Below are 57,427 nucleotides of genomic sequence, written 5' to 3'. Positions count from 1 at the left end.
TATACGGCACCAGCTATACGACTGTCTGGGACTATGATGCCGCTGGTCGCCTGGAGGGCATCCATTACCCATCGGGCACGCGTACCTTTTATTCGTACGATGCTTATGGCCGCGTGAGTGAACTGTTGACGAATGCGACCGGTGTGTGGACGAAACTCGTTGATTCAGTCCTGTATCAGCCGGTCAGCGGCCAGCCTCATGCATGGCGCTACGGGAATAATTTACCACGCAGAGTGACGCTGGATGCGGATGGCCGCATTACGCGCATTTCCGGCAATGTGGAAAACGTGGAATATCGCCATAACAGTACGAATCAGATCATTGCCATGATCGATTCGGGCAATGAGCATATGAATCAGGGAATTGACTATGATGCTGCTGACCGCGTAGGACTGGTGACGCGTCGGATCGACTATCAGAGTTTCTCCTGGGACCAGGCTGGCAATCGTACAGGCCAGGCCAGGAAAGGCAGCAATTATAGTTTCGTGCTCGATAGCGGCAGCAACCGGCTCGCATCATGGAGCGGCAATGGCGAGTTTCGTAACTTCAGCTACAACCCCGTGGGCACGCTGGCCAGCGAATCGCGCCATGATGGCAGCCGTTCCTATACCTACGATGGATTCAACCGCATGCGTGGCGTGATCGTCAATGGCCGTTATGTCGGAGACTATCGTACCAATGCGCTGAACCAGCGTGTGCAAAAAGATGGAGCCGGTGGCATCACGCAAGCCATTTATGGTCCAGGCGGTGAACTGCTGGCAGAAGTGGGAGCGCAAACCAGTCATTATTTCTGGTTCAACGGCGAGCTGATTGGCATGGCGCGTGCCAACCAGGTTTACTTTAGTCACAATGATCACCTGGGTCGCCCTGAAGTCATGAGCAATGCCAGTGGTGCCGTTGTATGGCGCGCCGCCAATGCCGCATTTGACCGCGCCGTCATCGTCGACACGATTGGCGGCCTGAATATCGGCTTCCCGGGCCAGTACTACGATGCCGAATCGGGCCTGTGGTACAACTGGCACCGCTACTACGATGCATCGCTGGGGCGGTATTTGCAGAGCGATCCCATCGGGCTCCGAGGTGGCATCAATACCTACGCATACGTTCAAGGGAACCCGCTCCGCTATACGGACCCGCGTGGATTGAATCCTGTCGGCGGAGCCGTAATTGGAGCAGAAATTGGAACTGTTGTGTTTCCAGGTGTCGGCACAGTAGTGGGTGGTGCCATCGGGTTAGGCGTCGGCCTGTGGGTCGGCGATAAGATAATAAAAGGAATTTCGCAACCAAAGTCCGCTAGCAGTTTCCTTCCAGGAGTTTGGCCAGGAGATAAGGGCGCGGATGAATGGGGGCGAAGGAATGGATTAGGTCAGAAGGAAGGCAGGGGGCGGTTCCACGGAATCAAACAGGACTGCCTAGGGAGTAAGCCGACGGACGTCTTTGGTGTCAATCCCGAGACTGGCGACGTTTTTGATCCGGACGGCGAAGTAGTTGGAAACCTTGAGGATGCCAAACGAAAATGAAGGAAATGGATATGAAAATCGACGTTTCGGTTTATCTGCGTGGTGACTCACTAGACCCGGTTACAGTGTCTTCCTTACTCGGTATCGAACCTTCAAAATCTCGGCGCAAAGGGGAGTGTTGGACGACGAGTTCGAACCGGGAGGTGACGGCCAAAATCGGCATTTGGGCTATTGTTGCTGACGCAAACTCTTCAGGGCTGCAGGCCGTAGTTGACGAAGTAACTACAAGATTTAGGGATAACCGGATCAATTTGTCGGAAATCAATGGTGTCGAAGAAGCATACGTGGACGTATTTGTGGCGATCGACGCCGAGGCCGACGGCGGAGGGACTTGTAATTTTCAGTTGAGTAAGGAAAACGTCTCGGCTCTGAATTCGCTCGGATTGCCTGTTCGGTTCACTGTCTCAGTTATCAAATCGTAAAAAAGCGCGAGCGGCGGATCAGTCCCGATAAACGTACACGAACGGAGCAGTAAGGTAAAAATTGGCCGCATCGACGTCAGTTGACGGCGGCCGTATCTTGTTCGTATCTTGCTCGTATCGTGTCGTGGTCTATTCGTATCCTAGTCGTATCCCGTCCGGGCGGCTGAAAAATTCCGCCCTGGTACGAAGACTCGCTCGAAACACGATGGCGGCGGGGTGCGCGGGGAACCTGCCGTGACGCCGCTGGAGCAGCGGGCGATCGATGGGGATGGCAAGGCCATTGCCGAACTGCGCCAGGAATATTTGAAAAAAGGCGAAGTATCCACAGCGAATTACTGGCTGTATGCGGGAGCCCTGCGCGGGAATGCCGCATTGGTGGAGGAATATGCGCAACGGTTTGCGGCGATGCCGGAAGACAGGCAGGCGGCGCAAATACAAGGCATCAAGACCAGTTCCGCCTCGCCCGCGCAAAAAAAGGCCTTGCTTGAGAGGCTGGGCAGGAATTGATCGCTTCATCTGAGCGGTGAAATTACTCGGCTGGGTGCTGTCACGCTTCATCGGCGTACCGCAGCCGGCCTGTCCTCTCCCGGCGCCGGCTGCATTTTCCTCTTTTGCCGATTTGCCATTGCTTGACCCACGCGATGGCAGAACGCTATATATAAGTGTATATTACGGTCCTTGTCACCGTTCACTTACAAGGATACGATCATGCGCCTCACCTCCCTCGCCCGCCTGCTTGGCACCGCTCTTCTCGCTACTGCCGCCAGCTCCGCCCTTGCCGGCGAAGTGGTGGTGTCGGCCGCGGCCAGCCTGACGAATGCGTTCAAGGATGCGGCGCAAAGCTATGAGGCGCAGTATCCGGGCAGCAAGGTGTCCTTGAACTTTGCCGCCTCGGGCGTGCTGCTGCAACAGATCGTCAAGGGCGCGCCCGTGGACGTGTTTGCTTCGGCCGACCAGGAAACCATGGATGCGGCGCAAAAGCAGGGCCTCGTCTTGCCGGCCGACCGCATGGATTTCGTCGGCAACAGCCTGGTGCTGATCGTGCCGCACGATAGCAAGCTGGGCATCAAGAGCCTGGCTGACCTGGCGCACAAGGGCGTGACCCGCGTGGCCATCGCCAACCCGGCCAGCGTGCCCGTCGGCCGTTATTCCGAAGGCGCGCTGAAGAAGGCCAAGCTGTGGGACGCCGTGCAGACCAAGGCCATCGGCACGCAGAACGTGCGCCAGTCGCTCGACTACGTGGCGCGCGGCGAAGTCGATGCGGGCTTTGTCTACGCCACCGACGCGGCCATCATGAAAGACAAGGTCAACGTGGTGCTGGACGTGCCATTGGACGCGCCCGTGCTGTATCCGATCGCCACCATCAAGGGCAGCAGCAATGCCGCCGAAGCGAAGCGCTTCGTCAGCTACCTGCAGACGGCGCCGGCGCAAGCCATCCTCGCCAAGTACGGTTTCAAGAAGCCATAATTCAGGTAGGCGCCTGCATGGATATCGCCTGGACCGCGCTGGCCCTGTCGCTCAAGGTGGCGGCGTGGGCCACGGCGCTCAATTTGTTGCTCGGCATCGGCACGGGCTATCTGCTGGCGCGCACGCGTTTCCCCGGGCGCGAGCTGCTCGACGCCCTCCTGACCCTGCCGATGGTGATGCCGCCCACCGTACTCGGCTATTACCTGCTGGTGCTGCTGGGCCGGCGCGGCACCCTGGGCGTCTGGCTGCAGGACAGCTTCGGCATCAACCTGATTTTTACCTGGCAAGGCGCCGTGATCGCTTCCACCGTGGTCGCCTTTCCCCTCGTCTTCAAGCCGGCGCGCGCCGCCTTCGAGGCCGTCGACGGCCAGCTGGAGCAGGCCGCCCGCGTGCTGGGCATTTCGGAAATGGCGATCTTCTTTCGCGTGACCTTGCCGCTGGCCTGGCGCGGCATCCTGGCCGGCGTGCTGCTGGGCTTTGTGCGCGCCCTGGGCGAATTCGGCGCCACCCTGATGGTGGCCGGCAGCATCCCCGGCAAGACGCAAACCCTGTCGGTGGCCGTGTATGAAGCCGTGCAGGCGGGCCAGGATGACGTGGCCAATACGCTGGTCCTGATTATCTCCTTTGTCTGCATCGTGGTGCTGTTGTCGGCTGGCCGCCTGGCGCCCGGGCGCATCGCGCACAAATGACGGCTATGATGACGCCTATGCAACTCGACCTCGACATTCGCGCCACCTTGCGCTCCGGCAAACGCCGCTTCGACATGCAAGTGCAATGCACGTCCGATAGCCAGCGCATCGCCATGTATGGCCCGTCCGGCGCAGGCAAGAGCATGACCCTGAAAGCCATTGCCGGACTCTTCACGCCTGACGCGGGCCATATCCGCCTGAACGGGCGCACCCTGTTCGATGCCGCCGCCGGCATCAACCTGCCGCCGCAGCAGCGCAATGTCGCCTACCTGTTCCAGGATTACGCGCTGTTCCCGCACCTGACGGTGCGCCAGAACGTGGGATTTGGCCTGGCGCGGGGCTGGTTCAATCCGCGCGCGCGCGAAAAATTGCAGAAGGTCGAGCATTGGCTTGACGCCTTCCACTTGCAGGAACTGGCGCACCAGTTTCCCGACGAGTTGTCCGGAGGCCAGCGCCAACGGGTGGCGCTGGCGAGGGCGCTCGTGGCCGAGCCGACCGCGTTGCTGCTCGACGAGCCGTTTGCCGCCCTCGATCCTGCCCTGCGTGTCAAAATGCGTTTGGAACTGAGCCAGTGGCAGCAGCGCCTGGACGTGCCCATGATCCTGATCACACACGATCCGGAAGATGCGCGCATCCTGGGCGAGCATGTGCTGTACTTGCGCGACGGACAGATCGATAACAGGGAAGAACACATGGCATTGGGTGAACGCATTGGATAAATCAGCGGCAGCGGAAATCGGCTTGCAAGGCTCGGTATGGATGACGGTGGGCGGAGAAAACCTGGGCGGTGCCGGCCGGGTGGAATTGCTGGGCGCTATCGCCGAATGCGGCTCCATCACGCAGGCGGCCAAGCTTGTGAAGATGAGCTACAAGGCGGCCTGGGACGCCATCGACGCGATGAACAACCTGGCCGGCGAGCCGCTGGTCGAGCGCCTGACGGGCGGCAAGGGCGGCGGCGGCACGCGGCTGACGCAGCGGGGGCGCCAGCTGGTCGACAATTTCCGCATCATCGAGCGTGAGCATGCCCGCTACCTGCGCCAGCTGGGCAGCCAGGCGGAAGGCATCGCCGACGATCTTTTACTCATACGGAGAATGGCCATGAAAACCACGGCACGCAATCAATTCCTGGGCAAGGTGGCCGAACTGAAACAGGGCGCCGTCAACGACGAAGTCACCCTGGAATTGCCCGGCGGCCAGCAGATCGTCGCCATCGTCACGCAAGGCAGCAGCGCAAGCCTGGGCCTGGTGTCGGGCGCGGAAGCGTTTGCGCTGATCAAGGCCTCGTCCATCATCCTTGTGGCGGACAGCGAAGGCGCGCGCTTTTCCGCGCGCAACCAGCTGGCCGGCACCGTCACGCGGGTGCAGACGGGCGCCGTCAACACGGAAGTGGTGCTGGACTTGCCGCGCGGCGGCACGATTGCGGCCATCATCACCAACCAGAGCAGCACCGACCTGGGCATCGCCATCGGCAGCAGCGTGACGGCGATCTTCAAGGCATCCAGCGTGATCCTGGGCGTGCCCGCCTAAACCCAAAGCAAGGACTGGGGTCGTACCCTGAGGGTACGACCCCGGCCTTTATCTCTTGGGTTCAAACGAGCTTAATCCTTCAGCCTGGACAACCAATCCGTCGCCGCCGCCAGCGCCTGCTCCAGTTCCTGCGCCGTGTGCGCCAGCAGCGCCGGCACCTCGTCCAGGCGGCCCGCGTCGATGGCTTCCTCGGTGGCGAACGCGGCGCGGATCAGGCGTTTCGTGCCCAGGGTGCCCACGGAGCCGCGCACGCCGTGCAGGATGCGCGCCACGTCGCTGTGGCGGCCCGATTGCAACGCTGTTTCGGCGTCGCGCACGGGCGTCATGCCCTTGTTCAGCGCGTCTTCCACCATGCGCCGCAGCACGCCGCGCCCCTTCGCGTCGCGTCCCATCACGCGCATCAGCGGCGCCATGGAAAACACTTCTTCATCGGCGACGCGTACCGGCTCGGCCGCCTGCACTTGCGGACGCTTGGGCAGGTGGCGCAGGATGACTTCCATCATCTCTTCCACCACCACGGGCTTGGCGATGAAGTCGCTGATGCCGGCCGTCATGCAGCGCTCGCGCTCGGACGCCAGCACGCCGGCCGTCATGGCGATCACGGGCAGGTTCAGGCGCAGTTCCGTGCGGATGATGTGGGTGGCGCTGAAACCGTCCATGACGGGCATCTGCATGTCCATCAGCACGATGTCGTAGCGCAGCGCTTCCGTGCGCAGCCGTTCCACGGCTTGCAAGCCGTCGCCCACCACGTCCAGGGTGGCGCCCATGTGTTCGAGGATGCCGCGCGCCACGGCCTGGTTCAAATGATTGTCTTCCACCAGCAGGAAATGCACGCCGGCCAGTTCCGTGCCCAGCGGCTGGTGCAGGATGCGCTGCTCGCCGCCGTCATTCTTGGCGATCAGCGCCTGGTGCAGGGCATCGAACAGGCTGGAGCCCGTGATCGGCTTCATCAGCACGACATCGGCCTCGGCCGCGCTGGAGATTTCCTCCAGGTGGTTGCGGGCGAAGGCGTTGACCATCACCACGATGGGCTGGCGCTGGCCGCTGGCCGCCTGGCGGATGGCCTTGGCCGTGGCCAGTCCGTCCATCACGGGCATGTGCCAGTCGGCCAGCACCACGTCATACGGCTGCTGCTGCGCCAGGCGTTCGCGGTACAGTTCGATGGCGGCAAAGCCGGAGTCCACTTCGTCGGCCAGCCAGCCCCACGCCTCGATCAGCTTGACGATCAGTTCGCGCGTGGTGCGGTTGTCGTCGGCCACCAGCAGGCGCAGCTGGCCCAGGGCCGGCGTGCGCCGCGTTTCGGCCGGCTGCGCCAGCATCTCGAAGGGCACGCTGAACCAGAAGCGGCTGCCCTTGCCTTCGCTGCTGGCGACGGCGATGTCGCCGCCCATCATGTGGATCAGCTGCTTGCTGATGGCCAGGCCCAGGCCCGTGCCGCCGAAACGCCGCGTGATGCTCTGGTCGCCCTGCGAAAACGCGGCAAACAGCTGCTGTTGCTGCAGTTCCGTCATGCCGATGCCCGTGTCGCGCACTTCGAAGCGCAGCCAGGCGCGCCCGTTTTCGCTTTCGGCCAGGCTGACGGCCACCACCACTTCGCCGCTCTCGGTAAACTTGATGGCGTTGCCGGCCAGGTTGACGAGAATTTGCTGCAGGCGCTGGGCGTCGCCCACGAGGCGCCGCGGCACGTCGGGCTCGACGGCGATGGCCAGTTCCAGCTCCTTTTCGCCCGCATTCATCGTCATCGTCGTGGCCAGGGTATTCATGACTTCATCGAGGTCGAATTCGACGGGCGACAATTCCATGCGGCGCGCCTCGATCTTCGAATAGTCGAGCACATCGTTGAGGATGCCCAGCAGCGACTGGCCCGCCACTCTGACCATGGTCAGGTACTTGCGCTGTTCCGTGTCGAGCCTGGTATTGCCCAGCAAATACACCATGCCCAGCACGGCATTGAGGGGCGTGCGGATTTCATGGCTCATGTTGGCCACGAAATCGCTCTTTGCGCGGTTGGCCGCCTCGGCCCGGTCGCGTTCCTGCTCCAGCTCCGCCGCGCGCGCTTCGAGTTCCTGCTGCAGGCGGTCGCGTTCGCTCATCAGGCCATTGAACGCTTCCGTCAGTTCGCCGATCTCGTCGCGCTGCTGTACCGGCACGGGGGTGAAACGGCTGCCGCTGGTGCGCAGGGCCAGCAGGGTGTCGCGCAGGCGCACCAGCGGCGACAGCAGGCGCACGGTGACCAAGCCCAGAACAAAGGCGGCCAGCAGCGAAGCGAGGATGCTCCACAGCACCAGCCGGTACAGTACGCCATCGAACGGTTCGAAGGCATCCTCGACGGGCAGCGAGGCGGCCAGCAGCCAGTTCACGGATTTCAGGCGCTTGAAGCTGTTGACGGCCGTGATGCCGCGGCTGTTGGTGCTGACCATGCTGCCTTCGCCATCCTCCTTCAGCAGCTGGGTGGTCGTCAGGTTGGCGTTCGGCTTGCGCGGCTGCAGCAAACGGCTGGTATCGGGGTGCAGCACATAGCGCGGCACGGCGCCGCGCGTGAGGATGAAGTAATAGCCGCTCTTGCCGATCTTTTCCGAGCGCAGGCGGCCCAGCAGATTGTCCTTGTACAGGCGCAGCACGCCGATCACCACGCCGGCCACCTGGCCATCGGCGGCCAGCACGGGCGCCACCATCTGCACGATGGGCATACCGCTCGACTTGCCCAGCATCGGCTCGGTAATCATGGGCTGGCGCGTGCGCAGGACGGTCTGGAAATACTCGCGCTCGGCGACGTTGATGCCGGCGCGCCCCGCCACTTCCGGCATGTCGGCCACGATGGCGCCATGCGCGTCGAGCACCAGCACGTCGTCGAACAGCACCAGCATCGAGCGGCGCGCATAGTATTCGCGCAGTTTGGCTGGCTGGGCGATCAATTCCGGCGGCGTCTGCCTGGCCGTCAGGGTGACAATCTGCAGCAGCATGCCCAGCTTGTCGTCGAGCTCGGCAGCGGTGCGGCTGATCAGGGATGACTGCTGGCTCAGCAGTACTCGGGTGAAGTCGTCGCGCATGTGCTGCACCTGGATCATGGTGACCAGCGCGATCATGGCGATCGAGGTCAGGCTGGTGGCCAGCGCGACTTTTGCTTTAATGCCGAGAGGCTTCATGATTTCCTTTTCAGTGCCGGGCGGCACAGGCGGCAGATAATGCTGTCAGGAATTTTCCTATCAATACCCCAGCTTGGCAAGCGCCGCCGCGCAAATTGCCCGCCCCGTATGGGCTTTTGACGATGTTGCCATATAATTAAAGGCTGGACGTCGTTTATTCGCCGAATTTACGGTGAAATTGGCATACGGCAACCCTGTATGCAGCTGTATGCAGTAAACTTGTTGTTGCATTTTCTAAAAGGTACCGACATGACTGAAGCGCTACTCACTCCCACCTTGCCCACCGTGAACGTGGAGGCGTTGCGTGCACGATGCTCGACCTGCAGCATGCATCAATTGTGCCTGCCGATGGGGCTTGATGTGGGCGACATGGATAGGCTGGACCAGATCATCGGCCGCCGCCGCAAGATCGTGCGCGGGGCCTCGCTGTTCCGCATCGGCGACTCGTTCCAGAACCTGTACGCGATCCGCCTGGGGCACTTCAAGACCTACCAGATCAATCCGGGTGGTGAAGAGCAGGTAACGGGTTTCCAGATGGCCGGTGAACTGCTGGGCATGGATGCCATCAGCGCCGACCGCCACCACTGTAATGCCGTGGCGCTGGAAGACAGCGAAGTGTGTGAAATTCCGTTTTCCAGCCTGGAACAATTGCTGGGCAATATGCCGACCCTGCTGCGTCATTTCCACCGCATGATGAGCCAGGAAATCACGCGCGAGCAAAGCGTCATGCTATTGCTGGGCAATATGCAGGCGACCCAGCGTTTTGCCGCCTTCATCGTCAACCTGGCGTCGCGCTATGAAGCACGCGGCTATTCGGGCAGCAATTTCCAGCTGCGCATGTCGCGCGAGGAAATCGGCAACTATCTGGGCCTGACGATCGAAAGCGTCAGCCGCTTATTGTCGAAATTCAAGAAGGAAGGCTGGCTGCGCGTCTCGAACCGCGAGATCGAAATCCTGCAGCCGGCCAAGTTGAAAGCCATTACGGCCGGCACGGACGTCTGCAAATAAGACTTACAGTTCCTCGTCCGCATGCAGCGCGATGCTGCGTTGCAGGGGCCAGGTCCAGATGCCGGACAGGCGCCACTCGCGTTTGTCGTTTTCCACCAGCACTTGCCAGCGGCTGCGCTCGAGCATCGGCAGTGCCACGGAAAAATTGCCGGCCGCATCGGGCTGCACCAGCAGCTTGATATCCTTTTCCGGCAGGGTCGCATGCGCCAGGTGCAGCTGCAGCGGCGCCTGATAAGCCTTGCCGAAGCTGTGCACGGAACCACTGAGGCGCGCTGCAGCCACGTCATATGACAGGCGCGTATCCATGGCCAGGTCGCTGGCGATCGTGTCGCGCTTCAAATCCTGGTTGATCGCCTTGCCCTGCTTGTAATAATCGCCCACCACCAGCGCATCGGGCTGCGTAAACGCGATATAGCCCATGAAGCTGCCGACGACCACGGACAGGCCGGGACCGATCATCAGCAGCCATGGCCAGCGATGCTTGTACCACGGTGCAACGGGGGGTTGCAGTTTCAGACTGTCGGACATGGTGTTTCTCCTGTTTAATCAGCCAGTCCCCGCATGGGGACCGGCCTTCCTGCAACTTCGTGGCGGCGGCGAGGGCACCCGGTCCCCGTCCGCCTTTCCTTGTTAACGTGGCACGATGAATACCGCGCTTTCACGCACATGCAGCGATGGATCGTCCAGCGATTGCAATTCGATCGCAATCTTGTTCGAGCCCTTCTCGCCGACGCCGTGCGGCACGCGCAGGCGGATCGGCCAGCCCAGCGTTTCCGTCGGCTGCAAGGTCACTTCTTCGCGCGTCAGCAAGGTCAGGCCCGGCAAGCCGGAAGCGCTGATTTTAAAATGCTGGCTTTGCTCGGACGTATTCATGATCTGCAGGCGGTAGACGTTTTCGATCATGCCGTCTTCGACTTCGCGTCCCATCGAACCGCGGTCGCGGATCACGTCCATTTTCAGGGGCGTGCGCAGGGCCAGCGAGGTACACACGGCGATGATGATCAGGGCCAGGATGGAAGTGTAGATCAAGACGCGCGGGCGCATGGCGCGCTGGCGTATCTGCTTCGAATTGAAGTTGTTTTCCATCGCATGGTCGGTGCTGTAGCGTATCAGGCCGCGCGGCCGCTCGACCTTGTCCATCACGCTGTTGCAGGCATCGACGCAGGCGGCGCAGCCGATGCATTCATACTGCAGGCCGTTACGGATATCGATGCCGGTCGGACACACCTGCACGCACAGGGTACAGTCGATGCAATCGCCCAGCTTGTCGTTGTTGCCGGCCTTCTTGCTCATGGCGCCACGCGGTTCGCCGCGCTTGGCATCGTAGGTGATGATCAGCGTGTCCTGGTCGAACATGGCGCTCTGGAAGCGCGCGTAGGGGCACATGTATTTGCACACCTGCTCGCGCAGCCAGCCCGCGTTGCCGTAGGTTGCCAGGCTGTAGAACAAGACCCAGAACCATTCCCAGGGACCGAAATTGAGGGTGGTCACCGACTGCGCCAGTTCCTTGATCGGCGTGAAGTAGCCGACAAAGGTAAAGCCCGTCCACAGGGCGATGGCGCCCCATACCAGGTGCTTGGCCGTCTTCTTGAAGGCCTTGCGCACGGAGGGGCCCTGCTTGTCGAGGGCCATGCGCGCGCTGCGCGTGCCCTCGATGCGGCGTTCGACCCACAGGAAAATTTCCGTGTATACCGTTTGCGGGCAGGAGAACCCGCACCACACCCGCCCGGCAATGGCCGTGACGAGGAACAACAAATACGCACAGATGATCAGCAGGGCCGCCAGATAGATGAAATCCTGGGGCCACAGCACGACGCCGAAAATGTAGAACTTGCGCGTGGTCAAATCGAACAGCAGGGCTTGCCTGCCATTCCAGGTCAACCACGGCAAGCCGTAGAACGCCAGCTGGGTAAGCCATACGCATACCCATCGCCAGGTAGCGTAGCGTCCTTTGGCCTCGCGAGGGTAGATTTGCTCGCGGGCCGCATACATCTTGATGACTTGAGGTTCCATTTTTACTTTGCGGGCGCCTGCGGATTCGACAGGCTCCAGACATACGCCGACAGCACGTGTACCTTGGATTCGCCGAGGAAATCGCTGAAGGCCGGCATGGTGTTGCTGCGTCCCTTGCGTACGGTTTCCATGATGGTGTCGGCGCTGCCGCCGTACAGCCAGGTCTTGTCCGTCAGGTTCGGCGCGCCCAGCATCTGGTTACCCTTGGCATCGGCGCCATGACAGGCCATGCAGGCGCCGAACTTGGCCTTGCCCAGCACGGACTTGACGGGATCCGAGGTCGAGCCGGACAGGCTCAGCACATAATGGGCCACGTTCTCGACATCCTTTTCGGAGCCCAGGGCGGCGCCCATCGGTGGCATCTGCCCATTGCGGCCGTGCATGATGGTGGTCTTGATGATGTCGGGTTCGCCGCCATACAGCCAGTCCTTGTCGGTCAGGTTGGGGAAGCCCTTGTTGCCGCGTGCATCCGAACCGTGGCATTGCGCGCAGTAGGTCAGGAACAGGCGCTGGCCGATGGCTTGCGCCTGCGGATCGGCGGCCACCGTCTTCAAGTCCTGGCTCAGGTACTTGTTGAACAGGGGACCGTAGTCGGCTTCCGCCTTCTTCAGTTCTTCCTCGTACTGGCCCGTCGATTTCCAGCCCAGGCTGCCGGCATAGTTGCCCAGGCCCGGATACAGGAACAGGTACGCCAGGGAGAAGACGATGGTGATGTAGAACAACCACATCCACCAGCGCGGCATCGGCGTATTGAGTTCCTTCAAGTCCTCGTCCCAGACGTGGCCCGTGGTGCCGTCAGCGGGGGCGCCCTCGACCACTTTGATTTTCGACTGCGAGTACAGCAGCACGCCGCAGCCGATGATGCCCAGCAGGGACAGCACGATGATGTAGATATTCCAGAAGCCATTGGTAAAGTCAGCCATGGTTATGCTCCTTCGCCAGGGTCATTTCGGCCTCGGCCGGATAGTCGAGCGCGTCGTCGGCGAACGGCAGGCGGGCCGCCGCGTCGAAGTCGCTGTTGCTGCGGCTGAACGTCCACCACAGGATGCCCACGAACGTCGTAAAGGAAACCACCGTCATGACGCTGCTGGCGCTGTCAAACAGGTTTTCGATTGCCATGCTAATTCCTTGTTTTGATTAATGTACCGAGGCCTTGCAGATAGGCGACCAGGGCGTCTTCTTCCGTCTTGTCCTGCAGCTGCGCGGGGCCGGCGGCGATCTCTTCATCGCTGTACGGCTGGCCCAGGCGTTTCAGGGCGCGCATCTTCGGCATGATGTCGTCAGGCACCAGCTTGGTCTTCGCCAGCCAGGGGTAGGACGGCATGTTCGACTCGGGCACCACGTCGCGCGGGTTGTTCAAGTGCGTGCGGTGCCATTCGTCGCTGTAGCGCGCGCCCACGCGGGCCAGGTCGGGGCCCGTGCGCTTGGAACCCCACTGGAACGGACGGTCGTAGACGAATTCGCCGGCGACCGAATAGTGGCCATAGCGTTCCGTTTCCGCGCGCAGCGGACGCACCATCTGCGAGTGGCAGTTGTAGCAGCCTTCGCGCACGTAGATGTCGCGGCCCGCCAGGCGCAGCGGCGAGTACGGTTTCAGGCCGGCGACCGGCTCCGTCGTGCTCTTCTGGAAGAACAGGGGAACGATCTCGACGGCGCCGCCGATGCTGATCACCACCGTGACCAGGGCGATCAGCAGCCAGGGGTTTCTTTCAATCCATGCATGTGAAAATTTCATTTGCTTTCGCTCCTATCAGGCGTGCGCCGCGTTCAGTTCCGGAATGCGGGCGACGGGGAGTTTGCTGCCGCGCAGCGTCATCCAGGTGTTGTAGCCCATGATGCACATACCCGACAGGTACAGCAGGCCACCGGCCACGCGCACCACGTAGTACGGATACGTCGCTTTCACGCTCTCGACAAAGGTGTAGGTCAGGGTGCCGTCCGGATTGACCGCGCGCCACATCAGGCCCTGCATCACGCCGGCGATCCACATTGCGGCGATGTACAGCACGATGCCGATGGTGGCCACCCAGAAGTGCACGTCGACCAGGCGCGTGCTGTGCATCTGCGTGCGGCCCGCCAGGCGCGGCAGCAGGTAGTAGATCGAACCCATGGTGATGAAGCCCACCCAGCCCAGGGCGCCCGCATGCACGTGGGCAACGGTCCAGTCGGTGTAGTGCGACAGCGAGTTGATGGTCTTGATCGACATCATCGGACCTTCGAAGGTGGCGATGCCGTAGAACGACAGCGAGACGATCATGAATTTCAGGATCGGATCGGTGCGCAGCTTGTGCCAGGCGCCCGACAGGGTCATGATGCCGTTGATCATGCCGCCCCAGCTTGGTGCCAGGAGGACCAGCGAGAAGACCATGCCGATCGATTGCGTCCAGTCAGGCAATGCCGTGTAGTGCAGGTGATGCGGGCCGGCCCACATGTAGGTGAAGATCAGCGCCCAGAAGTGGACGATCGACAGACGGTACGAGTACACGGGGCGCTCGGCCTGTTTCGGGATGAAGTAGTAGACCATGCCCAGGTAGCCGGCGGTCAGGATGAAACCCACCGCGTTATGGCCGTACCACCACTGGATCATCGCGTCCTGCACGCCCGCATACGCGGAATACGACTTGGTGAACGAGGCTGGCATGACGGCGCCATTGACCACGTGCAAGATCGTCACGGCCAGGATATAGGCGCCGAAGAACCAGTTGGCCACGTAGATGTGCTTGACCTTGCGCTTGATCAGGGTGCCGAAGAAAACGATGGCGTAGGCGATCCAGACGACGGCGATGAGGATGGCGATAGGCCATTCCAGTTCGGCGTATTCCTTGCCGCGTGTCATGCCCAAGGGCAGGGTGACGACGGCGCACAGGATCACCGCTTGCCAGCCCCAGAACGTGAAGGCGGCCAGTTTGTCGGAAAACAGGCGCACCTGGCAGGTGCGCTGGACAACGTAGTACGAAGTAGCGAACAGGCCGCAGATGCCGAAGGCGAAAATCACCGCATTCGTGTGCAGCGGACGCAAGCGTCCGTATGTCAGCCATGGTATGTCGAGGTTCAGGGCAGGCCAGGCCAGCTGAGCGGCGATGATAACGCCAACCAGCATGCCGATGATGCCCCATACCACAGTAGCGACCGCGAATTGCTTCACGATCTTGTAGTTATAGTTCAGCGATTGATCCACAAAGACTCTCCCTGGAATTACTATTTATGATGGTGGCCAGAGAGTAAGTGTTTGACCGCGAAAAAACTTTGATGTGGATCAAAATTCCCCGGATGAAATAAGCGTAGCGAACTGGCATCGAAATAAAGTGATATTTCGGTCAAAAAAGCCATGCAAGATCCCGGCAATCCGGGCGGGTGAAATCAGGGATGCGGTTCGCCGGGCGCCGGCTTGGCCGTCGTATCGTCGTCCTGCAGCACGCGCAGGCCCGGTCCGACGAGGTCGTCGAACTGGCCGCCGTCCGAGGCCGTGAAATACACCCACAGGGCGATGAAGACGACCACGACGCTCAAGGGGATCAGGAGGTAGAGTGCTTCCATGTTCAGGCTTTCCGCAGGCGCAGGGCGTTGGCGATGACGACGGCCGAGCTGGCAGCCATGCCGACGCCGGACAGCCAGGGGTTCAGGAAACCCAGCGCGGCGGCCGGGATGGCCGTCAGATTGTACAGGGTTGCCCAGCCCAGGTTTTCGCGGATGATGCGCATGCTGCGCGCCGCTGTTTTCGCCGTGTCGAGCACGGAAATCAGTTGGCTCGACAGCAGCACCGTGTCCGCATGCGCCTGCGCCAGGGCGGCGCCGGAACCCATGGCGAAGGACACGTCGGCACCGCTCAGCACGGCGGCGTCGTTGATGCCGTCGCCCACCATCGCCACCACGGCGCCCGTCGCCTGCAACTGCTGCACGAAATCGAGCTTTTCATCGGGCAGGCATTCGCCGCACGCCGTGTTGATGCCCAGTTCCGTCGCCACGCTTTGCGTCAGCGCTTCCTGGTCGCCACTAAGCAGCACGACCTGCTTGCCGCGCCGGTGGAAATACGCGACCACGTCGCGCGCCTCGGGGCGCAGCGCATCGCTGAGTAAGAAGCGCGTCAGCCAGCGCCCCTGCGTACCCAGGTACAGCGGCGTCATGCCCTGCATGCCGACGGCCGTGTCGCCCAGCGGCGGCCCGGCGATGGCGGCGACAAAGGCCGCGTTGCCCAGGCGGTAGCGCACGCCATTGATCACGCCCTCGAGTCCCTGGCCCTGCACTTCCTGCAAGTGCTCTACATGTGCGCGCGGCTGCTGTATTGGCAACCCTTCTGCCGCTGCCAGGATGGCCTGCGCCAGCGGATGGGCGCTGCCCGCTTCCAGCGCGGCGGCCACCTGCAGGCAAGCGTCCTCGCTCATGCTGCCGAGTCCCTCGATTTGCCGCAGCACGGGCCGGCCCAGCGTCAAGGTTCCCGTCTTGTCGAAGACGATGTGGGTGGCGCGGTGCAGGGTTTCCAGCACATGCGGCTGGACGATCAGCACGCCGCGCCGCAGCAGGCTGTCGGTGGCCGCCGCCAGCGCCGTCGGCGTGGCGAGAGACAGCGCGCAGGGGCACGAGACGACCAGCACGGCGATGGCCACGGGCCACGCCTGCGACGGGTCGTGCCAGCTCCAGAAGGCGAACACGGCGATGGCAAACAGCAGCAAGCCCAGCACGAACCAGGCGGCGACCTTGTCGGCCCACTGCGCGATCTGCGGCTTGCCGCTGCCGGCCCGTTCGATCAGTTTCAACAGGTCGGACAGGGTGCTTTCGCGCGCCGGTTTCAGCACGCGCAAGATGAGCGCCGCGCTGGCGTTGATCGCCCCGCCCGGCACCCGCTCCCCGGTTTTCCTGCGCTGCGCCGCGCTCTCGCCCGTCAGCAGGGATAAATCGAGCGCGCTCGTGCCTTCGACGATGATGCTGTCGGCGGCAATCGCCTCGCCCGGTTTTACCAGGATGACGTCACCGATGGCCAGGCTGCCGGCAGGCACCAGCGTGGTGGCGCGGTTGTCCGGGAAGCCCGCCATCAGCGACGCGGAGGCGGGCAAGGCGTGCTGCAGGCGCTCGAGCGCCGAGGCGGCCTTGCGGCGCGCCTGCAGCTCGAAATAGCGGCTGCACAGCAAGAGGAAGATGAACATTGTGGCCGAGTCGTAATACACCTCGCCGCGGCCCGTAAAGGTCGCCACCACGCTGCCGAAGAAGGCCGCCAGGATGCCCAGCGCCACGGGCACATCCATGCCCAGGGTGCGCGCGCGCAAACTGGCCCAGGCGCCCTGGAAAAACGGCATGGCCGAATAGCAGATGGCCGGCAGGGTCAGGAGCAGGCTGGCCCAGCGCATCAGGCTGGCCATATTGTCGTCCAGCGTGCCATCCTCGGCCAGATAGGCGGGCGCCACGTACATCATCACCTGCATCATCGACAGGCCGGCCACGAACAGCTGGCGGCCCAGGGTCTTGCTGGCTTTTTGCAGGCGTTCGCCATGGCGCACGGCGTCGTACGGATAGGCCGTATAGCCGACTTGGCGCACGGCTTGCAGGATGTCGCCCGGCTCGCATTCGGCGCGGCTCCAGCGCACGTACAGGCGCTCCGTGGCGACGTTCAGGCTGGCTGCCTGCACGCCGGGCAGGCGCGTCAGCTGGCGCTCGATCAGCCAGACGCAGGCGGCGCAGCGGATGCCTTCGACGGACAGGGTCGCTTCGCAGCTGCTGGCGTCGCGCGCGAATTGTGCATCGTCATTGCTGTACAGGCGCAGCTCGGGCGGCATCAGGGTGGCATCAAACGCGTTGACGGCGTATTCATCGCGGTCGCGGTAGTACGCGCTCTGGCCGATGTCGACGATGGTTTGCGCCACCGCTTCGCAGCCGGGGCAGCACATGGCGCGCGGCACGTCGTCGATGGTGACGTTCCAGCTGGAACCGCTCGGGACGGGCAAGCCGCAATGGAAGCAGGCGGAGGGTTGTAAAACAGCATTCATAGGTTTGGTTTCATGCGTCTTTTCATGGATGGCCCGTGACGCACAGGGCGTCGAGCCAGCCCAGCGATACGCCATTCGCGGCGCGCAGCAGGCCCAGCACGCCAAAGCCCAGCACCAGCAAGCCGCTGGCGATGCGCACGGGACGGCGCTGCATCTGCGTGCGCAAGCGCGTGCCCAGCAAGCCCATGCCCAGCAGGGTGGGCAGGGTGCCCAGGCCGAAGGCGGCCATGGCGGCCGCGCCGTTCAGGGCAGAACCTTGCATCATGGCCGTCAGCAGCGCGCTGTAGACCATGCCGCACGGCACCCAGCCCCACAGGCCGCCCACGGCCAGCGCCTTGAACGGCGTATCCATCGGCATCAGCGGTTTCAGCAGCGGGCGCACGCGGCGCCAGACGACATTGCCTGCCGCTTCCAGATGGGCCAGGCCGCGCCAGGCATCCATCAGGTACAGCCCCAAAGCCACCAGCATCAGGTTGGCCAGCCAGTAGCCGGCCACCTGCAATGACGCCAGGTGCAGCATGCCGGCGCCCGCCAGGCTGCCGGCCATGGCGCCAGCCAGCATGTAGCTGCCTATGCGTCCGCCGTTGTACGCCAGCACGCGCAGCACGTTCGCTTGCACGCTGGTCTGCAATGCGGGGCGCGCCACGGCGATGGAAATGACGGGGCGCACGGGCGCCGCCGGTGCGCCCCCGCCCAGCGACAAGGCGCCGACGATGCCGCCGCACATGCCGATGCAGTGCACGCTGCCGGCCAGGCCGACCAGGAACATGGGCACGAGGCTGAGGGCATTCATCGCGCTGCGCTACACCGTTTTCGAGTAGCGCAGCGGCTGCACGGCGTCGGGCGCCGTGTTGGCGCGCGCCAGGGTCAGGTAGCGGTCGAAGACCATGCAGATATTGCGGATCAGCAAGCGTCCTTTCGGCGTCACCGTCAGCCAGTCTTCCTCGATGACGAGCAAGCCGTCGCGCGCCAGTTCGCGCAGCTTGTCCAGTTCGGCGGCGAAATAGCTGCGGAATTTGACGGGGTGCGCTTGCTCGATGCTGGCGATCGACAATTCGAAATTGCACATCAGCATCTGGATGATGATACGGCGCAACAAATCGTCCGTGTCGAGCTTGATGCCGCGCGCGATCGGCAGCACGCCTTCGTCGAGCTTTTCATAATACGCGTCGAGCGTTTTCTCATTCTGGCTGTACACGGCGCCGACGGAACTGATGGCCGACACGCCGCAGGCGATCAGGTCCGCTTCCGCGCGCGTGGAATAGCCCTGGAAGTTGCGGTGCAAACGGCCCTGGCGCTGCGCCACGGCCAGATCGTCCGTCGGCTTGGCGAAATGGTCCATGCCGATGTAGACATAGCCGGCGGCCGTCAGGCGCGCGATGCACAGGCCCAGCATGGCCAGCTTGGTGGCGCTGTCGGGCATGTCGGCGTCGAGGATGCGGCGCTGCGGCTTGAACAGGTGCGGCATGTGCGCGTAGTGGTACAGGGCGATGCGGTCGGGGCTGGCGGAAATGACCTTGCGCAAGGTTTCCGTCATGGTATCCAGGCTTTGCTTGGGCAGGCCGTAGATCAGGTCGATGCTGATCGAGCGGAAACCGGCATCGCGCGCCGCCTGCATGATGGCCACCGTTTCCGCTTCCGGCTGGATGCGGTTGACGGCCTTTTGCACGTCGGCGTCGAAATCCTGCACGCCCAGGCTGATGCGGTTGAAACCTTGCGCGCGCAGGGAAAACACGCGCTCGCGCGACACGGTGCGCGGATCGATCTCGATCGAATATTCCCCGTCTTCATCGGACGCGAACTCGAAATGCTGGCGCAAATGCGCCATCAGTTCGTCCATCTGCTTTTCGCTCAGGTAAGTGGGCGTGCCGCCGCCGAAATGCAGCTGCTCGATCTGGTTCATGCCGGCAAACAGCTTGCCCTGCATGGCGATTTCCTGTTTCAGATAGCTGAGATAGGTAGCGGCCTTGCTGCGGTCTTTCGTGATGATCTTGTTGCAGGCGCAGTAGTAGCACAGGGTGTCGCAGAACGGCACATGCACGTACAGCGACAGCGGACGGCGGCCGCCGCGCATGCGCAAGGCGGCCAGCGCTTCGAGGAAGTTGCCGTAGCCAAAGTCGGCATGGAAACGGTCGGCGGTCGGATAGGACGTGTAGCGCGGGCCGGACTGGCTCATCTTGCCGATGATGACCGGGTCGAATTCGACGACGGCGTCCAGGTCGGCGGAAGCACTGCTGAGTAGTGTAGGCATGGTGTGTATGAAGTCTTGAAAGGTTTAGGCGGCCAGGCGTTTCATGGCGGGTTTGCCGGCGTTCGCGGCGCCCGCAGCACCCGATTTGCCGCCAGGCATGGCGACGCGGCGCGGTGGCGGCATCTTGCCGAAATTGAACAGGCTCACGGCTTGCGACAGGCTGGCAGCTTCTTCCGCCAGGCGCGTGGCGGCCGCGGCGGCTTCTTCCACCAGGGCCGCATTCTGCTGCGTCACCTGGTCCATATGGGCGATGGCCTGGTTGACCTGGTCGACGCCGATGCTCTGTTCGCGCGAAGCGATGGAAATTTCCTGCATGATGGCCGTCACCTGCTTGACGGAGCTGACCACTTGTTCCATGGTGGCGCCGGCGCGGTTCACCTGCAGCATGCCGGCGCCCACCTTGCCGACGGAAATTTCAATGAGTTGCTTGATATCCTTGGCTGCCACGGACGAGCGCTGCGCCAGGTTGCGCACTTCACCCGCCACGACGGCGAAGCCCCTGCCCTGCTCGCCGGCGCGCGCCGCTTCCACGGCCGCGTTCAAGGCCAGGATGTTGGTCTGGAAGGCGATGCCTTCGATCAGGCCGATGATGTCGACGATTTTCTTCGACGAGGTGTTGATCTCGTCCATGGTGGTGATCACTTCGGAAACGATCTCGCCGCCCTGCACGGCCACTTTCGAGGCGGCCACGGCCAGTTCATTCGCCTGCACCGAGTTGTCCGCATTCTGTTTCACGGTCGACGAGAATTCCTCGATGCTCGAGGCCGTCTCTTCCAGGCTGGCGGCCTGCGATTCCGTGCGGCCCGAGAGGTCCATATTGCCGACGGCGATTTGCTTGGTGGCCACGGCCATGGTTTCCACGTTGATGCGCACGTCGCGGATGGTGGCGATCAGGTTGCTGTTCATCTGTTGCAGCGCGCGCAGCAGTTGCCCCACTTCATCCGTGCTTTCCGTTTCAAAACTGCCCGACAGGTCGCCGGCGGCAATGGCCCGCGCGCCGTTCAGGGCCTTGCCCAGCGGCTTGAGCACGGACATGCGCAAGGTGTACCAGAGGAAGACGTTGATCAGGAAGCCGAACAGGGTGGCGCCGAAGATGGCGTAATTGGTGATCTTTCCGCCGCTGGCGAACAGGCTGATGACGCACACCAGCAGCTGCAGACAGTTGACGATGGAGGTGGCGGCCCAGATGCGTAGGTTGAGCGACATGTGCGTCAGGTTGTGCAGCAGGTGCGCCAGGCCCGGGCGCACGATCTGTCCGTTCTTGATGACGATGTTGCCGCCTTCCTTGTTGCGGATGGCCGCATAGGCTTCTTCGGCCGTCTTGACCTGGTCCTTGTCCGCTTTCACGCGCACGGACATGTAGCCGATGGTCTTGCCCGCTTCGCGGATGGGCGTGACGTTGGCGCGCACCCAGTAAAAGTCGCCGTTCTTGCAGCGGTTCTTGACCAGGCCCGTCCACGGCGTGCCGGCCTGGATCGAGGCCCACAGGTCGGCAAACGCTTCTGCCGGCATGTCCGGGTGGCGCACGATGTTCTGGGGCGAACCGAGCAGCTCTGCCTCGCTGAAGCCGCTGACCTGGCTGAAGTAGGGGTTCACATATACGATATTGCCGTTCATATCCGTTTTCGACACGATGGCCTGATCGTCCAGGACGAGGACTTCACGGTTAGTCACTGGCAAATTTTGTCGCATGGTCGCGGCTTCCTGATCAGTTAAACAAGCAATTGGTGAGTAAGACTTGCACGATTGCAAGAATGGAGATCAGTGTAAGGAGTCGCCTGCGCAAATTTATTGATGTAGATCAAAATCCTCCAGATTGGTCGTGCTTGCACGCATTTAGCGATAGCAATGCGGCATTGTTTTAAAGGCACTGGTTGTCGGCAGCGGCTAATCGACACCCGCCGTCAGGGGGCGCAGGCTGCCCACGGCGTAGCCTTGCGCGTAGTCGATGCCCAGTTCGCGGATGACGGCCAGGGTGGCATCGTCTTCCACGTATTCGGCCACCGTTTCCAAGCCCATCACGTGGCCCACCTCATTGATGGCCTTGACCATGGCGCGGTTGATGGCATTGGTGGCGATGTCGCGCACGAAGACGCCGTCGATCTTCAAATAGTCGACGGGCAGGGCCTTCAGGTAGCCGAACGAGGAAAAACCGCTGCCGAAGTCGTCAAGCGAAAAGCGGCAGCCCAGGGCCTTGAGCTGGCGCATGAACACCTGCGCCTTGGGCAGGTTGGCGATGACGGCCGTTTCCGTGATTTCAAAGCATATTTGCTCGGGAGCAATCGCGAATTCTACGAACTGCTCGGTGATGTAGTCGTGCAAGCCGGCATCGGCCAGCGACATGCCCGACAGGTTGACGGAATACAGGGCCGGTGCGCGGCGCCGGCTTTCCGCCAGCGCGTCCAAAGGCGGCAGGCTGTCGCGCACGCTCTGGATATGGTGGCAGACGGCACGGATGACCCAGCGGTCGATGGACAGCATCATGTCGTAGCGTTCGGCGGCCGGAATGAAGGCGCCCGGCAAGATCAGGTCGCCCTGGCTGTTGTGGATGCGGATCAGCACTTCGTCGTGGTGTTCCGGGCTGTCGTGCAGGTGCACGATGGGCATGGCGTACAGGCGGAAATAATCGTGTGCGAACGCTTCGTTCAGGCGCGAGATCCACAGCATTTCGCCATGCCGCTGCGCCAGCATGACGTCGGACTCCTGGTAGACATGGATGCGGTTGCGGCCCTGCTCCTTGGCCAGGTAGCAAGCCTGGTCGGCGGCGCTCAGCAGCTCGCTCATGGACTTGCTGTCCTCGTTGATTTCCACGATGCCGATGCTCACGCCCAGCTCGAAGCTGCGGTTATCCCAGGCGAAACGGAAATCGCGGATGGACTGGCGCAGCTGTTCGCCGATCTGGCGCGCATGCTCGAGCGGACAGTGCGGCAGCAGCACGCCCAGTTCATCGCCGCCGAGGCGCGCCAGGATGTCGCTGTCGCGCATGCGCGCCTGCAGCATCTTGGCCAGCAGCTGCAGCAGCACGTCGCCGGCGCCATGGCCGCTGGTGTCGTTGATGACCTTGAACTGGTCCAGGTCCAGGTACAGCAGCGCATGCATGTGGCCATCCTGCTTGGCCGTGTGCAGGGCGCCGGCCACCAGGTGTTCGAATTCGCGCCGGTTGATCAGCCCCGTCAGGGCGTCGTGCGTGGCTTGCCACGATAGTTGCTGGCTCAGCTTGCGCTCGTGGCTGACGTCGCGAAACACGACGACGGCGCCGAGGATATCGCCGTCGCGCGACCAGATGGGCGCGGCCGATTCTTCGATGGCGATACGCCGCCCTTCGCGCGTGATCAGTTGCGAGCGGGGCGAAATGCCGATGGCCTGGCGCTGTTGCAGGCAGCGCATGGCCACGTGTTCGCGCGCTTCGCCCGTGCGTTCATCGGCCAGCGGCATGGTCTGGCCGATGTCCCTGCCCTGCGCCAGCGCGTTGCTCCAGCCCGTCAATTGCTCGGCCACCCGGTTCAGGTAGCGCGTCTTGCCGTGCGGATCGGTGGTGATGACGCCGTCGCCGATGGAACTGAGCGTCACTTCGGCCAGTTCCTTGCGCTCGGCGATCATGAGCTCGCGCGCCATGTGTTCGGTGATATCCCAGATGATGCCCAGGGTGCGTTCGGGTTTCCCGCCGGCATCCATGAAGATGTGCGCCTTGGCCGCCAGCCAGTGTTCGCTGCCGTCGGGCCAGACGACGCGGTATTGCAGGGCGTAGCCGCCGCGCCGGCGCACGCCGTCCTGCAGCACTTTGATCACCTTGTCGCGGTCGCCGGTGTGCACGCAGTCGAGAAAGCTGCGAAATGGCTGCGTCAGCGCGCGCTCTTCCAGGCCCAGCAAGGTGGCGCCCTTGGCCGACCAGCTGACCGTGCCGTCGATGACCTGGCCAGCGACGATGCGCGAATCCCAGATCGCCATGTGCGCTGCCTCTAGTGCCATCTGTAAACGTTTCTGCTGGTCGCCCATCATCCTCTCCCGACATGGATACAGGAATAGACGCGCTGCTTCTATTTAAGTTCCCGGTGCCTCGGCGGGCGAGGCGGCCGAGGCACGCGCCACGTCGCGCACATTCTTTTGCACGGCGACGGCGGCAAACAGGCTGAGCAGGAATGCCATGGCATAGAAACCCTTTTCGCTGTTCTGCAGGGTGGCGTTCCACAAGCCGACCGTGAGCAGCAGCAAGGCCAGCAGCACGGAAATCCAGCACAGGCCGAAATAGATGCCCGTCACGGCGATGCCTTCGGCGCGGTCGCGCACGGATTTTTGCAGCGAGATGGCGGCGAACAGGCCATACATGAGGATGGTGAAGTAATAGCCCTTTTCGTTGAGCGCCATGCTGGCGTTCCACAGGCCGGACAGGTAGGTGATGGCGCCGATCAGCAATGCCGCCCAGGAAGCGCCGATAAAGGCGCTGCTGGGACGTTGGATGGGGGAAGTCTGCATAGGGTCTCCATGGGCAGGCAAGCGCCGCCGGCATGGCCGGGGCGGCAGGCACGGATGCGCCTGCCGTCCCATCAGACCAGAAAGTTTATTTGCTTGGCTTGACCATGCGCAATAAAGCCGACACGGCCGTAACGCCGGCCAGCACCAGGCCACCGGCGATGAGGCCGGCCACCGCGTTGATCAGGCTGGGCGTGACGGCGGCCAGCACGGGGCCGATGCCGGCCACGCCGCCGACGGCTGCTTCCGCATGGTGCAGCATGCCGCTGGCCCACGGCCAGCCGTGCGTCAGGATGCCGCCGCCGACCATGAACATGGCCAGGGTGCCCACGACGGAGAGAAATTTCATCAGTTTCGGCGCCGCCGACACGAGCATGCGGCCAAAGCCGCGCACGCCATCCATCAGCGCGCCCGCGCCCTTGCGCGCCGCCAGGTAAAAGCCCGCGTCATCGAGCTTGACGATGCCCGCCACCAGGCCGTACACGCCCACCGTCATGATGAGGGCGATGCCGACGACGACGGCCACCTGCTCGGCGAAGGTGGCCGCGGCCACCGTGCCCAGGGCGATGACGATGATTTCCGCCGACAAAATGAAATCGGTGCGGATGGCGCCCTTGATCTTGTCCTTTTCCAGCGCGACGAGGTCGACCTGCGGGTCGCGCAGCGCCTGTGCCAGCTCGGCCTTGTGGCTGTCGTCCGGGTGCAGATACTTGTGCGCGATCTTTTCGAAGCCTTCGAAGCACAGGTAGGCGCCGCCCACCATCAGCAGCGGCGTGATGGCCCACGGCGCGAACGCGCTGATGGCCAGCGCGGCGGGCACGAGGATGGCCTTGTTCTTCAGCGAGCCGACGGCGACGGCCCACACGACGGGCAGTTCGCGCTCGGCGCGCACGCCGGCCACCTGCTGCGCGTTCAGTGCCAGGTCGTCACCGAGCACGCCAGCCGTCTTCTTGGCGGCTACCTTGGTCATCAGGGAAACATCGTCGAGGATGCTGGCGATGTCGTCGAGCAGGGCCAGCAGGCTGGAGCCGGCCATCTCAGCGTGCTCCCACGGTGGTGGCAGGGCATGGCGGAGCGAGGAAAGTGTTGTTTTTCATGATGTTATTCTTGGTTGTACGGCAAGGAGGTGTGTGAGTGCGATCTTACCTCAGGGCGGGCCGGCAAGGCCGCACTGAGCGGGTTAAAATTGTTCATCGTCACCATTTTTTGGAAACCGCATGCACTTCGCCACCTGGATAACCTTTGTCATCGCCGCCTCCATCATCGCCGTCTCGCCCGGCTCGGGCGCCGTGCTGTCGATGTCGCACGGCCTGTCGTACGGGGTGAAAAAGGCCAGCGCCACCATTCTCGGCTTGCAGCTGGGGCTGCTGGTGGTGCTGGGCATCGCCGGCGCCGGCGTCGGTTCCTTGCTGCTGGCCTCCGAAGTGGCCTTCAATATCGTCAAGACGGTGGGCGCCTTGTACCTGATCTACCTGGGCCTGTCGCAGTGGCGCGCCAAGGTGGCGGTGGCGGGCGACCTGCATGCCGACGCCGTGGTGCCCTCCATGGGCCGGCGCGTGCTGACGGGTTTTTTGACCAATGTGACGAATCCGAAAGGCATCATTTTCATGGTGGCGGTATTGCCGCAATTCATCAGCCCTGCTGCACCCCTGCTGCCGCAACTGCTGATCCTGGCCGTCACCATGTGCACGATCGATCAGGTCGTGATGCACAGCTATGCCTTCCTGGCTTCGTCGATGCAACGCTTTTTCCGCGATGCCAGGGCCGTGAAAAAGCAGAACCGCTTCTTTGGCGGCTTGCTGATGGCTGTCGGCACGGCCTTGTTCTTCGTCAAGCGCGGTGGCCAGGCGGCATCCTGAGCCAGATCAAGTTGCAAACATTTGTAAGCCCGCTTGCGATGCCCGCCCGATAGGACTGTAATCGGGGTGTTGTCTACCTTTCATCTCTGTCCGTCCTGCCTGGAGCGCGCCATGCGTCCGATCCTGTCTTCCCCCTTCTTGAACACCGTGTGCGCCGTGCTGCTGTCGTCGGCGTGCTCCCTGGCCCTGGCGCAGGACCCGCCCGCCCGCGTGGGGCGCATTTCCACCGTCGAAGGGCAGGTGCTGGTGCGCGCCGGCGATGGCGAGGCGCAAAACGCCCTGCTGAACTGGCCCGTCACCACGGATAACCGTTTGACCACCCAGCGCGGTGCGCTGGCGGAGTTGCGCGTGGGCGCGGCCGCCGTGCGTCTCGATGGCGATTCCGAGCTGGAAGTGAGCGAGCTCGATGACGACAGTTTCAAATTGCATCTCAGCTATGGCACGGTCAGCGTGCGCGTGCGCAATCCCGACGCGTTGCGCGGCTTCGAGCTGACCACGGCCCAGGCCCGCGTGATCCTGACCCAGCCGGGCTGGGTGCGCATCGAGGCGGGGCGCCAGCCCGGCACCAGCATCGTCAGCGTGCTCGACGGTGCGGCCGACGTGGATGGGGCGACGGGCAGCGTGACCTTGCGCGCCGGCAAGCGCGCCGAGCTGACGGACGAGGAATTGCGCACGGGCGCCTTGCAGAGGATCGCCTTCGACAACTGGCCCGAAGCCTTGCCCGCCGCCGCGCCGGCCTTGCGCTATGTCACGGACGATACCACCGGCTATGAAGAGCTGGACCGCTACGGTGCCTGGCAGGACGACGCGGAATACGGCCCCTTGTGGCTGCCGAGCACGGTGCCGGCCGGCTGGGCGCCGTACAGCGACGGGCGCTGGACGTGGATCGCGCCGTGGGGCTGGACCTGGGTGGACAATGCGCCGTGGGGCTATGCGCCCTCGCACTACGGCCGCTGGGTGCTGCTGGGCCACCGCTGGGGCTGGGCACCGGGGCGCGAGCGCGGCCGCGTGCCCTGGGCGCCGGCCCTGGTGGGCTGGGTCGGCGGCAGGCCTGATCGCGGTTCGCAGCATGGCCAGCGCCCTGGCGTCGGCTGGTTTCCCCTGTCGCCGCACGAGCGCTACGTGCCCGGCTACCGCGCCAGCGCCGAGTATGAACGCCGCATCAACCGCGTCGCCGAGGGGCGCCGCCCTGTGGCTGGCGAACGCGAACGCCGTGCAGGCATGACGATGCTGCCGGGCGAGCGTTTTGGCGGCTCGCGCACGGTCGACGTGCCGCGCCGCAACCGCACCACCATGCCGCCGCCCGTCATGCAAAGCTTACCGTTGAGCACGGCGCCTGCGCCAGCGGGCAACTGGCAGCGTCCTTCCGATGCGCCGCGCGGCGACAGGGAGTTCCGGCGCGACTGGGTCAACCGCCCTGGCCGCTTGCAGACGGACGATGGCCAGACGCACATGGCGCCCCGTCCCATGCAGCCGAACCGCCCGCCCGTGCCGGCACAGCCGCAACAGCCGCCGGTGCCGCCCCAGCCCGTGATGCCGGCGATGCCGGCCTTGCCACCCGTGCAAGACCAGGTGGCGCACCCCGGCTGGCGTGGCGAGCAGCGGCCCCGTGCCGAACGGCCACTGCCGCGCCCCGTCATGGAACGCCAATTTGATGCGCCGCGCCCGGACCGCGCAGAACGTGGCCCCCGCCGCGAAGTGCTGCAAACGGCGCCGCCGCCAGCCATGCCTGCGCCTGCCGCGCGTGCGCCACAGGAGGCGCGCAGTGCCGAGCGCCCGATGCCGCCGCGTGAGCGCAACCATGAGCGCGGCGGTCCCGGCCGTAATGGCCGGATGCAGGAAGTGGAGCGCTGACGGCCGCGCCGTCTGTCGCGCCGTATCGACGTTCAAGCCGCAAAATGCGCAGTTCGTCACATACCGGAGGTAAAGCTGCCGTGGTTTGTCTACAGTACGACCACTGCTTATCCTCCAAGTGACAGCACCGATTTTTTTCCGGCTATTATTTTGTCCAAACGAAATAGTTTTTCGCCAGCTTACCCAGCTGGCTTTTTTTTTGCCATGCCGTGTGTGTCATCGCAACGGGCGCAGCCGCCCTCAAAGTTGGCTACAATACGTTTTTATGCAGCCGCCGCGCGCTATGCGCTGCGCCGTCTGTTCTGACCGGCACTGATTGGATTTCCCATGCAAACCACCCCACCCACCGAAGTGACGATTCCTCCCAGCGAATCGCTGATCGAATACCCGAGCGACTTTCCCATCAAGATCATGGGCCCGACGCATGTCGACTTCGCGCCGACCATGCTGGAACTGGTCATCAGCCACGATCCGACCTTTCACGCGGGCCGCATGGAAGAGCGCCCATCGGGCAAGGGCAATTACACGGGCCTGACCGTCACCGTGCGCGCCGTCAGCCGCGAGCAGCTCGACGCCCTGTACATGGCGCTGTCGGGCCACCCGATGGTCAAGATCGTCATGTAAGACATGCTGTTGCCCTGGCGGGCTGGCGTTTCGTCAGCCGCCACACGAGGGCAAAGGCCGCGCTGGCCGCCGCCGTTACCCACAGCAGCGGCTTTTCGCTGCCGTCCGTGATGGCGGCGATGACGGCGCCGCAGGCGGCCGTGATGAGCATCTGCACGAAGAAGAACAGGCCCGAGGCGCTGCCCGCCTGATCGCCATACGGCTGCAGCACGGCCAGCTGGCAGGCCGGGATGGCCATGCCCACCGACACCATCACCAGCAGCATGGGCGCCACCAGCGACGCCACGTGCTGCGGCGCCAAAGTCCCCGCCAGCAACAGGCTGGCCGCGCCCGCCACATTGATCAGCACCGCCACACCCAGCATGTAATCGGCGCCCAGGCGCGGTCCTAGCGCGCGGAACAGGCTCGATCCCGCCACATAGCCGCTGACCGTCAGCGCGAACACCAGCGCATACGCGCGCGGCGACAGATGCATGCCCCTTTGCAACAGCACGGACGATTCCGCGATGAACGGGAAATACGTGCAATACACGCAGCCGATGGCCAGCGCATAGCGCAGGAAATACGCGTCGCCCAGCAGGCGGCGGTACAGTGCCAGGGTATTTACTTGGGGGACGACGCTGGCCGGCCTGGTTTCCGGCATATACGCGGCGATCAGTCCCAGCGACAGCGCTCCCAGCAGGCACAGCACGCCAAACACGGCGCGCCAGCCGAACGCCGCATCGAGCAGGCTGCCGGCCAGCGGCGCCAGGATCGGCGACAAGCCCATCACCATCGATATTCTCCCCAGCATGCGCGCCTGCGTGGCGGGATCAAAACGGTCGCGCACCATCACCCGGCCGATGATGGTGCCGCTGCAGCCGCCGAACGCCTGCAGCACGCGCGCGGCGATCAGCACGTGGACGTCGGTGGTCACGGTGCAGACGATGCTGGCGAGCACATAAATGAAAGTGCCGGCCAGCAGCACGGGGCGGCGCCCGTAACGGTCGGCCAGCGGCCCGCAAGCGAGCATCGAGACGGCCGAGCCGGCCATGAACAGGCTCAGGGTCAGTTGCAACTGTGCATCGCTGGCGTGCAGGGCATCGGCCATGGCCGGCAGCGAAGGCAGATAGATGTCGATGCTGATGCGCGACAGGCAGACCAGCAGCAGCACGATGCCGCCCCAGGCCCATAAAGCGATTTGTTTCTGCATTGTTTTACACGATCCATGCAAGCGTGCGCCCCGCTGGCGCACCGGAACGGTGAGAGTAGAATGTTTGTGGTGTAATGCGAAGTGCCAGTCATCAGAAAACTCATTGGACCACTTGGACGATTATCATGCCGCGAGGAAAATCACCGCACGCCCTGGACTTGCCTCGTCCCACCAGCTGGCTCGACAAGGCGGGCGTCAACAAGCAGGATGGCGCGTATGAAGCGCTGCGCTCGGCCATCCTGACGAAGATGCTGCCGGCGGGCAGCCGTTTGCCGTCCAGCCGCACCCTGGCGGAACGGTGGGAGTTGTCGCGCGGCACCATCGAAACCGTGTTCGACCGCCTGCACGCGGAAGCGTACGTGACGCGCGTGCCCGGTTCCGGCACGCGCGTGTGCGCCGTCGTGCCGGAACGCTTCTTGATGGCAGGATTTGCGGATGCCACCCCAGCCGGGACATTCTCCGCGCCGATACCTGTGTCCGATACGGGTGTGCGCGACGGCTTGCCCTTCGTGGCGCGGCGCGCCGACGCCAGCCTGTTTCCCATGGCCGCCTGGTCCAAGTGCGCCACGCGGGCCCTGGCCGCCGCCACGCCGGAACAGCTGTGCAGCGCCGATCCGGCCGGCCTGCCCCAGCTGCGCCAGCAGATCGCCGATTTTCTCGCCAAGTACCGCGGCATCCGCTGCGACCCGCAGGACATCGTTGTCACGACCGGCATCCGCCACGCGATCGACTTGCTGGCGCGCAGCATCGTGCGCGATGGCGACAAGGTTTGCCTGGAAGAGCCCGGCTACCCGGCCGCGCGCGCCCTGTTCGCCCTGGCTGGCGCCGTGCCGGTGGACATTGCCGTCGACGCCGAAGGCATCGATTGCGCCGCCCTGGCCGCGCATGCGGACGCCAGCCTCGCGTATGTGACGCCATCGCACCAGATGCCGCTGGGCGTGAGCATGAGCTTGCCCCGCCGCCTGGCCCTGCTGGCCTGGGCCGCGCACAATAAAGCCTGGCTGGTGGAAGACGATTACGACAGCGAATACCGCTACACGGGCGCGCCGCTGGCCTCGCTGCAAAGCCTGGACCGTGCCGGCTGCGTGGTGTACGTGGGTACTTTGTCGAAGGTGCTGTTCCCGGGGCTGCGCCTGGGCTATATGGTGGCGCCGCCCGCGCTGGCCGACGCGCTGGTGCAAGCCAAGGCCGTGATGGACCGGCACACGGCCATCGTGCCGCAGATGGCGCTGGCCGACTTCATCGCCGAAGGACACTTTGGCCGGCATATCCGCCGCACGCGCGACAGCAATGCCGAACGGCGCGACCTGCTGGTGCGCGGTATCGCGCGCGAACTGGGCGACCAGCTCGCGTGCGGCCCGGCCGACAGCGGCCTGGAACTGTGCGCGTATTTTCGCGCCGGCCACGATGAGGAAACCGTCGCGCGCGCAGGGCTGGAGCATGGCATCGAATTGCGTCCGCTGGGCCACTATGCGGATCCGGCGGCAGGCCCGGAGTGTGCCACGCCACGCGGGCTGCTGCTGGGCTTTGCGGCGATTCCCCCGGCCGAGATGGCGCACGGCTTGCAGGAACTGGGCCGCATCCTGCGCGGCCGATAAACTATACTGGGACTTGCCTGCACATGAAGAACACGACCATGAATATTACCCGCTGCTCCTGGGCCAACCCGGCCAGTCCCCGTTATCTCGACTACCACGATACAGAGTGGGGCGTGCCCTGCCACGACGAGCGCCGGCTGTTCGAGATGCTGAACCTGGAAGGCGCGCAGGCGGGCCTGAGCTGGGAAACCATCCTCAACAAGCGTGACACCTACCGCGCCGCCTTCGACGGCTGGGATGCTGAAAAAATCGCCGCGTATGGCCCGGACAAGGTGGCGCAGCTGCTGCTCGATCCCGGCATCGTGCGCAACCGCCTGAAGGTGGCGGCCGCCATCACGAATGCGCAAGCCTACCTGCGCCTGCGCGCGGAAGGGCAGACCCTGGACAGCTTCCTGTGGGCGTATGTCGATGGCCAGCCTATCGTCAACAGCTGGCAGCCGGGCGAGTTTCCCGCCAAGACGACCTTGTCCGACAAACTCTCGAAAGACTTGCTCAAGCGGGGTTTCAAGTTCGTCGGCTCGACCATCATCTACGCCTACATGCAGGGCATCGGCATGGTCAATGACCATGCGCCCACCTGCTTTTGCCGGGCGGGGCGTTGATGCGCCGCGCTCTCGTCCTGCTCGACACGGATTTTGACGGCGCCCGCTTGCGCGCCGCCTGTGCGGCGCATGGCGGCCGCCGCCTCCATTACATCGCGCTGGCGCCGCGTCCCGTCGATGCGCGCCACTTGCCCGAGCAGTGGCGTGCACAGTGGCCGCCCTGCGTGCCGGGCCTGCACCGCATGGTGTCGCACGATGGCCTTGTCACGCTCGATGTGCTGATCGGCGAGCCCGATGCCTGCCTGGCGCAATTGTCGGCGCGCGTCGACGAAGTACACCTGGCCTGGGTGCCCGCAGCCACGCCGGTGCTGGCGCGCCTGATGATGGACGGCGCCCGCCTGCAGGCCGTGCACCTGGACGAGGCGCAGCGCGCCGCCCTGCAAAAGAATGGGTTTGTCTTCGACGAGAGCCGCCTGCGCGCCGTGTTTTATGCGCGGCGCGAAGAGTACGCGGCCGTCACCGTGCCCGAGCGGCGCGCCATCGTCATCGGCGCGGGCGTGGCCGGCGCGGCCGCCTGCGAACGGCTGGCCGCGCGCGGCTGGAAGGTGACCTTGATCGAACGCCACGCGCAGCCGGCCAGCGAGGCGTCGGGCAACCTGGCCGGCATCTTCATGCCGCTGATGTCGAAGGACGACAATATCGCCACGCGCCTGGTGCGCACCGCCTACCTGTACTCGCTGAGCCGCTGGAAAGACCTGGGCGGCATCGGCGCCGCCATCGTGGGTGTGCAAAGCGGGGTGCTGCACCTGGCGCGCGACGGCGCGCATGCGCAGGTGCAGCGGCAGATCGCCGCCAGTGGCCTGTATCCGCGTGAATTCGCCCGCTGGCTGGAAGCGCCCGAGGCGAGCGCCATGCTGGGCGCACCGGCGCCCGATGGCGCCTGGTGGTTCGAACAGGGCGGCTGGGCGCGCCCGTCTTCCGTCTGCGCGGCCATGCTGGACGCCTGCGGCGCCTTGCTCACGCGGCGCTTTTCCAGCAGCGCCTTGCGCCTGGAGCGTGGCGATGAGGAATGGCTGGTGCGCGATGCGCAAGGCACCTTGATCGCGGCCGCGCCCACCGTCATCCTGGCGGCCGGCACGGGGGCAGTCGATTTCGAGCAGGCGGCGGGCCTGCCGCTGGACGCCGTGCGCGGCCAGGTCACGCACCTGGCCGAAGGCAGCTTGCCCTCGTTGCCGTTCGTCGTCTGCCGCGAAGCCTACATGACGCCGGCGCACCAGGGTGTCGTCTGCGTGGGCGCCAGCTACGATGCCGATGCGGACACCGACTTGCGCCCATCGAGCCAGGAAGACAATATCGGGAAGATCGCCGACATCCTGGGCGTCGCCCCGTTCGATGCGCCGCTGGCGGGCCGCACGGGCTTTCGCTGCATGGCGCCGGACCGCCTGCCGCTGGCGGGCGCCTTGCCCGACCCCGGCATCCCAGGCCGCTGCGAGCGCCTGCGCGACGTACCGCGCTGGCCTGGCCTGTTTGGTTTGCTCGGTTACGCCTCGCGCGGCCTGATCTGGGCGCCGCTGGCGGCCGAGCTGCTGGCATGCCAGCTGGAGGGCGAGCCGCTGCCGCTGGAACGTCAGTTGGCAGAGGCGCTCGATCCTGCCCGTTTTTTACTTCGCGAACGCCGCCGCGCTGCTTGAGCGTAGGCGCAGAGCAGGCGAGGGCTGGGGTCAGACCCCCAACACCGCTGACGCCAAGCCTGGCGCCAACGCGTGTGAGGGTCTGACCCCATACACCGACCCCATATACGTTTTTCAGCTTTCCAAACTCTTTTTAATTTGTTTTCCGAACAACATAAGTTCGCTACAGTGGACTCGTGCTGGTTTTTGACGATGGAATAAAGAGGTGGAAAGATGGCTGCTGCAGAACTGATTTTCGATCCCCGCGCCGGGCACGGCGAGGCGGCCTTTGACGAAGTACTCAATCTCGCGCGCGCCCAGGCGCAGGCACAGGGCTTGCCGTATGCGGGTATCGTCAGCGCGCAGGATGCGTGGCAGCTGGTGCAGGCCGGCAAAGCCGTGCTGGTCGACGTGCGCACCAACGAGGAACGCACCTTCGTCGGCTACGTGCCGGCCTCGCTGCACGTGGCGTGGGCGACCGGCACGTCCATGAACCGCAATCCCCGCTTTACGCGCGAACTGGAAGCGAAGGTGGGCGGCAAGAATGCCGTCGTGGTGCTGCTGTGCCGCAGCGGCAAGCGCTCGGCCGCAGCCGCCGAAGCGGCCGCCAAGGCAGGTTTCACGCATGTCTTCAATATCGCGCAAGGCTTCGAGGGCGACCTCGACGAGCAGCAGCAGCGTGGCCACAGCGGTGGCTGGCGCTGGCATGCGCTGCCTTGGCTGCAAGATTAACTCTCTTCCCGGGACCACCATGAACCAGCGAGCCATTCCCCCTGTCTCCCTTGCCGCGCAGCCGCAATGGGAACTGCGCCAGATCGTCGATGAATTGCGCGCCGTGCGCGAGCAGTGGCGCGAAGGACTGGCCAGCAATCAGGAGTGCGGCGCGCGCGAATTCCCGTCGCGCCAGCATTTGCACGACATCATCAAAGCCCTGTGCGCAGCCCTGTTTCCCATGCGCCTGGGCCCCCTCGACCTGCAGCAGGAGAGCGAGGATTTCTTTGTCGGCCATACGCTCGACACGACCTTGACGGGGCTGCACGAACAGGTGCGGCGCGAACTCAGTTACCACGCGCGCCAGCATGGCTTGCAGCAGACGGTCTCCATCGAACAGCAGGCGCTGGCCATCGTGCAGCGCTTCGCCCGCGCGCTGCCGCGCATCCGCGCCCAGCTCGACACGGACGTGGCGGCCGCCTTCCATGGCGACCCGGCCGCGCACAGCGTCGATGAAGTGCTGCTGTGCTATCCGGGCATCCTGGCCATCATCCACTACCGCCTGGCGCACACCCTGTATGCGCTGGGCGCGCCGCTGGTGGCGCGCATCATCGCCGAAGTGGCCCATTCGCAGACGGGCATCGACATCCACCCGGGCGCCATCATCGGCAGCAGTTTTTTCATCGACCATGGCACCGGCGTGGTGATCGGCGAGACGGCCATCATCGGCGAACGGGTGCGCATTTATCAAGCCGTGACCCTGGGCGCCAAGCGCTTTCCCGCCGGCGCCGACGGCGTGCTGAAAAAAGGACTGGCGCGCCATCCCATCGTGCAGGACGACGTGGTCATTTATGCGGGCGCGACGATCCTGGGACGGGTGACCATCGGCCAGGGCTCCGTCATCGGCGGCAATGTCTGGCTGACCCGCAGCGTGGCGCCCGGCAGCCATGTCACGCAAGCGCATAACCAGCAGGAGGCGCAGGAGTTGCCGGAGTTACCGGCGCCATCCCACCCCGCTTTTGCCCACCACCCATGAGGACAGCATGTTGATCAAACAGTTTGGACTGGCCGTGCGCCAGTTGCGCGAAGGGCATGGCTGGTCGCAGGAGCGCCTGGCCGAAGCGGCCGACTTGAACCGCTCGTTCATCGGCGAGATCGAACGGGGCGCCGCCACGCCGTCGCTGCTGACGGTGGAAAAGCTGGCCGGCGCGCTGGGCATCGGCCTGGCGGGATTGATGGCGCGCTGCGAGCCGGAATTGGTGGATTGATGCGGGTCGATTAAACGCCGCGTTGATGGCGATAGCATGTTGAGAGAAGAGGGGAGACGTCCGATACTTTATTCGTTTTTCAGATAAGCATATTCACTTTTCTCATCAGGAGTAGTCATGGCAGAAGCAACAGAGAACCAGTTCGCGCTGGGCGATAACGCCGCGCGCCAGCTGGCCAATGCAAGCAAGAGCGTCCCCCAGTTATCCACGATCACGCCGCGCTGGCTCGTGCACCTGCTGCAATGGCTGCCCGTGGAAGCGGGTATCTACCGCCTGAACCGCGTGAAGAATCCGAAGGACGTGCGCGTCGCCTGCTCGCAGCGCGACGAGTCGGAACTGCCGCAAACCTTCGTCGACTACGACGACCAGCCGCGCGAGTATTTCCTCAATGCCGTCAGCACGGTGCTCGACGTGCACACGCGCGTGTCGGACCTGTACAGCAGCCCGCACGACCAGATCAAGGAGCAGCTGCGCCTGACCATCGAGACGATCAAGGAGCGCCAGGAAAGCGAGTTGATCAACAATCCCGATTACGGCCTGCTGGCCAGCGTGCACGACGACCAGCGCATCTTTACTCTGACGGGCGCGCCCACGCCGGACGACCTCGACGAACTGCTGACGAAAGTGTGGAAGGAGCCGGGCTTTTTCCTCGCGCATCCGCTGGCCATTGCCGCTTTTGGCCGCGAATGCACGCGCCGCGGCGTGCCGCCGCCAACCGTCAGCCTGTTCGGCTCCCAGTTCCTCACGTGGCGCGGCGTGCCGCTGGTGCCATCGGACAAACTGCCGATCGAAGACGGCAAGACGAAAATCATCTTGCTGCGCGCGGGCGAACAGCGCCAGGGCGTGATCGGCCTGTTCCAGCCTGGCTTGGCGGGCGAGCAAAGCCCGGGCCTGTCCGTGCGCTTCATGGGCATCAACCGCCATGCGATTTCGTCCTATCTGATTTCGCTGTATTGCTCGCTGGCCGTGCTGACCGACGATGCGCTGGCCGTACTGGAAGACGTGGAGATCGGTAAATACCATGACTACCCAGACACCTACAAGTGATGGCGCGGCGGGCTTGCCTGCCGTCCCGTTCTTACCTGATGAAGCGACCCTGAACCGCCTGGCCGGTGAATTCTTTGCCCGCCTGCCGGGCGTGGATAAATCTCCCAGCCTCGGTGGTTCCGGCAGCGTGCTCGATGCGGCGCCCCGCTATGCGAACCGGCCGCCGCCGCAGCCCGGCCCTTCGTTTGCCGCCATCGCCCCCGGCGTGGCGACGGCGCAGGTGCCTCCCGTGACGGCGCCGCTGGAGTCGCCGATTGCGCCGGCGCCGGCCTCCGTGCCGACGCCACGCCTGTCCGCCCTGAGTGCACCGTCGCCCTATTATTTTGTCGGCGGCGCGCATGGCTATCCCGCGTCGAACGGCAAGCTCGACGGCCTGGCGCAGCAGGGGCTGGGACAAGCGGCACCCGACGATGTGCGGGGACTGTTTGCCGCGCCGCAGCAGACGCCCGCGCGCCAGCTGCCCGTATCGCCGGCTAATAGCCCGCCCGCGTTCTATTTCCAGACCGAGCTGCCTTCGGCGGCGAAGCCTGGCCAGCACCAGACGCCGGCGCCGTTCGACGTGCATGCCGTGCGGCGCGATTTTCCCGTGCTGGCCGAACGGGTCAACGGCAAGCCGCTGGCCTGGTTCGACAATGCGGCCACCACGCACAAGCCGCAGTCGGTGATCGACCGGGTGTCGTATTTCTATGCGCACGAAAATTCGAACATCCACCGCGCGGCGCACGCATTGGCGGCGCGCGCCAGCGATGCGTATGAAGCGGCACGCGCCAAGGTGGCGCAGTTCCTCGGCGCCGCTTCGCCCAATGAAATCATTTTCGTGCGTGGCGCCACCGAGGGCATCAACCTGGTCGCCAATACCTTTGGCCGCAAATACATCGGCAGCGGCGACGAGATCATCGTCTCGCAGCTCGAGCACCACGCCAACATCGTGCCGTGGCAGCAGCTGGCGGCGGAAAAGGGCGCGACCCTGCGCGTGATTCCCGTCGACGACAGCGGGCAGATACTGCTCGATGAATTCCGCAAGCTGCTCAACGGGCGTACCAAGCTGGTGTCCGTGACGCAGGTGTCGAACGCGCTGGGGACGGTGACGCCCGTGGCGCAGATCATCGCGCTGGCGCATGCGGCCGGCGTGCGCGTGCTGGTCGATGGCGCGCAAGCCGTGTCGCATTTGCGCGTGGACGTGCAGGCGCTGGGCGCCGATTTTTATGTCTTCTCGGGCCACAAGGTGTTCGGTCCGACGGGCATCGGCGCCGTATATGGCAAGGCGGACTTGCTGGAGCAGCTGCCGCCATGGCAGGGCGGCGGCAACATGATCGCCGACGTCACGTTCGAGCGCACCGTCTACCAGGGCGTGCCGAACCGTTTCGAGGCGGGCACGGGCAATATCGCCGATGCCGTGGGCCTGGGCGCGGCCATCGACTACGTGCAGCGCATCGGCCTGGAAAACATCGCCGCCTACGAGCACGCGCTGCTGGAATACGCGACGCACCACCTGCAGGCCATTCCCGGCGTGCGCCTGATCGGCACGGCGTTTGACAAGGCCAGCGTGGCCTCGTTCGTGCTGGCCGGTTACGAGCCGGCGGAAGTGGGGCGGGCCCTGAACGACGAGGGCATCGCCGTGCGCTCGGGCCACCACTGCGCCCAGCCGATTTTGCGCCGTTTCGGCGTCGAGGCGACCGTGCGGCCATCGTTCGCCTTCTACAATACGTATGAGGAAATCGACCGCATGATCGTCGTGGTCAAACGCCTGGCGGCCGCACGCCGCTGATCTTGCCGGCTTGGCCATCCGATGCCGCCCTTGCGCAAGCGGGGGCGGCATTGTTGCGTCAAGTCAGTGACTTTACGCGCGGCTGGCAGGCGCGCGCATGCTGGCGGTATAATTTATCCTTGGCAATATTCAAGCTGCGGCCCAAGGAGATATCCAGTGGAAGATCAACACAGCTCGCCCGAGCTTTTCCTGTTCCTGGCGTCGACCGTGCACGACATGAAAAACTCGATCAGCGTTGTCAGTGGCACCCTGGAGTCGCTGCTGGCGGCCGAGCAGGCCAAGCCCTCGCCCCAGGCCGACCCCGCCTACCTGCAGATGGCGCAGATGCTGTACCAGACCAAGCGCCTCAACGATAACCTGATCCAGCTGCTGGCCCTGTACAAGGAGGTGGGCAAGCCCGGCTACCCGTTCGACGTGCAGCCGCAGCTGGTCAGCCAGGTGGTCGACCAGGTGGTGGACCAGGAAAAGATCCTGCTGGCCTCGAAAGGCATCCGGCTGGAGACGGCCTGTCCGCCCGAGCTGATCTGGACCCTCGATGAAGACCTGGTCATCGGCGTGCTCGCGCACGCCATCAACAACGCCATCCGCTACACGAAGGACACGATCCGCCTGTCGGTCTGCGAGGCCGATGGCTTGCTCGAGCTGCGCGTGGAAGACAATGGCGACGGTTATACGCAGGCCTTGCTCGACGCGGGCAGCGCGGCCATGGATGGCATGGCGGCCGGCGTGAACTTTTCCACCAACAGCACGGGGCTGGGGCTGTATTTTTCCAGCGAAGTGGCAAAGATGCACAAGCACCGGGGCAGCAGCGGCAGCATCGCGCTGGAAAACGGCGGCGCCCTGGGCGGCGGCTGTTTCATCCTGCGCCTGCCCTGAACGAGGAATCCATGACGACAGACAGCCACGCCACCGCCGCCGAAGCGGGCAGCACCGACTGGGCCGACAAACATTATCTGCTGGTCGACGACTTCATCGGCATCCGCATCCTGCTGCGCGAATCCCTGCGCAACCTGGGCGCGCGCCATATCGACCAGGCGGCCAGCGGCGGCGAAGCCATGAAGCTGCTGGCCAAGACGCGCTACGACGTGGTGCTGTGCGACTACAACCTGGGCGAAGGCAAGAATGGCCAGCAAGTGCTGGAAGAGACGCGCGTGCGCAACCTGACGGCGCCATCGAGCGTCTGGCTGATGGTATCAGCCGAGAAAAGCGTGGAATCCGTGATGGGCGCGGCCGAGCACCAGCCCGACGCCTACCTGATCAAGCCGATCACGGAAGGCGTGCTGCTGACGCGCCTGAACCGCGTGTGGCACAAGAAGCAGGTGTTTCGCGAGATCGACCAGGCTTGCATGGAAAAGGATTATTTGCGCGCGGCCAAGCTGTGCGACGCGCAGATCGAGGTCAACAAGCTGCACGAGCTGGAACTGCTGCGCATGAAGGCCAGTTTGCTGCTGAAGAGCGGCGAACCGGAAAAGGCCCGTGCCGTGTACGAGAAAGTGCTGGCCGAGCGCGATTACAGCTGGGCCAAGGCGGGCCTGGGCAAGATCCGCATGAATAACGGCGAACATGAGGCGGCGCGGCAGATCTTCCAGGGCGTGATCGTTGAAAACAAGTATTACATCGACGCCTACGACCAGATGGCCGTCGCCTACCAGTTGATGGGCCAGCACGAGGAAGCGTGCGGCGTGCTGGAAAAGGCGGCGCGCCTGTCGCCCAATTCCGTGCCGCGCCAGCGCAACCTGGGACTGGCGGCCTTGAAGGTCGGCAATGTCAGCATGGCGGAAAAGGCATTTCGCAAGTGTATTTCCATCGGCGAGTTTTCCGTCATGAAGACGCCGGACGCCTATCTGGGCCTGGCGCGCGTGTGCGGCCTGAAGAAGGATGCCAAGGAGGCGCTGCAATGGCTGTTGCTGGCGCAGCGCGAATTCTCGCCCGAGCAGATTGGTTTGCGCGCGAAGATCACGGAAGGCATGGTGCACCATGAAACGGGCGATTACCGGCGCGCCCGCAAGTGCGGCGACGAGCTCGAAGCCATGCTGCTGGAAGACCCGGCGCGGCCCGAGAAAAGCATTTGCATGGAACTGGCCACCTTGCTGTTCGCCGTCGGCGTCAAGGATGCGCCGGCCGGCCTGCTGTGCTACGTGGTGAAGAACAACCACGACAACCAGGTGGTGCAGGACGAAGTGCAAAAGATTTTCGACAAGGCGAAGATGGGCGACGAAGGCACCAGCCTGATCATCGCTTCGCGCAAGGAAGCGTCGGACTTGATGAACAAGGGCGTGCTGCTGTGGAAGACGGACAAGCTCAACGAAGCGGTCGCCTGGATGCGCGCGGCGCGCGAAAAGCTGCCGAACAATTTGCGCATCCTGTTCAATTCCGCGCAAATCATCGTGTCCTTCCTGCAGCAGCGCGGGTTTCAGGCCGACTTGGCGGCCGAGGCCATGGAAGTGTTGTTGTATGTAGACAAAATTGCACCAGGGCAGCAACGCTTCGCGCAATTGATGGAGCAACTGGTGCAGCTGACGCCGCCGCCCGGGCCGGAAGAGACCGTCGTGGTCGTAGAAAAAGCGCCGACGGCGCCGGAAAAAGGCGGAAAATCCATGCGCGAGCGTGCCGGATGATAAACTAGGGGCCAGCGTGGGTTCGCCCGTGCTTGAGTTGCTTTACAACAATAAGGAAGAAACTATGCGTGATGTGGTCAATGAAGTGTACAAAAAAATGAAAGTCGGCAGTATTGCCTGGGTACGCCCGGTCGCCGCCAAGGGAGACACGCTGGAAACATTCCAGTCTTCGTACGAGCACGCCAAGGCGCTGGCCGACGAAGGCCTGATCACGATCGGTGACGTAAAACGCCAGGCCGACAACATGATCGAGGCGATCCGCATTCATCGTATCGCCTGATCATATCGCCGGCTTGCAGCATCAGGCCTTGCCTGGCGCTTTAGCCTTGGGTGCCGCGCGTTTCGCGGGCGCCTTGCGCAGCGGGGCCTTGGCCTTGGCTGCCGTGCCTGCCTCTGCAGGTTTGGCCGGCTTGCTGGCCGCTGGCTTGGCTTTGCTCACGCTGCCAAAGCTGGCCGCTGCCGTACTGGCCGCATCGGGCGACATGGCCGTCGATACGGCTTGCTTGAACTGATCTTGTAACAAATTCCACCAAGCACTTGGATTGGCCAACTGGCTGCCGGCATCGCCGGGTTCCGCCGCAGCGGGTTCCGGTGCGGGCGCAGGTGCGGGCGCCGGTTTCGGTTCAGGCGCCGCAGGCGCGGCTTGCTGGAAAAACGCGGAAGCGTAGGGTACCGATTCAAACACGGTTTTCTCGCTGGCGCCCGGTTGCGTGATGGCCGCCGCCAGTGATGCACCCATAGATTTCAATGTGGCGATGGTGCCGCGCTGCACTTCCAGCGCCTGGATACTGCCGCGCAGCATGCTGGTATTGAGGTTCAGCCACGCTTCGACGGCTTTCAAGTCGTTGATTTTCTTGTCCAGCTCTTCCACCGACATGGTAGGCGCCGTGATGCCAGGCACGCCCATGCCGGGCACGCTCATGCTGCCCCACAGGTTTTTGACGAAGTCGAGCGTATCGGTCACAACTGCTGCGCCCGGAATTTGGGGCATTTGCGGGTTTGCCATGCGAAATCTCCTGGTAGATGGATAGGCTTAGCGTAGCAGATATCGGCTTGCAACTGACGTAATGCCGCCAACATTTTCTTACATAAAACATTAAGAGTTGAGCACGGGCAAGAAGCGGGAAGCGGGGCGGAAGCGTTACACTACGCCTCATGATGCCTGCTTCCTTCTTTTCGTCACCGCGCCGCCGTACCGTCATCTTTGTTGCGGTCATCGGCGCACTGCATTACGTGGCGCTGGAATGGCTGACCTCGCATGCCAGCATGGTGCCGCTGGGGCAGGATCATGCACAGGTGGTCAGCATGGCCTTGATCGCCGAGCCGATCCAGCCCCTGCCGGTGGCGCCGCCGCCGCCGCCGCCCGAACTTCGGCCCGTGCCCAAGCCCAGGCCGCCGCCACCGCCGCCGCTGACGGAGCTGGCGTCGAGCGAAACGCCGCAGTTGACGGCGCCTGTCAGCGACGTGCCGGAAGGCCCGGCCACGACCGCGCCGGCCGCGGTGGCTGCGCCGGCCATCACGGCGCCCGCACCGGCCGTGGCAGCGGCACCCGTGCCGGCCAGCGCGCCGCCGCCACCGCCCGTCGAGCAGGCACGGCACTACAAGACGAATGCGCCCGCGTCGGCCCAGTTCGACCTGCACGTGGACCGGCGCGATGCGGACGGCACCAAGTGGCAGGGCGTGGCCGCGATGGCGTGGGAAAACCGGGGCGACGCGTATCAGCTGAAGCTGGAGGTGGGCTTGAGCATGCTGATCACGCGCATCAACCTGCTGGTGCTGACCAGCGAAGGCGTGATCGATGGCAGCGGCATCGTGCCCGTCACGGCCACGGAGAAACGCAAGGGCCGCGCGCAAACGGCCACGCATTTCAACCGCGATGCCAAGGCCATCACGTTTTCGGCCACGACGGCCACGGCGCCATGGCAGGAAGGGGTGCAAGACAAGGCCACGGTGCCGTTCCAGCTGGCCGCCATCGGCCGTGCCGACGTCAACCAGCTGGTGGGCAATATCGACATTCTCGTCGGCGAGGAAAAGGAAGCGACCGTGTTCCGCTTCCACCTGGTGGGCGAGGAAGAGCTGGAGACCAAGATGGGGCGGCTGGTGACCTGGCATTTGCGCCGGCCGCCGAAGCCCGGCACGTATTCGTCGCAGCTCGATATCTGGCTGGCGCCATCGATGCAATGGTATCCGGTACAAATACGCAATACCGAAGCGAACGGGGCGCTGACCACGCAAACCGTGACCAAGATCTCCGTAAATGAATCAACAGGAAAATAAATGACCACTTTGACTACCTTGAAACGCATCCTGGCTGCCAGCCTGCTGGCCGCCACCCTGACGCCCGCCATGGCGGCGGACGAGCCCGTGGACCATCCCGTCATCAAGCGCCCGTACAAGCTGGCGCCATCGGCCGACCTCGTGTATTCGATCAAGGCCAAGCAGCGCGGCATTGCACTGTCGGGCGAATCGGTCAGCAACTGGCGCGCCGGCGACGGCAAGTACTCGCTGCTGGCCGAAACCAAGGCCGCCCTGTTCGGCAAGATCCTCGAGCAGCGCAGCGAAGGCACGGTCGACGATTTCGGCCTGGCGCCGGCGCAGTTCGTGGAAAAGCGTTTCCGCAAGGAAGCGGCCACCACCACCTTCAAGCGCGACAGCAAGACCATCGTCTTCAGCGAGGGCGATGACAGCTATCCGCTGAAAGGCGGCGAGCAGGACCGCAACAGCACCGTCTGGCAACTGGTCAGCGTGGCGCGCGCCGCGCCCGAAAAATTCACGCCCGGTTCGGAATGGAGCTTCTTCGTTGCCGGTCGCCACGACGCCGAACCGTGGACCTTCAAGGTCGTCAAGCAGGAGACCGTCGCCACCGGCCAGGGTCTGGTGGAGGCCGTGCACCTGGTCAAGGCGCCGCCGCCGGACAAGAAGGGCCAGCAAGTGGACCTGTGGCTGGCGCCGTCGCTGGAATGGTATCCGGTGAAGGTGACGTTCGCCGATGAAGACGGCGACTACGTCGAGCAAACCCTGCAAAAGATCGTCAAGAAGTAAGTGTTCACTAATGGTTTGGGGCCAGGCATGCCGTGTTTGGCCCCCCATTTCATCCTCCTGGCCCGGCACGGCGCACCGGCCGTGTTGCGCCGTGTCCGCACCTCCCCCTCCCATGCGCTAAATTGCATGTCAGAACTGATATACTGACGCCCCCGCCCCGCAGCGCCGCGTTAGCCCGCAGCGCCGCCCGCTGAACACTCATCCGGAAAAGAATGATTGATATAATGGCAAGTGCAGCCGTGGCTACGGATGCAAATCAGACAGAGCAAGAGCATCACGATTCCTTGCAGGCGCATTTCCAGCCCAATATTTCGGCCGACGAGATCGAGCAGGTATTTCACTTGAAGCGGGCGCAGCCCCTGCTGCAAGTGTTTACGGCCCTGTTCCACGGCGGTTTCGATGGCGTGCTGGTGCGTCTGCTGGTGTTGCGCGAACTCGCGTCCGATGCGGCCACGTCCGCCTATACGCGCGCCGATATCAATACGAAACTGGCGTATCTGTTGCCGGAAAGCCTGGAAACGGTCTTGCTGCGCCTGCGCTCGAATCAGTTGCTGGCCTGGGATGCGCAGCAGGGCGTGTACCGCGTGACGCCGATGGCGCGCAATGTGCTGTCCGCCATCGACAGCCTGCTGGGCCTGGGGCAGACGGAAGATGAAGCGGAAATGGGGTTCCTGCTGTCGCAGGTGGCCGGTGCGCAAGCCGTCGGCGGCGTGTCAGTCGAGCAACTTCAGCATTTGCTGGGGCGCCTGGTGGACTTGACGGAAGAGTTCTCCGATGCCATCGCCTCCGGTTCCGAATTCCGTCTGCGCACGGCGCAGGCGAAGTGGAACATGGCGTGCGACTGGGTCGAGAAGGGGTCCGAGATTCTCGTGGCGATTACTTCCGATGAAAACGCGGACAGCGCCACGCACAAGGCGGCGCAGGCGATTGGCCGCGCGCAAAGCAAATTGCTGAACATGCAAGGCATGTTTTCGCGCGCCCTGAACCAGATCGAGCGCCAGCGCGTGCACCTGGGCCAGTCGGGCCTGTCGACCACGGACATCAAGCGCTGGCTCTTGCTGCATGACGACCTGGCCAGCCTGGCCGAGGGCGCCATCGACCAGCCCGTCGTGCCGCTGTTCTCCACGCCGGCCGAGATGATCGACGTGGCCGAAACGGAACTGCTGTCCGAACGGGCGGCAGGCGTCATCAACACGGGCCTGCCCAGCGGAGAGGACGCGCCCACCACCATCAGCGACGGACCCGCCATGCAACTCGAACTCGATGACTTGCTCGAACGCCTGTCGAACTTCGCCAGCCTGGGCAATTTCCCCAGCATCGGCGAAGAGGGGCCGAAATCGGTGCCCGTGCAGGACTCGCTGCTGCCGGCCAGCTTTGCCGTGGCCTCCTACCGCGCCTCGATGCTGCCGCTTCTGGGCGACGTGTCCGAAGCGAGCTTGCAGGGATCCACGGCCGAACTGGCCCGTCTGCCGATTACCTTTACACCGACCGACGAGATGGTCCAACTGACCGACCCCCACGTGGCGGCCATGTCGATCGCCTCGCTTTCACTGAATGTTTCACTTGATTTAGATAGCGGCACCGCCGATGAATGACGATTCCCAAATCCTGATTGCGCGCCTGCTCACGCATCAAACCCTGCGCCGCGACGACAAGCTCGTCAAGCGCGTGCTGTCCGACGAGCTGTTCCGCGCCGAGATCGATGCGCGCCTGCTGGCCTGCGGCCTGAAACTGCTCGACAACGTGTATGCCGACCATGTCACCCTGGCCCTGACGCGCACTATCGAGCCGAAGATATTCGGCGCGCGCGACGTGTGGCAAAACAATAATTTCGGCCTGGCGCGCGATGGCGTGGCCTTGCTGGTGGTGCTGTGGGCGCAGATCATCCTGCCCAAGCGCGAACGCCAGGAAACGCACCAGCACGCGGACGACGACCAGAACGATATGTTCGGCACGGAAAAGCCGTTGCCGCGCGCGGAAGACGCGTCGATCGGCATTTCCTACAAGGCGCTGCTGTCCGACTTCGGTGACAAGCTGGGCAAGAAGACGCGCATGGACATGAATCTGGGCACCCTGGCCAAGCTGGGCTTTATCGAGCGGCGCGGCGATTTCATCCTGGAAGGTCCGCTGCTGGACCTGATGATGGACACGGACGTCTTGAAAGAGCGCATCATCAATGGCGCCCTGGCCGACGTGTTCAAGCGGGCGCCGGCACGCCTGGTGGCCGTCAGCGGCGATTCACTGCTCGACGCCGACCTGGCAGACGACCTGTCCGCCGACATCGGCGACGAGCCCGCGTCCGACCTCCCTCACTGAAAGCGCCCATGTTTCATATCAAATCACTTGAACTGGTGCACTGGGATTACTGGCAGCGCATCAAGAATATTCCGCTCGACGCGAAGATCATCACCATCGCGGGGCAGAACGGCTCCGGCAAGACCACCTTGCTCGACGCCTTGCGCACCCTGTTCGGCCTCGACTGCTCGATGGGCCGCACGTATAAACACTATGCGCGCCACTCGGGCCAGCAGACGGCCTGGCTGCGTGCCGTGGTCGACAACAAGAACGTGGGCAAGCAGTTGTCGAACCGCCCGTTCCGCAGTTCCGGCTTCTTCAGCGACGATGAAGTGACCCTGTTTTGCCAGATCCAGAAGAACGGCGGCGACTGGAAGCGCCAGTATCTGATGCGTCCGGGTAATGTGCAGATCGAGGACATCACGGACGCCAACGACTGGCTGGGCGTGGAAAACTACCGCAAGCGCCTGGCCAATGCGGGCCTGTCGCCCGCCATGTCGAAAGTGCTGGCGCTGGAGCAGGGCGAGACGGACAAATTGTGCGAATACGCGCCGCGCCAGCTGCTCGACCTGGTGTTCCAGGTGTTTGGCGACAAGGAAGTGCTGGACGCCTACGACGAAGCCAAGCGCCACCAGCGCGATACGGAAGTGGAGCTGAAACGCTTCGAGACGGAACTCGAGGCGTCGAAAACCAACCTGGAAGGCTTGCGCCTGCGCGTGGCCAATTACCACCAGTGGGAAGGGCTGCATAAAGAGCGCCGCAACCTGCTGGAAGAAGTGCTGCCCAGCCTGCAGTACCACGAGGCGCGCGAAAAGGCGGCCATCGCCAGCCGGCAATTGCGCGATGCGCGCAAACCGATGGCGCAGGCCGACCAGCAACTGACGGACAAGCGCAATGCGCTGGCCGCGCAAGCGAAGGCCCTGTCCGACGCACAGATGAACGAGACCCTGCTGGAGCAGGAATCGATCGGTCTGCAGAGCCGTTTGTCCCTGATCAATGCGAAACTGAAACCGCTGGACAGCCTGCTGGAACAGAAGGACCGTCTGCACAAGCTGGCAGCCGACTCGGGCAGCGACATCGCCGAAGTGGCGGCCCAGCTGGAACAGAAGGAAGCGGAATTGCTGCGCCAGCGCCAGCAGCGCGACGCCCTGTCGGCCCGTATCGCGGGCGAGCAGGCGACGATTGCCGCGCTGCAAGGCAAGACGGCCATGCCGGAGCCGGATAATGTGCGCGGCATGCGCCGCGCGCTGCGCGACGCGGGGATCAGCCACGCCATGCTGTCGGACATCGTCGAAGTGACGGACAGCCGCTGGCAGGGCGCCGTCGAAGGCGTGCTGGGCGGTTATGCCTCGGTGGTTCTGCTGGACAAGGCCAAGGATGCGGCTGCCGCCTACCGCCTGGCCGAGAAGGAACGCTATCGCCACTTCATCGTGCCCGACCTGGTCACGGCGCCCGTCGCAAAAGACGAAAGCCTGCTGGCCGTGGTGAAATTTTCCGCGCCCGTGCCCAGCTGGCTGATCGAGCAGCTGTCACGCATTGCCCGCGTCGATTCCGTCGAAGCGGGTTTCAAGCTGGGCAACCACGAAGAGTGGATCACGCCCGAGGCGTACCACCGCGAACGCCGCGGCGGCCGCTCGCTGTTCGTGGAAGCGTCGCGCTACCGCTTCGGCCAGGCTGGCCGCAGCGGCCGCCTGGAAGCGCTGCTGCGCTCCCTGCCGGGCCTGGAAGGCCAGGAAGACACGCTCACCCTGGCGATCTCGAAACTGGCGGCCGAAGTGGGCGCCTTGAAAGCGCGCATCGCCGGCGTCGACGCAGCCAAGGAACTCAGTGCGCGCCAGGAAGAATTCGCCGAAGCGCTGCGCAATTCGAAGCCGCTCAAGGAAGAGCGCCTGGAAGTGGGCGGCCGCCTGGGCGAGTTGCAAAACCTGACGAAGAACGCCACCGTGGCGCGCACGCGTGCCGATACCGTGTGGCAAAACGCGCGCCTGGCCTTGTCGGAAGCGGAAGCCGGTTCGCGGCTCGGCTACAAGAAGCAGATCGAACAGCGCGCCGAGCACGCGCGCGCCTTGCTGGCCCTGCGCCATGCATGGCGCCACTTGCCGAAAAGCTGGCGCCGTCCCGCACGCCGCGCTGCCCTTGTGGCCGAGCACCAGAATGCGCACCAGGTCGATCTGCGCGTGGCCAGCCTGCAAAACAGCCTGGCGCGCGACGACTGGGAACTCGACGCCACCGTCATCGACCAGCATCACCGCCTGTCGGACCAGCTGCATGGCCGCCAGTCGGAGACGGACGAGCGCCGCTACCAGAACAACCGGGCCATCGAAGCGACGGGCAATGCCCGCGGCGCCTACATGGAGCGCTTGCGCTACACCATCAAGACGTACAGCAAGAACATCAAGGAGCTGGGCGAACTGGCCGGCATCGAAGTGCATGCCGACCCCGTGCGCCTGGAAAACGACGATGTGCAGCTGTCGCAGGCGGGCTTGCATGTGCGCTTCAAGTTCGACGGCAAGGGCGTGATCGGCATGAATGACGGCGAAGCGTCGGGCGGCCAGCAGGTCATGAAATCGCTGGTGCTGTTGATCGGCTTGCTGAAATCGGAAGACGGTTCCGGCGGCTTCGTCTTCATCGACGAACCGTTTGCCCACCTCGATATCCGCAACATTCAACTGGTCGGCGAGTTCCTGAAAAACACGGAAGCGCAATACCTGATGACGACGCCGTTGACGCACAACACGGATGTCTACGATCCGTCGGAGCTGACCTTGATCACCAGCAAGAAGAAAAAGGATACCCAATGGGCGCAACCGATTTTCGTGCTGCAGCGCCGGGTCGATCCCGTCTCGGGCAAGGCGGCGTGATGCTGGTGCGCACCTTGCTGGCATCTGCCGCGCTGGCGCTGGCGTGTTCGGCGCCGGCAATGGCCAACGACGGCATCGGCTCGGTCGGTACCGGCGGCATTATCGTCGGCAAGAGCGACGCCGTGGCCATGAAAAAGGAGGTGCTGACGGTCAGCCCGGACTTGATCAAGGTCGAGTACGAGTTTCTCAATGAATCGAAAAGCGATGTGGAAGAGACCATCATCTTTCCGCTGCCTGCCTACGAGGCCGGCTACCACCAGTCGCCCACGTATTACGGCCAGCCGCAGCAGTTCTCGATCGAGGTCGACGGCAAGCGCAAGGATTACCAGACCGTGCTGGTCGCCAAACTCGACAGCCGTGACGTGACGGCGCGCCTGGCCCAGCTTGGCCTGTCGGACGCGCAAGTCGCTTATTTTCCGTCGTTCAGCCCGTTCGAAAAAAAGGTGGCGCCCTTGAGCGCCGCGCAGCAAAAAGCCATGATCGCCGAAGGCTTGCTGGCCAAGCTGTCCGAAGACGAAGAATGGGTGCCGGCCTGGTCCGTGACGGTGGTTTACCAGTGGCGGCAGAAATTCCCTGCCGGCAAAACGGTGCGCGTGCGCCATCAATATGCGCCTTTCGTGGCCGCTGGCCCCGGTGCCTCCTACTTGGGCGACGGCAAGGAGTTTGAGCAAAAGTATTGTGGCGACAAGGCTTTCTACAAGACGTGGAACCGCCTGGCGGCGCAACAAGGCGAGAGCGGCTTCGTCAATGCCAAATGGGTCTCGTACATCTTGAAGACGGGCAACACCTGGAAAAATGGCATCGAAGACTTTACCCTGAACCTGGTCAAGGGCAAGCCGGATGAGCTGATCAGCCTGTGCTTTCCCGGCACGTTCACCAAGATCAATCCCACCACCTTGCAAGTCAAGCTGCGCAACTTCCGCCCGCAGCAGGATCTGAACGTATATTTCGGCAATGTCGAGAATGGCAGCGGGAATACGGGCGAGGCGCCTGCGTTGCGTAGCAATTACTTGATGACGAAATAGGAAGACCGCGCCTTGGAAACTGCTGCTCTTCAGCACCCACTGCGTATGCTGTTCCCGGGTGCGCTGCTTGCCGTGCCCGCCGCCCGGGCCGACAGTGATGGCGCTTCCAGCAAGCCGGCGCGCGCCTGGAAGCGATCCTGGACCCACGCGTGAGTACGCAGCCGGCACTGGCAGCGCGGCTGCGCGCCATCGTCAGGAGCACGCCATGGTGCATGCAAGTCCTGCAGGCCGTGGCGCAGCTGGGCTTGCCTGACTGCTGCATCGGCGCCGGCGCCGTGCGCAACCTCGTGTGGGACGCCTTGCACGGCTATGCGCATCCATCGGCATTGAGCGATGTCGACGTGGCGTATTTCGATGCGCATGATTCAAGCCCGGAAAGCGAAACGCAGCTGCGCCAGCGCCTGGCCACCTTGCTGCCCGGCGTGCCGTGGGAGGTGTGCAACCAGGCCAGGGTGCACCTGTGGTTCGAAGACGAGTTTGGCTACGCCGTGCCGCCCCTGCTGTCGCTCGACGATGCCATCGCTACCTGGCCCGAGTTTGCCACCTCGGTTGGCATCTATCTGCAGCCTGACGGCGAGATCGGCATCGTCGCGCCGCATGGCCTCGATGACCTGTTCAATATGGTGGTGCGGCGCAACCCGGCGCGCATCAGCCTGGATGGCTATGCGCAGCGCCTGGCCAGCAAGGACTATGCGGCGCGCTGGCCGCGCGTCACCATCATCTCCCAAGCAAGTGATGGTGTAAAACGCAATTAAATGCACTATGGATACAGATTGCCTATAATTACCAATTATCCAATAGTATTCTTCTGATCTGATGTCCCTATCGATTTCCCCGCCGCTGCGCCGCATCGGCCGCCTGCTCTGCCTTTCCTCCGCCCTCGTGGCGCCCGCCGCCTGGGCCGACAGCTATACCGATTTCCAGCAAGCCAGCGCGCGCCTGGAAGCGATGATGGCCAAGGCGACGCCACAAGGCGGCTTGCCGCGCCTGGGCGACCCTGACGTGGCAGTGTTGTTTGCCCGGATGACCGATGCGCCGCGCCTGTTCCAGGCGCCCGTCGCGGCGCTGCAGGACATGAACCAGAGCGTGGCCCTGTGCGAGCGTGCCACCAACGTGGGCAAGGCCTATTACCAATTTGGCCTCGCGCTGCCGCTGCCGCTGTCGGGCGCCGAATTGCAGCAGGCGCGCAAGGAGCAAGTGACGCAGAACCTGGCCAATTATGGCGATGAGATGAGCACCATGTTCGCCTTTGGCCTGCATTGCCATGCGCACTTGATCCGTCTAATGGAGCAGGAATTCAGTCACCAGCCGGGGCAGGAGGTGAGCGGGGCCGAGCGCATGCGCGCGCGTGCCTTCAGCAAGGGATCGAGCACGGCTTACTCCGGCGTGGTGCAGTTCGTGCAGGTGGCGTTCTGGAACGTGGCGCAAAAGAAAATGATGCTGGAAGCAGCCGCGCAGCACGCCACGGCGAACGCGGGCCTGATGCCGCCGCCCTTGCGCGAACGTCTGCTGAACAGCCTGGCGGATGCGGACAAGGACCTTGATCCGGCCCTGGCGCCGGCGCTGGCGACGATCCGCCAGGCGCTGTCGGTGACGACGTGTACCGGCCTGTGCCAGTACTATTGACGGGATGACTTACTCGGGCGCCTGCAGCGGCTGGTTGCGCTGGCGCCAGCGCACGAGGCCCCACGCATACACGGCGTAGTAGCCGATGACGAGGCCGTAGGCGGCCATGGTCAGCGCGCTCTGGCCAAACGGTGGCGGCGGCACGGGCACGTCGAGGCGCGAGTTCAGATAGATTTGCATGCCGCGGTACAGCAAGCGGGCGATGAACAGCATCGTGATGGTCAGGCCCAGGTAGCGGTGCTGGGTAAAGAAAAAGTCCTTGCCGACCTGTTCGAAGCGCGTCAGCTTCAAGCCCAGCACGCCCAGCCAGCCGCCGGCCAGGGCAGCGGCGCCCAGGCTGGACAGGGGCAGGATGTCGAATTTCGTCGTCGTCGCCAGGAACAGCAGCAGCGCGGGAAACGTGATCGCCACGGTCCAGTGCCGCCACAGCTGCGATTTCTGGCGCGCCACCAGTTTTTTCAGGCGCGAATAAATGCGCCAGACCAGCAGCGGGACCAGTAACAGCAGGGCGAGGGTGGTGGTTTCCATGTATGCAATCGGGTACGGGTAAAACAGCGATTGTAAGCCAGATGGGGACGGGCGGCGATGCTTGTCAAACGGTAAAGTTGCATGTTGACATTTACATGGCATGCAAGCACTATGCCCTGTCACGCCATGCCGTGGCCGCGGACGCCAGGCCGGCAGGCAAATATGGACAGGCGGCGGGCATCTCGTGGTATGGTCTTCTTTTGTCCACCGGGAGGCCAGCCATGTCCGTCATCCATGCCCACCGCGCGCCCGACCCGGCGCCCGTCGATGAACCCATGCCGGCGCCGGAGCCGCAAGAAGCGCCCGGGCATCATCCGGGGCCCGTGCATCCGGTGCCGCAGGACGATCCCGTACCGCACCCGCATCCCAGTTAATCTCGTCAAGAAAGGCTGTTTTAGATGGCAATTGTCAAGGAAGTCTACACACGCAAAGTCAGCGGAGAATCGTTCGACTATGAACTCGATTACACCCAGGGCGCGGACGTGGCCTGGATTGCGCGCGTGTATCACGACGGCGTGCTGAAAGGCTCGCCGCACGGCGCGCTGACGGCCAACGTGCTGTCCGGCCCCGCGCTGGAACAATACCTGCGCGCGTATGTCGAAGGCATGATCGAGCGTGGGCTCGACGTGGCCGAGTAAGCCGCTTGCGGCAGAGCAAAGAAAAGGGCGCCGAGGCGCCCTTTGTTGTTTCTGGCGGCGTCGGATTACGCGGCTGCGCCGCTAATCCGACCTACGCTCGATCTAGTCGAATGCCCACGTATATAAAACGTCCAGGGCATTGTTCGTGCCCGTCTGGAATTGCAGGGTGATGCGGCGGTTCAGCTTGTAGCGCAGCTTGACCAGGCTCGTCGCCGTGCTCGTGCCTTGCTCGAACGTCAGGTAGGCGCGCGAGGACAGGCGCTTGCCGACGGTGACGACCGTGCTTTCCAGCCCTTGCGCCTGCGACAGGCCCACTTCATCGAGTCCCAGCGAACTGGCCAGCTTGCCCTGCAAGCCGCCGCCGGAGCCGCCGAAGAGGGCGCCCGCAGCCGTCGTCAAGAGGGCCATTTCATCGCCGGCCGCCGTTTCCGCGCCGTGGCCCAGGATCAGCCAGGCCAGCTTGTCGCTGTCCGACACGCTGGGCGTGGAGACCAGCTTGGCCGTCGGCGCCTGGGCCGTGCCGCGCACTTCCACGCCCGCTTCCACATTCGTTTCCGACAAGGCTTCGCCCTCGGGGCGCTTGCGCACGGCGAGGATGTTCAGGGACGGGTTGTCGTAGGCGCCCGTGAAGGCGATCAAGCCCCGTTCGATGGCCAGTTTCTGCCCATACGCCGCATACAGGCCATTGACGACCCGGATGCTGCCCGTCACGCGCGGCGCGGCGCGGTTGATGACCCTGGCGCGCACATTGCCCGCCAGGTCCGCATCGATGCCCATGCCGCGCAGGTGGAAGGCATTGCCCAGGTCGAACTCGAGGTCGATATTCAGGGGGAGCGAAGGCGCTTCCTTGCCGCCCTTGACTTCCTTGCCCAGCACCACCACGTCGCTGCTTTGCGTCGGCGTGTCTTGCGGCGCCAGCTCGATCAGCGCGCGGTTGGCCTTGAACTTGCCCTCGAAGCTGAAGCGCTTGTCGTTGCGCACCAGGGTGCTGTTGCCCGACAGGATCAAGGTACGGTCGGGGCGCGACAGCGCCTGCAGGCGGTCGGCCATCAGTTTCAGTTCCAGGCTCGCTTCGCCATTCGCAAAGCGTACCCAGCCATCTGCCTGCACCTTGCCATCGCCGCCGTCAAAGCTCAGGCGCTGCAATTGCAATTGATCGCCGGCCAGCTTGGCTTGCAGCACGCCATTGCGCAACTTCAAGCCCTGGTCGGCCCAGTTCACCAGCAGCTTGCTGCCGTTGATGTCGCCATTCAATTGCGGCGCGCCGATGGTGCCGCTGCCGGCCAGCGCGACCTTCAGGGCGCCGCCCAGTTCCAGGCCCGGCTGGCCCGTCAGCGGCGCCAGCCACGCCAGCGAATCGATGCTGGTCGTGCCCGTCAGCGAGAGGGCGCTGTCGTTGCTGATGCGCCCGCCCAGCATTTGCACGGTGGCATTGATGTCGCTCTGGCCCGCGCGCGCGCCGTCGAGTTTCACGGCCAGGCGCAGCTGCTGGTTGGCGACATCCACGCGGGCATCCAGGGTGCGCAAGCCCAGCGCCAGCGGCTGTTCCACGCCTACCGTCACGTCGCCTTTTTCGCGGTAGATGTGCAGCATGCCGGCCAGTGACGGATCTTTCTGCTTGGCCGTCGGCACCTGCATGTCGAGCGACCACTGCGCGCCCAGGGTCAGGTCGCTGCGCGCATTGGCCTGCAGCGCGGGGATCACTTGCGCCAGGTAGGTCAGCGCCACGCCGGCCGCCTGGCCGGAACTGGTCCAGCGCGGGCCGTTCTTGACCAGGCTTTGCATGGTGATGCTGCCTGCTGGCAATTTGATGACGGTGTTGCCCACGCTGATCTGCTCGGGCTGCCCGAGGCCCGCCACGCCGCTGCCGGCAGGACCGGCCACCTTGACGGGCACGGGCGCTTGCAGCACCAGCGCATAGCGGCCCTTGTTTTGCAGGCTGTCGATGGTGCCCGTCCAGCCGGCGCCGCTCTGGCTGCCGCGAATTTGCACGGTTGCATCGAAATCGTCGTTGCGCGCCGCCAAACTCACCGTATGGCTGCCGCGCGTGCCCGTCGTGCCCAGGTGGGCGCTGGCCAGCTTGAAGGTGGGCGTGCTGTAACCCGTGATGTCCAGGCTGCTGACCATGGGGTCGAGCGCGCCTTGGCCGGCGCCCACGCTGGCGCTGCCTTTGATGGATTTCAGTTGCTGGTCGCCAAAGAAGGTCAGGTCACGGCCGTCGAGCGTCAGTTGCGCGGCGGGCGCGTCCATCTTGCCGCTGACGGAGCCGGCTGCCTGCAGCACGCCGGCAAAGCGCGGACCCAGGGTCGACAGTTGCGGCGCATCGAGTTTCCACGTCAGCTTGTCGGTGGCGCCGCCCAGCGCGCCCTTGGCCAGCAGGCTGTTCGGCCCCAGGCGCAGTTCCGTATCCACGCTGTCGATGCGTTTCGCGTTGGCCGACAGCTTGGCGTAGCCGGCCAGCGGGGCGTTTTGCAGGGTCGATTCGCGCAGGGCCAGGTTGAGGGCCACTTGCCAGTCGCCGCTCAGGCGGCCGTTGCCGTTGAAATCCGCATTGACGTTGCCGTTGGGCAGTGATGCGCCAAACGCGGCCGGGTTGATCTTTTGCAAGGAACCCGTCATTTTCAGTTCCGCTTCCTTTTTCGGTCCCGTCAAGCCCACGTCGCCGCTGGCGTGGATGGCGCTGTCCGGCGCAGGGCGCTTGCCGCTGGTGAGACCCAATCCTTTTGCATCGGCAACAAAGCTCGTGCGCGGCTGCTGCAGGGTGCCTTGCACCACGCCGCTGGCCAGCACGGTGCCCAGCAAGTCGCCCTGCAGGGCGGAAAGTTGCCGTGCATCGACATTCCAGTTGAGCTTTTCACCGGCGCCGCCAAAGTTGCCCTTGGCCGTCACGTTGTTCTTGCCCAGCGCCAATTGCACGTCGATGCCGCTGAAGTGGGCCGCATCGGCCGTCAGCTTGCCCTTGCCCGACAGGGGCTGGTCGAGCAGCTTGCTGGGGCGTACGGTGAAGTCCGCATTCGCCAGCCACTGGGGCGCCACGTGGCCATTGGCGCGCACGTCGAGGTTCAGGTCGGCCACGGGGAAGGCGCCGAAGTCGGCGGGATTGAGGCGGCTGGCATTGGCCAAGGCCTTGAAGGGCTGATCGTCCTTCAGGCTGATCTGGCCCGTCGCATTCACGCTGCTTTTGCCTGCTTGCAAGGTTGCCTTGCGCAATTGCACGAGCGAGTCGGCCAGGGTGGCTTCCACGTCCAGACGCAGCTTGGCTTCGCCCAGCTTGGCGCGCAGGGTCTGCGTCTTGCCATCGCTGTCGAGCACGATGTCGCCGACGATCTTCGTGCTGTTGATGCTGCTGTAAATGTGTTGCAAGTCGATCTTGTCGGTGTGCAAGGTCAGCTGCGCGTTGCCGATGGGGCCGTCGACGGCGTCGCGGTTGAGCTTGCCGCTACCCGTGAATTTGCCCGCATTGCCGAAATCGATGATAGCCGACTCGAGCGTGGTGGCCGTCAGGGTGCCGCCCAGGCGCGCCTCGAACTGGCGCAGCGGCAGCTTTTGCTGGTCGATGGGGCCGGGCGTGGCGTGGTTGAGGATGGCCAGCTTGCCCGACACGGTTTGCGCGTTGGGCCGCGTATCGATGGCGGCGTCGAGTTCCAGGCTCAGGTCCGCCTGCGGCAGGGTGGCGTCGAACTTGCCCGGATTGATGTTGCGGCCACGGATGCTGGCCGAGCGCAGGATGATGACGGGGTCGAACGGCGCCAGCGCCAGCTGGGCGTCGGCCGTGGCCGCGCCCGCGCTGCCCTTGGCTGTCACGTTCAGCACATTCAGGTCGCCGCCCAGTTGCAAGGCGAGGGCGGCGGGTTTTTCACCGGCGGCGGGGGTGAGCTGCGTCAAACTTGCCTTGCCGCCGAGTTTGAACGGTTGCGTGGCGGCAATCGTCGCGCTGGCCGTGGCCTGGCCGAAGGGCGTCAGGGCCGAAGCGTCTTCCAGCTGCCATTGCGTCTTGTCGCCCGACAGGCTGAAATGGATCTTTTCAAACACTGTGTTGCCGCCCGCGCTCACCAGGGTCACCTTGTCCAGGCGCGCGTCGGCAATGCCGATCTTGAAGGGCGAGGCCAGGCTGGCAGGCATGGTCGATGGTTCTTCGGACGGCGCCGTGCTTTCCACGGACAGGCTGGC

At 64.0% G+C, this 57,427-nt stretch carries 51 protein-coding genes (2 of these 51 only partly in view); 32 read left to right on the top strand and 19 right to left on the bottom strand.

What is annotated here, in order from left to right; translation table 11 throughout:
- The 7 genes from JAB1_RS28355 to JAB1_RS28325 form a co-directional block, all read left to right on the top strand.
- On the top strand, positions 1–1,520 hold the final stretch of the coding sequence (locus tag JAB1_RS28355; protein ID WP_070278481.1) for an RHS repeat-associated core domain-containing protein. It extends 2,596 nt beyond the left edge of the window; 1,520 of the gene's 4,116 nt are visible here — the last part of the coding sequence; its start codon lies beyond the left edge, outside the window; it ends in the stop codon at positions 1,518–1,520.
- A gap of 11 nt (positions 1,521–1,531) precedes the next feature.
- Positions 1,532–1,942, top strand: coding sequence for a DUF4279 domain-containing protein (locus JAB1_RS28350; RefSeq protein WP_175445006.1), 411 nt, complete (start codon positions 1,532–1,534; stop codon positions 1,940–1,942).
- A gap of 216 nt (positions 1,943–2,158) precedes the next feature.
- Positions 2,159–2,449 carry a hypothetical protein gene (locus JAB1_RS28345; RefSeq protein WP_070278476.1) on the top strand — a complete coding sequence of 97 codons (291 nt, stop codon included), beginning with the start codon at positions 2,159–2,161 and terminating at the stop codon, positions 2,447–2,449.
- Positions 2,450–2,650: 201 nt separating this feature from the next.
- Complete coding sequence (gene modA, locus JAB1_RS28340) at positions 2,651–3,409, top strand: molybdate ABC transporter substrate-binding protein (RefSeq protein WP_070278474.1); 759 nt, start codon at positions 2,651–2,653, stop codon at positions 3,407–3,409.
- Between the two features lie 17 nt (positions 3,410–3,426).
- A complete protein-coding gene (gene modB / locus JAB1_RS28335; protein WP_034782706.1) occupies positions 3,427–4,098 on the top strand; it encodes a molybdate ABC transporter permease subunit in 672 nt (223 codons plus the stop codon).
- 8 nt (positions 4,099–4,106) lie between these two features.
- Positions 4,107–4,817: an ATP-binding cassette domain-containing protein gene (locus JAB1_RS28330; RefSeq protein WP_217494257.1), complete on the top strand. Its 711-nt coding sequence runs from the start codon at positions 4,107–4,109 to the stop codon at positions 4,815–4,817.
- Between the two features lie 40 nt (positions 4,818–4,857).
- Positions 4,858–5,625, top strand: a complete 768-nt coding sequence (locus JAB1_RS28325; protein WP_070278471.1) for a TOBE domain-containing protein — start codon at positions 4,858–4,860, stop codon at positions 5,623–5,625.
- A 71-nt stretch (positions 5,626–5,696) separates the two neighbouring features.
- Here JAB1_RS28325 and JAB1_RS28320 read toward each other — a convergent pair whose 3' ends face one another.
- The gene (locus JAB1_RS28320; RefSeq protein WP_070278502.1) at positions 5,697–8,771 is read right to left on the bottom strand and encodes a response regulator; all 3,075 of its coding nucleotides are present in this window, start codon (positions 8,769–8,771) and stop codon (positions 5,697–5,699) included.
- A 249-nt stretch (positions 8,772–9,020) separates the two neighbouring features.
- On the opposite strand from JAB1_RS28320, the gene fnr reads away from it, so the two are divergent.
- The gene (fnr, locus tag JAB1_RS28315; RefSeq protein ID WP_034782711.1) at positions 9,021–9,779 is read left to right on the top strand and encodes a fumarate/nitrate reduction transcriptional regulator Fnr; all 759 of its coding nucleotides are present in this window, start codon (positions 9,021–9,023) and stop codon (positions 9,777–9,779) included.
- Between the two features lie 3 nt (positions 9,780–9,782).
- Here the strand turns inward: fnr and JAB1_RS28310 are convergent, their stop codons facing one another.
- The 14 genes from JAB1_RS28310 to JAB1_RS28245 form a co-directional block, all read right to left on the bottom strand.
- Positions 9,783–10,307 (bottom strand): FixH family protein, encoded by a 525-nt coding sequence (locus JAB1_RS28310; RefSeq protein ID WP_070257879.1) that lies wholly within the window; start codon positions 10,305–10,307, stop codon positions 9,783–9,785.
- Positions 10,308–10,409: 102 nt separating this feature from the next.
- The gene (gene ccoG / locus JAB1_RS28305; protein ID WP_034782714.1) at positions 10,410–11,792 is read right to left on the bottom strand and encodes a cytochrome c oxidase accessory protein CcoG; all 1,383 of its coding nucleotides are present in this window, start codon (positions 11,790–11,792) and stop codon (positions 10,410–10,412) included.
- A gap of 2 nt (positions 11,793–11,794) precedes the next feature.
- Positions 11,795–12,715, bottom strand: a complete 921-nt coding sequence (gene ccoP / locus JAB1_RS28300; protein WP_070278469.1) for a cytochrome-c oxidase, cbb3-type subunit III — start codon at positions 12,713–12,715, stop codon at positions 11,795–11,797.
- Positions 12,708–12,911, bottom strand: a complete 204-nt coding sequence (locus tag JAB1_RS28295) for a cbb3-type cytochrome c oxidase subunit 3 (protein ID WP_034782719.1) — start codon at positions 12,909–12,911, stop codon at positions 12,708–12,710. Before JAB1_RS28295 ends, ccoP begins: the two co-directional genes overlap by 8 nt.
- A gap of 1 nt (position 12,912) precedes the next feature.
- Positions 12,913–13,527 carry a cytochrome-c oxidase, cbb3-type subunit II gene (ccoO, locus tag JAB1_RS28290; RefSeq protein WP_070278467.1) on the bottom strand — a complete coding sequence of 205 codons (615 nt, stop codon included), beginning with the start codon at positions 13,525–13,527 and terminating at the stop codon, positions 12,913–12,915.
- Between the two features lie 15 nt (positions 13,528–13,542).
- The gene (gene ccoN, locus JAB1_RS28285; protein ID WP_034782722.1) at positions 13,543–14,970 is read right to left on the bottom strand and encodes a cytochrome-c oxidase, cbb3-type subunit I; all 1,428 of its coding nucleotides are present in this window, start codon (positions 14,968–14,970) and stop codon (positions 13,543–13,545) included.
- 182 nt (positions 14,971–15,152) lie between these two features.
- On the bottom strand, positions 15,153–15,329 hold the full coding sequence (gene ccoS, locus JAB1_RS28280) for a cbb3-type cytochrome oxidase assembly protein CcoS (protein WP_034782725.1): 177 nt from the start codon (positions 15,327–15,329) through the stop codon (positions 15,153–15,155).
- A 2-nt stretch (positions 15,330–15,331) separates the two neighbouring features.
- Positions 15,332–17,770, bottom strand: a complete 2,439-nt coding sequence (locus JAB1_RS28275; protein ID WP_070278465.1) for a heavy metal translocating P-type ATPase — start codon at positions 17,768–17,770, stop codon at positions 15,332–15,334.
- A 22-nt stretch (positions 17,771–17,792) separates the two neighbouring features.
- Positions 17,793–18,563, bottom strand: coding sequence for a sulfite exporter TauE/SafE family protein (locus tag JAB1_RS28270; protein ID WP_070278463.1), 771 nt, complete (start codon positions 18,561–18,563; stop codon positions 17,793–17,795).
- Positions 18,564–18,572: 9 nt separating this feature from the next.
- A complete protein-coding gene (hemN, locus tag JAB1_RS28265) occupies positions 18,573–20,021 on the bottom strand; it encodes an oxygen-independent coproporphyrinogen III oxidase (RefSeq protein WP_070278461.1) in 1,449 nt (482 codons plus the stop codon).
- Between the two features lie 24 nt (positions 20,022–20,045).
- On the bottom strand, positions 20,046–21,713 hold the full coding sequence (locus JAB1_RS28260; protein ID WP_070278459.1) for a PAS domain-containing methyl-accepting chemotaxis protein: 1,668 nt from the start codon (positions 21,711–21,713) through the stop codon (positions 20,046–20,048).
- Positions 21,714–21,908: 195 nt separating this feature from the next.
- Positions 21,909–23,969, bottom strand: coding sequence for an EAL domain-containing protein (locus tag JAB1_RS28255; RefSeq protein ID WP_254672293.1), 2,061 nt, complete (start codon positions 23,967–23,969; stop codon positions 21,909–21,911).
- 93 nt (positions 23,970–24,062) lie between these two features.
- Positions 24,063–24,494, bottom strand: coding sequence for an inner membrane protein YiaA (gene yiaA, locus JAB1_RS28250; protein ID WP_034782737.1), 432 nt, complete (start codon positions 24,492–24,494; stop codon positions 24,063–24,065).
- Between the two features lie 85 nt (positions 24,495–24,579).
- Positions 24,580–25,527 carry a DUF808 domain-containing protein gene (locus tag JAB1_RS28245; protein ID WP_034752497.1) on the bottom strand — a complete coding sequence of 316 codons (948 nt, stop codon included), beginning with the start codon at positions 25,525–25,527 and terminating at the stop codon, positions 24,580–24,582.
- A 181-nt stretch (positions 25,528–25,708) separates the two neighbouring features.
- Here JAB1_RS28245 and JAB1_RS28240 point away from each other — a divergent pair, with 181 nt between their 5' ends.
- The 3 genes from JAB1_RS28240 (at position 25,709) to JAB1_RS28230 (ending at position 28,828) form a co-directional block, all read left to right on the top strand.
- A complete protein-coding gene (locus tag JAB1_RS28240; RefSeq protein ID WP_070278457.1) occupies positions 25,709–26,350 on the top strand; it encodes a LysE family transporter in 642 nt (213 codons plus the stop codon).
- A 111-nt stretch (positions 26,351–26,461) separates the two neighbouring features.
- Positions 26,462–28,204 (top strand): DUF6600 domain-containing protein, encoded by a 1,743-nt coding sequence (locus JAB1_RS28235; protein WP_070278455.1) that lies wholly within the window; start codon positions 26,462–26,464, stop codon positions 28,202–28,204.
- A gap of 327 nt (positions 28,205–28,531) precedes the next feature.
- Positions 28,532–28,828: a DUF493 family protein gene (locus tag JAB1_RS28230; protein ID WP_034782741.1), complete on the top strand. Its 297-nt coding sequence runs from the start codon at positions 28,532–28,534 to the stop codon at positions 28,826–28,828.
- On the opposite strand, the gene JAB1_RS28225 is transcribed toward JAB1_RS28230, so the two are convergent.
- Positions 28,821–30,020 (bottom strand): multidrug effflux MFS transporter, encoded by a 1,200-nt coding sequence (locus JAB1_RS28225; RefSeq protein WP_070278453.1) that lies wholly within the window; start codon positions 30,018–30,020, stop codon positions 28,821–28,823. The genes JAB1_RS28230 and JAB1_RS28225 overlap by 8 nt on opposite strands.
- A 125-nt stretch (positions 30,021–30,145) precedes the next feature.
- On the opposite strand from JAB1_RS28225, the gene JAB1_RS28220 reads away from it, so the two are divergent.
- From JAB1_RS28220 to JAB1_RS28170, 11 genes are all read left to right on the top strand, one after another.
- A complete protein-coding gene (locus tag JAB1_RS28220) occupies positions 30,146–31,618 on the top strand; it encodes a PLP-dependent aminotransferase family protein (RefSeq protein WP_070282965.1) in 1,473 nt (490 codons plus the stop codon).
- A gap of 38 nt (positions 31,619–31,656) precedes the next feature.
- Positions 31,657–32,220: a DNA-3-methyladenine glycosylase I gene (locus tag JAB1_RS28215; RefSeq protein WP_070279018.1), complete on the top strand. Its 564-nt coding sequence runs from the start codon at positions 31,657–31,659 to the stop codon at positions 32,218–32,220.
- Positions 32,220–33,851 (top strand): FAD-dependent 5-carboxymethylaminomethyl-2-thiouridine(34) oxidoreductase MnmC, encoded by a 1,632-nt coding sequence (gene mnmC, locus JAB1_RS28210; protein ID WP_070279000.1) that lies wholly within the window; start codon positions 32,220–32,222, stop codon positions 33,849–33,851. Before JAB1_RS28215 ends, mnmC begins: the two co-directional genes overlap by 1 nt.
- A 213-nt stretch (positions 33,852–34,064) precedes the next feature.
- Positions 34,065–34,562 carry a rhodanese-like domain-containing protein gene (locus JAB1_RS28205; protein ID WP_081345721.1) on the top strand — a complete coding sequence of 166 codons (498 nt, stop codon included), beginning with the start codon at positions 34,065–34,067 and terminating at the stop codon, positions 34,560–34,562.
- Between the two features lie 19 nt (positions 34,563–34,581).
- Entirely contained in the window at positions 34,582–35,577 is a 996-nt protein-coding gene (gene epsC / locus JAB1_RS28200; RefSeq protein ID WP_052140296.1) for a serine O-acetyltransferase EpsC, read from the top strand.
- Between the two features lie 7 nt (positions 35,578–35,584).
- Positions 35,585–35,809, top strand: a complete 225-nt coding sequence (locus tag JAB1_RS28195) for a helix-turn-helix transcriptional regulator (protein WP_034784364.1) — start codon at positions 35,585–35,587, stop codon at positions 35,807–35,809.
- Positions 35,810–35,926: 117 nt separating this feature from the next.
- Entirely contained in the window at positions 35,927–36,856 is a 930-nt protein-coding gene (locus tag JAB1_RS28190) for a family 2A encapsulin nanocompartment shell protein (RefSeq protein ID WP_034784363.1), read from the top strand.
- Positions 36,831–38,624 carry a family 2A encapsulin nanocompartment cargo protein cysteine desulfurase gene (locus tag JAB1_RS28185; RefSeq protein WP_070279001.1) on the top strand — a complete coding sequence of 598 codons (1,794 nt, stop codon included), beginning with the start codon at positions 36,831–36,833 and terminating at the stop codon, positions 38,622–38,624. Before JAB1_RS28190 ends, JAB1_RS28185 begins: the two co-directional genes overlap by 26 nt.
- Positions 38,625–38,780: 156 nt before the next feature.
- Positions 38,781–39,500, top strand: coding sequence for a HAMP domain-containing sensor histidine kinase (locus tag JAB1_RS28180; RefSeq protein WP_070279002.1), 720 nt, complete (start codon positions 38,781–38,783; stop codon positions 39,498–39,500).
- An 11-nt stretch (positions 39,501–39,511) separates the two neighbouring features.
- On the top strand, positions 39,512–41,242 hold the full coding sequence (locus tag JAB1_RS28175) for a response regulator (RefSeq protein WP_070279003.1): 1,731 nt from the start codon (positions 39,512–39,514) through the stop codon (positions 41,240–41,242).
- 64 nt (positions 41,243–41,306) lie between these two features.
- A complete protein-coding gene (locus tag JAB1_RS28170; protein WP_010394693.1) occupies positions 41,307–41,522 on the top strand; it encodes a hypothetical protein in 216 nt (71 codons plus the stop codon).
- Between the two features lie 21 nt (positions 41,523–41,543).
- On the opposite strand, the gene JAB1_RS28165 is transcribed toward JAB1_RS28170, so the two are convergent.
- Positions 41,544–42,248 (bottom strand): PhaM family polyhydroxyalkanoate granule multifunctional regulatory protein, encoded by a 705-nt coding sequence (locus JAB1_RS28165; protein WP_070279004.1) that lies wholly within the window; start codon positions 42,246–42,248, stop codon positions 41,544–41,546.
- 149 nt (positions 42,249–42,397) lie between these two features.
- Between JAB1_RS28165 and JAB1_RS28160 the strand changes: the two genes are divergently transcribed.
- The 8 genes from JAB1_RS28160 to JAB1_RS28125 all read left to right on the top strand — a co-directional run bounded on the left by JAB1_RS28160 (position 42,398) and on the right by JAB1_RS28125 (position 52,091).
- Positions 42,398–43,519, top strand: coding sequence for a DUF3108 domain-containing protein (locus JAB1_RS28160; RefSeq protein ID WP_249154027.1), 1,122 nt, complete (start codon positions 42,398–42,400; stop codon positions 43,517–43,519).
- A complete protein-coding gene (locus JAB1_RS28155; RefSeq protein ID WP_070257724.1) occupies positions 43,520–44,284 on the top strand; it encodes a DUF3108 domain-containing protein in 765 nt (254 codons plus the stop codon).
- A gap of 224 nt (positions 44,285–44,508) precedes the next feature.
- Positions 44,509–45,879, top strand: a complete 1,371-nt coding sequence (locus JAB1_RS28150; RefSeq protein WP_092608970.1) for a hypothetical protein — start codon at positions 44,509–44,511, stop codon at positions 45,877–45,879.
- Entirely contained in the window at positions 45,872–46,600 is a 729-nt protein-coding gene (locus JAB1_RS28145; RefSeq protein WP_070282962.1) for a hypothetical protein, read from the top strand. The genes JAB1_RS28150 and JAB1_RS28145 overlap by 8 nt, the downstream gene beginning before the upstream one ends.
- A gap of 8 nt (positions 46,601–46,608) precedes the next feature.
- Entirely contained in the window at positions 46,609–49,440 is a 2,832-nt protein-coding gene (locus JAB1_RS28140) for an ATP-binding protein (protein WP_070282960.1), read from the top strand.
- Complete coding sequence (locus JAB1_RS28135; RefSeq protein ID WP_070282958.1) at positions 49,440–50,465, top strand: DUF4424 family protein; 1,026 nt, start codon at positions 49,440–49,442, stop codon at positions 50,463–50,465. Before JAB1_RS28140 ends, JAB1_RS28135 begins: the two co-directional genes overlap by 1 nt.
- A 149-nt stretch (positions 50,466–50,614) precedes the next feature.
- Entirely contained in the window at positions 50,615–51,220 is a 606-nt protein-coding gene (locus JAB1_RS28130) for a nucleotidyltransferase family protein (protein ID WP_343216011.1), read from the top strand.
- 61 nt (positions 51,221–51,281) lie between these two features.
- Positions 51,282–52,091, top strand: coding sequence for a hypothetical protein (locus tag JAB1_RS28125; RefSeq protein ID WP_070282956.1), 810 nt, complete (start codon positions 51,282–51,284; stop codon positions 52,089–52,091).
- Between the two features lie 9 nt (positions 52,092–52,100).
- On the opposite strand, the gene JAB1_RS28120 is transcribed toward JAB1_RS28125, so the two are convergent.
- A complete protein-coding gene (locus JAB1_RS28120) occupies positions 52,101–52,619 on the bottom strand; it encodes a hypothetical protein (RefSeq protein WP_070282954.1) in 519 nt (172 codons plus the stop codon).
- 221 nt (positions 52,620–52,840) lie between these two features.
- On the opposite strand from JAB1_RS28120, the gene JAB1_RS30065 reads away from it, so the two are divergent.
- Together JAB1_RS30065 and JAB1_RS28115 are read left to right on the top strand one after the other, a co-directional pair.
- The gene (locus tag JAB1_RS30065) at positions 52,841–52,993 is read left to right on the top strand and encodes a hypothetical protein (RefSeq protein ID WP_168208500.1); all 153 of its coding nucleotides are present in this window, start codon (positions 52,841–52,843) and stop codon (positions 52,991–52,993) included.
- Between the two features lie 24 nt (positions 52,994–53,017).
- Entirely contained in the window at positions 53,018–53,257 is a 240-nt protein-coding gene (locus tag JAB1_RS28115; RefSeq protein WP_034753464.1) for a hypothetical protein, read from the top strand.
- A 102-nt stretch (positions 53,258–53,359) separates the two neighbouring features.
- Here the strand turns inward: JAB1_RS28115 and JAB1_RS28110 are convergent, their stop codons facing one another.
- Positions 53,360–57,427: the 3' portion of a translocation/assembly module TamB domain-containing protein gene (locus JAB1_RS28110; RefSeq protein ID WP_070282952.1), read on the bottom strand. 357 nt of this gene lie beyond the right edge of the window; 4,068 of the gene's 4,425 nt are visible here — the last part of the coding sequence; its start codon lies beyond the right edge, outside the window — the gene reads right to left on this strand; it ends in the stop codon at positions 53,360–53,362.

The organism is Janthinobacterium sp. MP5059B (assembly GCF_001758645.1).
Lineage (GTDB): Bacteria > Pseudomonadota > Gammaproteobacteria > Burkholderiales > Burkholderiaceae_D > Janthinobacterium > Janthinobacterium lividum.
Note: the sequence above shows the minus strand (reverse complement) of the source record. Positions and strands in the feature narration are given on the sequence as shown.

Bases quoted from the DNA above. Each gene is read 5' to 3' on its own strand.
- JAB1_RS28325 (WP_070278471.1), top strand. From the start codon at position 4,858: ATGACGGTGGGCGGAGAAAACCTGGGCGGTGCCGGCCGGGTGGAATTG.
- JAB1_RS28320 (WP_070278502.1), bottom strand. From the start codon at position 8,771: ATGAAGCCTCTCGGCATTAAAGCAAAAGTCGCGCTGGCCACCAGCCTG.
- modA (WP_070278474.1), top strand. From the start codon at position 2,651: ATGCGCCTCACCTCCCTCGCCCGCCTGCTTGGCACCGCTCTTCTCGCT.
- JAB1_RS28115 (WP_034753464.1), top strand. From the start codon at position 53,018: ATGGCAATTGTCAAGGAAGTCTACACACGCAAAGTCAGCGGAGAATCG.
- JAB1_RS28295 (WP_034782719.1), bottom strand. From the start codon at position 12,911: ATGGCAATCGAAAACCTGTTTGACAGCGCCAGCAGCGTCATGACGGTG.
- ccoO (WP_070278467.1), bottom strand. From the start codon at position 13,527: ATGAAATTTTCACATGCATGGATTGAAAGAAACCCCTGGCTGCTGATC.
- JAB1_RS28230 (WP_034782741.1), top strand. From the start codon at position 28,532: ATGCAAACCACCCCACCCACCGAAGTGACGATTCCTCCCAGCGAATCG.
- JAB1_RS28165 (WP_070279004.1), bottom strand. From the start codon at position 42,248: ATGGCAAACCCGCAAATGCCCCAAATTCCGGGCGCAGCAGTTGTGACC.
- JAB1_RS28120 (WP_070282954.1), bottom strand. From the start codon at position 52,619: ATGGAAACCACCACCCTCGCCCTGCTGTTACTGGTCCCGCTGCTGGTC.
- ccoP (WP_070278469.1), bottom strand. From the start codon at position 12,715: ATGGCTGACTTTACCAATGGCTTCTGGAATATCTACATCATCGTGCTG.
- JAB1_RS28270 (WP_070278463.1), bottom strand. From the start codon at position 18,563: ATGAATGCCCTCAGCCTCGTGCCCATGTTCCTGGTCGGCCTGGCCGGC.
- JAB1_RS28170 (WP_010394693.1), top strand. From the start codon at position 41,307: ATGCGTGATGTGGTCAATGAAGTGTACAAAAAAATGAAAGTCGGCAGT.
- JAB1_RS28155 (WP_070257724.1), top strand. From the start codon at position 43,520: ATGACCACTTTGACTACCTTGAAACGCATCCTGGCTGCCAGCCTGCTG.
- JAB1_RS28225 (WP_070278453.1), bottom strand. From the start codon at position 30,020: ATGCAGAAACAAATCGCTTTATGGGCCTGGGGCGGCATCGTGCTGCTG.
- JAB1_RS28175 (WP_070279003.1), top strand. From the start codon at position 39,512: ATGACGACAGACAGCCACGCCACCGCCGCCGAAGCGGGCAGCACCGAC.
- JAB1_RS28220 (WP_070282965.1), top strand. From the start codon at position 30,146: ATGCCGCGAGGAAAATCACCGCACGCCCTGGACTTGCCTCGTCCCACC.
- JAB1_RS28150 (WP_092608970.1), top strand. From the start codon at position 44,509: ATGGCAAGTGCAGCCGTGGCTACGGATGCAAATCAGACAGAGCAAGAG.
- JAB1_RS28215 (WP_070279018.1), top strand. From the start codon at position 31,657: ATGAATATTACCCGCTGCTCCTGGGCCAACCCGGCCAGTCCCCGTTAT.
- fnr (WP_034782711.1), top strand. From the start codon at position 9,021: ATGACTGAAGCGCTACTCACTCCCACCTTGCCCACCGTGAACGTGGAG.
- ccoS (WP_034782725.1), bottom strand. From the start codon at position 15,329: ATGGAAGCACTCTACCTCCTGATCCCCTTGAGCGTCGTGGTCGTCTTC.
- JAB1_RS28160 (WP_249154027.1), top strand. From the start codon at position 42,398: ATGATGCCTGCTTCCTTCTTTTCGTCACCGCGCCGCCGTACCGTCATC.
- JAB1_RS28140 (WP_070282960.1), top strand. From the start codon at position 46,609: ATGTTTCATATCAAATCACTTGAACTGGTGCACTGGGATTACTGGCAG.
- JAB1_RS28260 (WP_070278459.1), bottom strand. From the start codon at position 21,713: ATGCGACAAAATTTGCCAGTGACTAACCGTGAAGTCCTCGTCCTGGAC.
- JAB1_RS28350 (WP_175445006.1), top strand. From the start codon at position 1,532: ATGAAAATCGACGTTTCGGTTTATCTGCGTGGTGACTCACTAGACCCG.
- JAB1_RS28145 (WP_070282962.1), top strand. From the start codon at position 45,872: ATGAATGACGATTCCCAAATCCTGATTGCGCGCCTGCTCACGCATCAA.
- JAB1_RS28190 (WP_034784363.1), top strand. From the start codon at position 35,927: ATGGCAGAAGCAACAGAGAACCAGTTCGCGCTGGGCGATAACGCCGCG.
- hemN (WP_070278461.1), bottom strand. From the start codon at position 20,021: ATGCCTACACTACTCAGCAGTGCTTCCGCCGACCTGGACGCCGTCGTC.
- modB (WP_034782706.1), top strand. From the start codon at position 3,427: ATGGATATCGCCTGGACCGCGCTGGCCCTGTCGCTCAAGGTGGCGGCG.
- JAB1_RS30065 (WP_168208500.1), top strand. From the start codon at position 52,841: ATGTCCGTCATCCATGCCCACCGCGCGCCCGACCCGGCGCCCGTCGAT.
- JAB1_RS28255 (WP_254672293.1), bottom strand. From the start codon at position 23,969: ATGGCGATCTGGGATTCGCGCATCGTCGCTGGCCAGGTCATCGACGGC.
- JAB1_RS28330 (WP_217494257.1), top strand. From the start codon at position 4,107: ATGACGCCTATGCAACTCGACCTCGACATTCGCGCCACCTTGCGCTCC.
- mnmC (WP_070279000.1), top strand. From the start codon at position 32,220: ATGCGCCGCGCTCTCGTCCTGCTCGACACGGATTTTGACGGCGCCCGC.
- JAB1_RS28240 (WP_070278457.1), top strand. From the start codon at position 25,709: ATGCACTTCGCCACCTGGATAACCTTTGTCATCGCCGCCTCCATCATC.
- JAB1_RS28135 (WP_070282958.1), top strand. From the start codon at position 49,440: ATGCTGGTGCGCACCTTGCTGGCATCTGCCGCGCTGGCGCTGGCGTGT.
- epsC (WP_052140296.1), top strand. From the start codon at position 34,582: ATGAACCAGCGAGCCATTCCCCCTGTCTCCCTTGCCGCGCAGCCGCAA.
- yiaA (WP_034782737.1), bottom strand. From the start codon at position 24,494: ATGCAGACTTCCCCCATCCAACGTCCCAGCAGCGCCTTTATCGGCGCT.
- JAB1_RS28235 (WP_070278455.1), top strand. From the start codon at position 26,462: ATGCGTCCGATCCTGTCTTCCCCCTTCTTGAACACCGTGTGCGCCGTG.
- JAB1_RS28185 (WP_070279001.1), top strand. From the start codon at position 36,831: ATGACTACCCAGACACCTACAAGTGATGGCGCGGCGGGCTTGCCTGCC.
- JAB1_RS28245 (WP_034752497.1), bottom strand. From the start codon at position 25,527: ATGGCCGGCTCCAGCCTGCTGGCCCTGCTCGACGACATCGCCAGCATC.
- JAB1_RS28205 (WP_081345721.1), top strand. From the start codon at position 34,065: ATGGCTGCTGCAGAACTGATTTTCGATCCCCGCGCCGGGCACGGCGAG.
- JAB1_RS28195 (WP_034784364.1), top strand. From the start codon at position 35,585: ATGTTGATCAAACAGTTTGGACTGGCCGTGCGCCAGTTGCGCGAAGGG.
- ccoG (WP_034782714.1), bottom strand. From the start codon at position 11,792: ATGGAACCTCAAGTCATCAAGATGTATGCGGCCCGCGAGCAAATCTAC.
- JAB1_RS28310 (WP_070257879.1), bottom strand. From the start codon at position 10,307: ATGTCCGACAGTCTGAAACTGCAACCCCCCGTTGCACCGTGGTACAAG.
- JAB1_RS28125 (WP_070282956.1), top strand. From the start codon at position 51,282: ATGTCCCTATCGATTTCCCCGCCGCTGCGCCGCATCGGCCGCCTGCTC.
- JAB1_RS28275 (WP_070278465.1), bottom strand. From the start codon at position 17,770: ATGAATGCTGTTTTACAACCCTCCGCCTGCTTCCATTGCGGCTTGCCC.